The sequence below is a fragment of the Synechococcus sp. RC10B2 genome (assembly GCF_047502635.1).
In genome coordinates this window covers 1-45,224 of the sequence record NZ_JANSHO010000086.1, presented here as the reverse complement: position 1 = coordinate 45,224, position 45,224 = coordinate 1, and the positions used below count along the sequence as shown (strand labels likewise).

The 45,224-nt window shown below is 60.3% G+C and carries 43 protein-coding genes, 1 pseudogene and 1 riboswitch; of the genes and pseudogenes, 24 read left to right on the top strand and 20 right to left on the bottom strand.

Annotated elements, in window-relative coordinates:
* Positions 1–65 precede the first annotated feature (65 nt).
* From NW855_RS13815 to NW855_RS13805, 3 genes are all read left to right on the top strand, one after another.
* Complete coding sequence (locus NW855_RS13815) at positions 66–560, top strand: GNAT family N-acetyltransferase (RefSeq protein ID WP_011429452.1); 495 nt, start codon at positions 66–68, stop codon at positions 558–560.
* 121 nt (positions 561–681) lie between these two features.
* Positions 682–1,998: a competence/damage-inducible protein A gene (locus NW855_RS13810; RefSeq protein WP_011429451.1), complete on the top strand. Its 1,317-nt coding sequence runs from the start codon at positions 682–684 to the stop codon at positions 1,996–1,998.
* A 37-nt stretch (positions 1,999–2,035) separates the two neighbouring features.
* A complete protein-coding gene (locus tag NW855_RS13805) occupies positions 2,036–4,144 on the top strand; it encodes a zinc metalloprotease HtpX (protein ID WP_099812428.1) in 2,109 nt (702 codons plus the stop codon).
* A gap of 10 nt (positions 4,145–4,154) precedes the next feature.
* Here NW855_RS13805 and typA read toward each other — a convergent pair whose 3' ends face one another.
* The 4 genes from typA to glpX all read right to left on the bottom strand — a co-directional run bounded on the left by typA (position 4,155) and on the right by glpX (position 9,033).
* Positions 4,155–5,972 carry a translational GTPase TypA gene (typA, locus tag NW855_RS13800; protein WP_011429449.1) on the bottom strand — a complete coding sequence of 606 codons (1,818 nt, stop codon included), beginning with the start codon at positions 5,970–5,972 and terminating at the stop codon, positions 4,155–4,157.
* Between the two features lie 183 nt (positions 5,973–6,155).
* Positions 6,156–6,263 carry a photosystem II reaction center protein Ycf12/Psb30 gene (gene psb30 / locus NW855_RS13795; protein WP_011429448.1) on the bottom strand — a complete coding sequence of 36 codons (108 nt, stop codon included), beginning with the start codon at positions 6,261–6,263 and terminating at the stop codon, positions 6,156–6,158.
* Positions 6,264–6,375: 112 nt separating this feature from the next.
* Positions 6,376–7,671, bottom strand: coding sequence for a glutamyl-tRNA reductase (locus tag NW855_RS13790; RefSeq protein WP_414402685.1), 1,296 nt, complete (start codon positions 7,669–7,671; stop codon positions 6,376–6,378).
* A gap of 318 nt (positions 7,672–7,989) precedes the next feature.
* Positions 7,990–9,033 (bottom strand): class II fructose-bisphosphatase, encoded by a 1,044-nt coding sequence (glpX, locus tag NW855_RS13785; RefSeq protein ID WP_011429446.1) that lies wholly within the window; start codon positions 9,031–9,033, stop codon positions 7,990–7,992.
* Between the two features lie 255 nt (positions 9,034–9,288).
* On the opposite strand from glpX, the gene NW855_RS13780 reads away from it, so the two are divergent.
* Positions 9,289–9,546, top strand: a complete 258-nt coding sequence (locus NW855_RS13780; protein WP_011429444.1) for a DUF1830 domain-containing protein — start codon at positions 9,289–9,291, stop codon at positions 9,544–9,546.
* Between the two features lies 1 nt (position 9,547).
* On the opposite strand, the gene NW855_RS13775 is transcribed toward NW855_RS13780, so the two are convergent.
* On the bottom strand, positions 9,548–9,736 hold the full coding sequence (locus NW855_RS13775; protein WP_414402684.1) for a hypothetical protein: 189 nt from the start codon (positions 9,734–9,736) through the stop codon (positions 9,548–9,550).
* 218 nt (positions 9,737–9,954) lie between these two features.
* Here NW855_RS13775 and NW855_RS13770 point away from each other — a divergent pair, with 218 nt between their 5' ends.
* Positions 9,955–10,563 (top strand): peroxiredoxin, encoded by a 609-nt coding sequence (locus NW855_RS13770; protein ID WP_011429441.1) that lies wholly within the window; start codon positions 9,955–9,957, stop codon positions 10,561–10,563.
* A 369-nt stretch (positions 10,564–10,932) separates the two neighbouring features.
* On the opposite strand, the gene NW855_RS13765 is transcribed toward NW855_RS13770, so the two are convergent.
* Positions 10,933–11,367 carry a photosystem I reaction center subunit II PsaD gene (locus NW855_RS13765; protein WP_369781438.1) on the bottom strand — a complete coding sequence of 145 codons (435 nt, stop codon included), beginning with the start codon at positions 11,365–11,367 and terminating at the stop codon, positions 10,933–10,935.
* Positions 11,368–11,589: 222 nt separating this feature from the next.
* Here NW855_RS13765 and NW855_RS13760 point away from each other — a divergent pair, with 222 nt between their 5' ends.
* From NW855_RS13760 to NW855_RS13750, 3 genes are all read left to right on the top strand, one after another.
* Positions 11,590–12,474 carry an arginase family protein gene (locus NW855_RS13760; RefSeq protein WP_011429439.1) on the top strand — a complete coding sequence of 295 codons (885 nt, stop codon included), beginning with the start codon at positions 11,590–11,592 and terminating at the stop codon, positions 12,472–12,474.
* Positions 12,475–12,483: 9 nt separating this feature from the next.
* A complete protein-coding gene (locus tag NW855_RS13755; protein ID WP_011429438.1) occupies positions 12,484–13,011 on the top strand; it encodes a class I SAM-dependent methyltransferase in 528 nt (175 codons plus the stop codon).
* Positions 13,012–13,159: 148 nt separating this feature from the next.
* On the top strand, positions 13,160–13,456 hold the full coding sequence (locus NW855_RS13750; RefSeq protein ID WP_414402683.1) for a DUF2470 domain-containing protein: 297 nt from the start codon (positions 13,160–13,162) through the stop codon (positions 13,454–13,456).
* 61 nt (positions 13,457–13,517) lie between these two features.
* On the opposite strand, the gene grxC is transcribed toward NW855_RS13750, so the two are convergent.
* The 4 genes from grxC to cobA all read right to left on the bottom strand — a co-directional run bounded on the left by grxC (position 13,518) and on the right by cobA (position 19,038).
* Positions 13,518–13,778, bottom strand: a complete 261-nt coding sequence (gene grxC / locus NW855_RS13745; RefSeq protein WP_414395315.1) for a glutaredoxin 3 — start codon at positions 13,776–13,778, stop codon at positions 13,518–13,520.
* Between the two features lie 65 nt (positions 13,779–13,843).
* Positions 13,844–16,630: a DNA polymerase I gene (polA, locus tag NW855_RS13740; RefSeq protein ID WP_414508942.1), complete on the bottom strand. Its 2,787-nt coding sequence runs from the start codon at positions 16,628–16,630 to the stop codon at positions 13,844–13,846.
* A 44-nt stretch (positions 16,631–16,674) separates the two neighbouring features.
* On the bottom strand, positions 16,675–17,499 hold the full coding sequence (menB, locus tag NW855_RS13735; protein ID WP_414395320.1) for a 1,4-dihydroxy-2-naphthoyl-CoA synthase: 825 nt from the start codon (positions 17,497–17,499) through the stop codon (positions 16,675–16,677).
* Between the two features lie 36 nt (positions 17,500–17,535).
* On the bottom strand, positions 17,536–19,038 hold the full coding sequence (gene cobA, locus NW855_RS13730) for a uroporphyrinogen-III C-methyltransferase (protein ID WP_414508941.1): 1,503 nt from the start codon (positions 19,036–19,038) through the stop codon (positions 17,536–17,538).
* A gap of 193 nt (positions 19,039–19,231) precedes the next feature.
* On the opposite strand from cobA, the gene NW855_RS13725 reads away from it, so the two are divergent.
* Complete coding sequence (locus NW855_RS13725; protein ID WP_011429432.1) at positions 19,232–20,236, top strand: ABC transporter substrate-binding protein; 1,005 nt, start codon at positions 19,232–19,234, stop codon at positions 20,234–20,236.
* Here NW855_RS13725 and NW855_RS13720 read toward each other — a convergent pair.
* Complete coding sequence (locus NW855_RS13720; protein WP_414402679.1) at positions 20,200–20,763, bottom strand: phycobilisome rod-core linker polypeptide; 564 nt, start codon at positions 20,761–20,763, stop codon at positions 20,200–20,202. The genes NW855_RS13725 and NW855_RS13720 overlap by 37 nt on opposite strands.
* Positions 20,764–21,207: 444 nt before the next feature.
* On the opposite strand from NW855_RS13720, the gene NW855_RS13715 reads away from it, so the two are divergent.
* The 7 genes from NW855_RS13715 (at position 21,208) to NW855_RS13685 (ending at position 25,243) form a co-directional block, all read left to right on the top strand.
* On the top strand, positions 21,208–21,693 hold the full coding sequence (locus tag NW855_RS13715) for a 2Fe-2S iron-sulfur cluster-binding protein (RefSeq protein WP_414331883.1): 486 nt from the start codon (positions 21,208–21,210) through the stop codon (positions 21,691–21,693).
* 232 nt (positions 21,694–21,925) lie between these two features.
* Positions 21,926–22,606, top strand: coding sequence for a V4R domain-containing protein (locus NW855_RS13710; protein WP_414403055.1), 681 nt, complete (start codon positions 21,926–21,928; stop codon positions 22,604–22,606).
* A 59-nt stretch (positions 22,607–22,665) separates the two neighbouring features.
* The gene (locus tag NW855_RS13705; protein WP_414405083.1) at positions 22,666–22,935 is read left to right on the top strand and encodes a hypothetical protein; all 270 of its coding nucleotides are present in this window, start codon (positions 22,666–22,668) and stop codon (positions 22,933–22,935) included.
* 85 nt (positions 22,936–23,020) lie between these two features.
* Positions 23,021–23,545: a hypothetical protein gene (locus tag NW855_RS13700; RefSeq protein WP_168173316.1), complete on the top strand. Its 525-nt coding sequence runs from the start codon at positions 23,021–23,023 to the stop codon at positions 23,543–23,545.
* A gap of 25 nt (positions 23,546–23,570) precedes the next feature.
* On the top strand, positions 23,571–24,047 hold the full coding sequence (locus NW855_RS13695; RefSeq protein WP_414405084.1) for a phycobilisome protein: 477 nt from the start codon (positions 23,571–23,573) through the stop codon (positions 24,045–24,047).
* A gap of 16 nt (positions 24,048–24,063) precedes the next feature.
* Positions 24,064–24,753, top strand: coding sequence for a V4R domain-containing protein (locus NW855_RS13690; protein WP_011429426.1), 690 nt, complete (start codon positions 24,064–24,066; stop codon positions 24,751–24,753).
* 310 nt (positions 24,754–25,063) lie between these two features.
* The gene (locus NW855_RS13685; protein WP_011429425.1) at positions 25,064–25,243 is read left to right on the top strand and encodes a hypothetical protein; all 180 of its coding nucleotides are present in this window, start codon (positions 25,064–25,066) and stop codon (positions 25,241–25,243) included.
* Between the two features lie 194 nt (positions 25,244–25,437).
* On the opposite strand, the gene NW855_RS13680 is transcribed toward NW855_RS13685, so the two are convergent.
* Together NW855_RS13680 and pdhA are read right to left on the bottom strand one after the other, a co-directional pair.
* Positions 25,438–27,018 (bottom strand): NAD(P)H-quinone oxidoreductase subunit 4, encoded by a 1,581-nt coding sequence (locus NW855_RS13680; protein WP_414508940.1) that lies wholly within the window; start codon positions 27,016–27,018, stop codon positions 25,438–25,440.
* A gap of 192 nt (positions 27,019–27,210) precedes the next feature.
* Positions 27,211–28,212 (bottom strand): pyruvate dehydrogenase (acetyl-transferring) E1 component subunit alpha, encoded by a 1,002-nt coding sequence (gene pdhA, locus NW855_RS13675; protein ID WP_414508939.1) that lies wholly within the window; start codon positions 28,210–28,212, stop codon positions 27,211–27,213.
* A gap of 276 nt (positions 28,213–28,488) precedes the next feature.
* Here pdhA and NW855_RS13670 point away from each other — a divergent pair, with 276 nt between their 5' ends.
* Positions 28,489–29,310 (top strand): phosphatidate cytidylyltransferase, encoded by an 822-nt coding sequence (locus tag NW855_RS13670; RefSeq protein WP_414508938.1) that lies wholly within the window; start codon positions 28,489–28,491, stop codon positions 29,308–29,310.
* 60 nt (positions 29,311–29,370) lie between these two features.
* Here the strand turns inward: NW855_RS13670 and NW855_RS13665 are convergent, their stop codons facing one another.
* Together NW855_RS13665 and NW855_RS13660 are read right to left on the bottom strand one after the other, a co-directional pair.
* Positions 29,371–29,622 (bottom strand): hypothetical protein, encoded by a 252-nt coding sequence (locus NW855_RS13665; RefSeq protein WP_414508937.1) that lies wholly within the window; start codon positions 29,620–29,622, stop codon positions 29,371–29,373.
* Between the two features lie 263 nt (positions 29,623–29,885).
* Positions 29,886–30,197 (bottom strand): hypothetical protein, encoded by a 312-nt coding sequence (locus NW855_RS13660; protein WP_414508936.1) that lies wholly within the window; start codon positions 30,195–30,197, stop codon positions 29,886–29,888.
* 207 nt (positions 30,198–30,404) lie between these two features.
* Between NW855_RS13660 and NW855_RS13655 the strand changes: the two genes are divergently transcribed.
* Both NW855_RS13655 and NW855_RS13650 read left to right on the top strand, forming a co-directional pair.
* On the top strand, positions 30,405–33,143 hold the full coding sequence (locus tag NW855_RS13655) for a valine--tRNA ligase (protein ID WP_414508935.1): 2,739 nt from the start codon (positions 30,405–30,407) through the stop codon (positions 33,141–33,143).
* A gap of 254 nt (positions 33,144–33,397) precedes the next feature.
* On the top strand, positions 33,398–33,712 hold the full coding sequence (locus NW855_RS13650; protein ID WP_011429415.1) for an RNA recognition motif domain-containing protein: 315 nt from the start codon (positions 33,398–33,400) through the stop codon (positions 33,710–33,712).
* A 91-nt stretch (positions 33,713–33,803) separates the two neighbouring features.
* On the opposite strand, the gene cobN is transcribed toward NW855_RS13650, so the two are convergent.
* The 5 genes and pseudogenes from cobN to NW855_RS13625 form a co-directional block, all read right to left on the bottom strand.
* Positions 33,804–36,008, bottom strand: coding sequence for a cobaltochelatase subunit CobN (cobN, locus tag NW855_RS13645; RefSeq protein WP_414402672.1), 2,205 nt, complete (start codon positions 36,006–36,008; stop codon positions 33,804–33,806).
* Positions 36,009–36,397: 389 nt separating this feature from the next.
* Positions 36,398–36,643, bottom strand: coding sequence for an SBBP repeat-containing protein (locus tag NW855_RS13640; protein WP_071813496.1), 246 nt, complete (start codon positions 36,641–36,643; stop codon positions 36,398–36,400).
* Positions 36,644–36,655: 12 nt separating this feature from the next.
* Positions 36,656–36,947: pseudogene (locus NW855_RS13635) on the bottom strand (IS630 family transposase); the annotation flags it as partial.
* Complete coding sequence (locus NW855_RS13630; protein WP_414508934.1) at positions 36,938–37,384, bottom strand: hypothetical protein; 447 nt, start codon at positions 37,382–37,384, stop codon at positions 36,938–36,940. The gene NW855_RS13630 and the pseudogene NW855_RS13635, both read right to left, overlap by 10 nt.
* A gap of 390 nt (positions 37,385–37,774) precedes the next feature.
* The gene (locus NW855_RS13625; RefSeq protein ID WP_011429413.1) at positions 37,775–38,308 is read right to left on the bottom strand and encodes a DUF4079 domain-containing protein; all 534 of its coding nucleotides are present in this window, start codon (positions 38,306–38,308) and stop codon (positions 37,775–37,777) included.
* Between the two features lie 189 nt (positions 38,309–38,497).
* On the opposite strand from NW855_RS13625, the gene NW855_RS13620 reads away from it, so the two are divergent.
* From NW855_RS13620 to NW855_RS13600, 5 genes are all read left to right on the top strand, one after another.
* Positions 38,498–38,989, top strand: a complete 492-nt coding sequence (locus NW855_RS13620) for a phycobilisome linker polypeptide (RefSeq protein WP_099812449.1) — start codon at positions 38,498–38,500, stop codon at positions 38,987–38,989.
* Between the two features lie 188 nt (positions 38,990–39,177).
* Complete coding sequence (locus NW855_RS13615; RefSeq protein ID WP_414402671.1) at positions 39,178–41,541, top strand: polysaccharide deacetylase family protein; 2,364 nt, start codon at positions 39,178–39,180, stop codon at positions 41,539–41,541.
* Positions 41,542–41,801: 260 nt separating this feature from the next.
* Positions 41,802–42,497, top strand: coding sequence for a bifunctional phosphoribosyl-AMP cyclohydrolase/phosphoribosyl-ATP diphosphatase HisIE (gene hisIE / locus NW855_RS13610; RefSeq protein WP_414402670.1), 696 nt, complete (start codon positions 41,802–41,804; stop codon positions 42,495–42,497).
* Positions 42,498–42,537: 40 nt separating this feature from the next.
* Entirely contained in the window at positions 42,538–43,125 is a 588-nt protein-coding gene (locus NW855_RS13605; RefSeq protein WP_414402669.1) for a DUF1997 domain-containing protein, read from the top strand.
* Between the two features lie 45 nt (positions 43,126–43,170).
* Positions 43,171–43,271: riboswitch (Fluoride riboswitch) on the top strand.
* A gap of 119 nt (positions 43,272–43,390) precedes the next feature.
* Positions 43,391–45,031, top strand: a complete 1,641-nt coding sequence (locus NW855_RS13600; protein WP_414402677.1) for a cation:proton antiporter — start codon at positions 43,391–43,393, stop codon at positions 45,029–45,031.
* Positions 45,032–45,224 lie beyond the last annotated feature (193 nt).

The window sequence follows — 45,224 nt, the reverse complement described above, 5'->3', positions numbered from 1 at the left end:
TCGTCTCACCGCCTATCCCCCATCCCGCCAAGCTGCGCTGTGGCGGGAGTACCCCGGAGGTTCTGATGGAAATCCGCCCTGCCACCCCTGAGGATGCGCCCGTTCTGTTTGATCTCATTTGTGCTTTGGCCGAGTACGAGAAGCTGAGCCACTTGGTAACGGGATCCGCTGAGCTGCTGCGACAGCATCTGTTTGGCCCCGAGGCCTTCGTTTCGGCGTTGCTGGCGGAGGTAGAAGGGCAGGCGGTGGGCTTTGCTCTTTACTTTCGCAATTTCTCCACCTTCCTCACCCGGCCGGGAATCTACCTGGAAGACCTGTTCGTGTTGCCGGAGTTCCGGGGCAGGGGCATCGGCAGGGCGCTCTTGGCGCGGGTGGCCCAGGAGGCGGTGGCCAAAGGATACGGGCGGCTGGAGTGGATGGTTTTGGATTGGAACCAGCCGGCATTGGAGTTCTACCGGCGCCTGGGCGCCAAGCCACATCCCGAGTGGATCCTGCACCGCGTGGTGGGTGCTGATTTGGAAGCTTTGGCTCGGCTGGCCGAGGATCCCTGGCGAGCTTGAGCAAGTCTTCTGGGATCGCAATTCGGAATGGCCGACGACCAGCCAAAAATCTGAGGGCGTGAAGGGGGGCCGAGACCTCTATGCTTGTATACTTGCGGCTGAGCTGAGCTCAAGGCCAAGCATGAGCCCACCGCAAACCGCTATTCCCCAGGGGGCTGAGATCCTCTGCATTGGCACAGAGTTGCTCTTGGGAGAGATCACCAACACCAACGCCCAATATCTGGCAGCCGAGCTGGCCAAGCTGGGGATCCCCCATTATTACCAAACGGTGGTGGGGGACAACGAAGCCCGCATCCACCACGCCCTGGAGGTGGCCTGCAACCGCTCCCGTTTGATTTTGATCACCGGCGGCCTGGGGCCGACCCCTGATGATCTGACCCACGCGGCGCTGGCCTCTTTCTTCGGGGTGGAGATGGTGGAGCACCCGCAGGTTTGGGAGGAGATCCGGCAGAAGTACGGCCAGCGAGGTATGGAGCCCTCCCCCAGCAACCGCAAGCAGGCCTTTTTGCCTCAGGGGGCAACCGTCCTGCCCAACCCGGTCGGCAGCGCCTGTGGCCTCATCTGGCAGCCGCGGCCCGACCTGCACATCCTCACCTTTCCCGGGGTGCCGCGGGAGATGCAGCAGATGTGGCAGGAGACGGCTGTGCCCTATTTGCGCTCCCTGGGCTGGGGCCAGGAGGTGTTCTACAGCCGCGTGTTGCGCTACTGGGGCATTCCCGAATCGACCTTGGCCGAACGGGTGGGATCCCTGCTGGCGGGGGAAAATCCCACCGTGGCACCCTACGCCAGCCAGGGGGAGGTGCGCCTGCGGGTTACCGGACGCGCCCCCACGCGCGAGGCGGCGGAAGCGTTGATTGCCCCGGTGGTGGAGCAGATTTTACAGGTTTCTGGGGAAGACTACTTCGGCAGCGACGAGGCCACCTTGGCCAGCGTGGTGGGGGAGCTGCTGCTGCAGCGGGGGCAAACGCTGGCGGTGGCGGAATCCTGCACCGGCGGGCTCCTGGGGCAATTGGTGACCGGGATCCCGGGCAGCTCCCGCTATTTTGTCGGCGGGATTGTTGCCTACGACAACCGCATCAAGGAGCAGCTTTTGCGGGTGGATCCAGAGACGCTGCGGCAGCACGGGGCCGTGAGCGAGCCGGTGGCGGCCCAGATGGCCCTGGGGGCCAAGCAAGTCCTCGGCTCCGACTGGGCCCTGAGCATTACCGGCATTGCCGGCCCAGAGGGGGGAACATCCACCAAGCCGGTTGGCCTGGTCTATCTGGGCTTGGCCGACCCGGAGGGGAAAGTGGAAGTCCACGAGTACCGCTTCGGCAGCTTGCGGGGCCGAGAGGGGGTGCGCTGGTGGAGCGCCCAGACGGCGCTGGATTGCCTGCGGCGGCGCTTGCTCCACTACCCCCTTTCGGGGGGATCCACCTCAGCAAGGCCAAATCCTTGAGTAAGCTGGGGGAGCAGGCAGATCTCGGAGCAGGCTGATGACCCCCGATGCCCTTCAGGCCGGCAGGGAGGCGCTGCAGCAGGGCCGTTTCCAAGAAGCCATCCAACTGCTGGAGGCCTACTTGGCGCAGTCTCGCCAGCGGGGCGAAGCAGGCGCATCCGACAGCCAAGCCCTGGAGGCCCAGATGAACCTGGTGCGGGCCTACCATCAGTTGGGCGAGACGGAGAAGGCGCGGGCGCTTTGTCTGGAACTGCTGCAGCACCCGGATCCGCAGGCGCGAGGCTGGGCCCAAAAAATCCTGCCCCGCCTGCCCCAAACGGTGGAAAAACCCGCTGCTTCCCCACCCTCCCCAGAGCCAGCTCCTGAGGCTCAGCCGCTCTCCAGCCGCCAACGGGCCGGTCAATTGGGCCTGAAGATCCCCCTGCCGGAGCGGGCCGGCCCTCTGCGCTGGGCCAAGTGGGGATCCCTGGGGGTGGGCATTCTGTTCCTCTGGTGGCTGAGTTTTGTGCTGGTGGGCGCTCACCTGGATTTCGGACGGCTGAGTTTTCCGCGGCAGCTTTGGTTTTTGCAGGGGTTGCTGCCCTGGCTGCGCAATGGCCTGCGCTGGTTGGTAGCCGGCAGCCTGGCGGTCAACTTTGGCGTCGGCCTTTTGTTTTTTGCCCCCTGGCTGATGGATCACCTGCACCGGCGGCTGCACAAGCTGCGCTGGGCCACCTTGGGGGAAATCGAGCGCCACAGTCCCGAGACTGCCCGTCTGCTGCAGCGCCTCTGCGCCCAAAAACAGCTAAAACTGCCTCGGCTGGGGGTGATCCCGGAAGGGGGGCCGCTGGCTTTTGTCTATGGCACGCTTCCCGACGGCGGCCGCATCGTGGTCACCCAGGCCCTGTTGCAGCAGCTTGCCCCGGATGAGATTGCCGCCGTCTATGCCCAAGCCCTGGGGCGCATCCTCAACGGCGACATCTTGATCCTGACCCTACTGGGATCCCCCGTTCAACTGGTTTACTTGGCCCTGGAGCAGGTGAGCCAACTGGCAAACAAGCGGCGGGATCTGATCGGGCATGTGGCTCCGCTGCTCTACCTGATCTACACGGTGCTCTCCTATCCCCTGTTTTTCCTCTGTCGCCTCGGCACCTACCACGCCGACCATTTTGCAGTGGAAGCGACGGGCAATCCCAACGGTCTGATGGCCGCTCTGCTCAAAGCGGCTGCCGGCCTGCAGGAGGCCCACAAAAACGACCGCCGCCCCTCTTCGCTGCTGCACTGCACCCGCCTCTTCAGCTTCTTGGACTTCAAAACCACCGCCGCCGCCAGTGCCGCCAGCCGCCTGCGGGATCCCGCCCAAGCCGGCCAAGTCTTTCTCTGGGATCAGCTCAACCCCTGGGCCCGCTGGATGCAGGTCAACTCCAGCCATCCGTTGCTGGGGCACCGCTTCCAGGTCTTGGCGGGGTATGCCCAACGGCTGCGCCTGCTGCCAGAGTTGAGCCTGGGATCCGGACCCAAGTTGGATGGGGCCCGTCTGCAAAGCCGCTTCTGGCTGGATCTGGCTATCTATGCTGCCGAAGTGAGCGGGATGGTAATTGGCTGGCTCCTGGGGCTGATCCTCTATCTGGCGCTGCCAGATCGCCTCGATCCCAAGGTGATTGCGGCAACAGCGGTGGTGGGCTATGGCCTGGGCCTGGGATCCAAGGCGGTCTTGATGTACCGCGGATCCCTGTCGCCCCAGCCGACCGATGTGCTGCACTTGCTGGCCGATCCCGAGGCGGATCCCTGCCGCAGCCAGCCGGTGGAGTTGGAGGGGGAATTGGTGGGGCTGGGACAGGCTGGCTACCAACTGGGGGCAGAGCTGAAGCTGCAAGATGCCACTGGGCTGATGCCGCTGCGCTTCACCTCTCCCCTGGGGCCGGTGGGCAATGTCTTTTCCGGCCTGAAGCGGCTCCGCGCCCTCATGGGTCAGCGCGTCAAGGTGGTGGGCTGGTTCCGCCGCGGCAACACCGCCTGGGTGGATCTGGCCTACGTCCAGGCGGGATCCCAGCAGCTCCACAGCCGTCCCCGCCTGTGGCTGGCGTTGTTCGGCCTGGGAGTCGTCTTGTTCGGTGTCTGGGGGGCCTTCTCTTTTCCCAACCTGCGCTTCTACCTGCGACGGTAGGAGCCGACCGCTAGCGGCGAGAGGCCGTCAACTGCGCCTTGCGCAGCCGCACCGACTTCGGTGTAACCTCCACCAGCTCGTCCTCGCCGATGTACTCCAGCGCCCGCTCCAGGTTCATCTCCACCGGCGCCTGCAAATGCACCAGCTCCTCCCCGCCGGCAGCGCGGTGGTTGGTCAGTTGCTTGGTTTTACAGACGTTCAACTCCAAGTCCTGCGGCCGGTTGTGCTCGCCCACGATCATGCCCTTGTAAACGCGGGTACCTGGCGTAATAAAGAACACCCCTCGGTCTTCCGCATTTTTCAGGGCATAGGTGGTGGCCACCCCCTCTTCAAAGGCGATCAGCACGCCGTTGCGGCGGGTCTCGATCCCCGGCGTCAGGGGACGGTACTCCAAAAAGCTGTGGCTCATGATCCCCTCGCCGCGGGTAATGCGGATGAACTCGCTGCGGAAGCCGATCAGCCCTCGGGCCGGGATGACAAACTCCAACTGGGCCCGTCCGTCCGCGCCTACCATCATGTTCTGCATCTCTCCCCGCCGCTGCCCCAGCCGTTCAATGCAGGCGCCCACCGTGGATTCCGGCACATCCAGCACCAAGCACTCGTAGGGCTCGTAGGGCTGGCCATTTACCTCGCGGAAGATCACCTTCGGCTGCCCCACCTGAAACTCGTAGCCCTCCCGCCGCATGGTCTCCAGCAAAATGCCCAGGTGCAGCTCGCCCCGCCCGGAGACCAAAAAGCAATCGGGGGAGTCGGTTTCTTCCACCCGCAGCGCCACGTTGGTTTCTAGCTCCCGCAGCAGGCGCTCCCGCAATTGCCGCGAAGTAACAAAGGTGCCCTCCTGGCCGGCAAAGGGAGAGTCGTTGACGCAGATCATCACCTGCAACGTCGGCTCGTCCACCTTAATGAGCGGCAGGGCCTGCGGGTTTTCGGGAGAGGTGAGGGTGTAGCCGATGTTGGCCTCGGCAAACCCCGCCACGGCGACGATATGGCCGGCAGTAGCCTCGGTCAGCTCAACACGCTGCAAGCCCTGGAAGCCAAACAGCTTGGTTACCTTGCCCTTGGCAATCGACCCATCTTCTTTGACCACCGCCAACTGATCCCCAAGGCGGATGGTGCCGTTGTGGATCTTGCCGATCACGATCCGGCCCAAGTACTCCGAGTACTCCAGCGTGGTGACCTGTAGTTGCAGCGGCTTGGCCGGATCCCCAATCGGCGGTGGGACATGCTTGAGGATGGCTTCAAAGAGGGGCTTCATGTCCAAGGGGCCGCTGTACCTCCCTTCCAAAAAGGCTTTCAGGTCGGCTTCTTCCAGGGCAAAGCCCTGCAGCCCCGAGGCAAAGAGGTAAGGGAAATCGCACTGGTCTTCGTCTGCCCCCAGCTCCAAAAACAGATCCAGAACCTTGTCGACAACTTTGTAGGGCTCGGCGCGAGGGCGGTCGATTTTGTTGACCACTACGAGCGGGCGCAGGCCTTTTTCCAACGCCTTGCGCAGCACAAAGCGGGTTTGCGGCATCGGGCCTTCGTTGGCGTCCACAACCAACAGACAGCCCTCCACCATGCCCAGCACCCGCTCCACCTCCCCGCCGAAGTCGGCGTGGCCGGGGGTATCGACAATGTTGATCAGGGTTTCGCCGTAGCGGACGGCTGTATTTTTGGCCAGGATGGTGATGCCCCGCTCCCGCTCCAGCGTGTTGCAGTCCAGCACGCAGGCGGGAATGTCCTCTCCCTCGCGGAAGGTGCCCGCCTGGCGCAACAGGGCGTCCACAAGTGTGGTTTTGCCGTGGTCGACGTGGGCGATGATGGCGACGTTGCGGATGGGGAGTGACATAAATAATCAACCCATAAAGTATTGCCCTACAGGCGAGTTTGCCCTAGGGCTGTCTCTATAACTGTAGCGCAAAGAAGCGTTACATTAAGAGATAACAAAGAAACAAGCCGAACTCCCTGGTCGATGCCGACAGGGGCTGCTCAGGGGGTTCTGTCAACTGCGCCGGCAACCAGCCTGGCTCGCCTACATATCGGCGCCGCGCAGGTAAAGCAGCAGAATGACCGCTGGCCCTGCCAGGACGATCAAGGCCAACAGCAGCAACTGCACAAACACTTCGTACTGTCCGAACATGCCCCCAACTCCCAGCGCTTACGTTTTGTATCCTAAGGGCAGCTCTCCCCCTGAGATGAGAGAGCTGTTACAATTCTTCAACACCTGACCCCACTTCACCCCCTGGGGATCCCTAGCGCTCCTGCTGCGCCTGAGACGGCATTGGATCGAGGTTAAACAGCTCCTGCAGAATTTGCATAGCCCTGCGCCGCGCCTCGATGTCCCGCTGGGCCCGCAGTTGCACCATGGGATCATGCAGGATCTTGTTGACAATGCCGCGGGTGAGCGCCTCGATGACCTCCAGGTGCTTTTCGGCGAAGTCTTTGCCCAGGCGGGAGAGGGCTTTTTCCATCTCCTGCTCGCGGATGGACTCCACCTTGTGGCGCAGGCTGGAAATGGTGGGCACCGTCTCCAAGGAGCGCCACCACTCCATAAACTGTTCTACTTCTTCTTCCACCAAGGCTTCGGCGGCCAGGGCCAGCTTTTGCCGTTGGGCGCGGTTTTCTTCCACGATACGGGAGAGGTGATCCACGTTGAACACCTGTACCCCTCTTAGCTTTTCCACGCCGGGATCGATGTTGCGGGGCACCGAGATGTCCACCAACAGCAGCGGCTGATCCGGCTGCAGCACCCCCGCCAGTTGCTCGTAGGTGAGGATGGGCTGGGTGGCGCCGGTGCTGGTGAAGACCAGGTTGGACTCCGCTATGCTACTCAGCAGCGACTCCCAAGGCAATACTTGAATTGGCTGCTCAAATTGCTTGGCCAGCGCTTCTGCCCGCTCCAAGGAGCGGTTGACCACGGTGATATCCACCGCCCCTTTGGCCAAGAGGTGCTGCACCAACAGGCGAGCCATTTTCCCCGCCCCCACCACGGTCACCTTGCCCTGAGAAAGGGATCCCTGCTCCTGCAAGGCCAACTCCACCGCTGCCGAGCTGATGGACATGGCGCCAGTGCCGATCCCCGTCTCGGTGCGGATGCGCTTGCCGGCGGTGATGGCCGCCTTGAAGAGGCGGTTGAGGATGCGATCCATGCCGTTGCAGGCCTGGCCCAGTTGCTGCGCTTTTTTCACTTGCGACAGGATCTGCCCTTCCCCTAATACCAAGCTGTCCAGCCCGGCGGCCACCCGCATCAGGTGCGTCACCGCATCCTGGTAGAGCAGCGTAAACAGGTGCGGGCGCAGTTGGGGCAGCGGGATCCCTTTCGCCTCGGCCAAGAACTGCATCGTCTGTCGGACACCACTTTCCATTTCTGGAGTGACGATGTAGACCTCCAGCCGGTTACAGGTGCTGAGGATCGCCGCTTCCTCAATGTGGGGGTGGGCACGGAGCTGCTGGATCCGCTCCCCCACCTCGGCCTCGGGAATGCTGAGGCGCTCCCGGATCTCCACAGGAGCTGTGCGATGGCTAAGACCGACAACCGCGATAAACATGCCTCTCCGTCGTCTGTACAGCAACAGTTATTAAAAACAGAAACTATGAACAAAAGCAAACTCACCTAGCTAGGACAAGGAAGGCAAGACCGATGTCAAGGGATTGCCTTGTCTCGGCTGCAGCAAGCTTAGGTAACTTTTCTCAGCCTACCTAAACCCTAAGAACAGTATCGAGCCGGTTTTGCAGGATTTTGCTGAAGAGTTATTACGTTTTTTCGGGCGACTGACTGATAGATTTCTTAACTTCCCAAAGGACAAGAGCGACCTTCGCCAGAGGAAAGCCGCCCTTGCCGAGGGAGATTTCGGGCCGGGGATCCGTCAGCGCAGTTGCAGGCTGCGGGGCTGTTGGCCGTCTTTCATATGGATGGTATCCACAAAGCGCACCGTGCGCGACTGGCTGGAGATCACCAAGGTCTCGGTGCGTGCCCCGCCGCCGAAGAAACGCACCCCGCGCATCAGGTCGCCATCAGTAATCCCGGTGGCCGCAAAGAGGACTTCCTTGCCGCTGGCTAGCTCTTCGCATTCCCACACCTTGTCGGGATCCTCGATGCCCTGTTCTTTCAGTTGCCGTCGTGTCTCTTCCACCGGCGGCAGGTAGGTGCCCGCCTGCACCACCTCGGGGTCGTAGATCAGCCGACCTTGGAAGTGGGCGCCGAGGCAGCGCAGCGCCGCCGCCGAGATCACCCCCTCTGGGGCTGCCCCGATCCCCATCAGGGCGTGGATGCCGGTGCCGTTGAAGCCTGCCGAGAGGGCCGCCGAGATGTCGCCGTCGGTAATCAGCTTTACCCGCGCCCCCGCCTCCCGGATTTGGCGAATGAGATCGACGTGGCGCTTGCGGTCCATGACCACCACCGTCAGATCGGAGACCTCCCGATCCAGGCTTTCGGCGATAATCTGAAGATTCTTTTCCGGCGGATAGTCGAGATGTACCTTGCCCTTGGCCTGGGGCGGAGCCGCCAGCTTCTGCATGTAGATGTCCGGCGCGTGCAGAAGGCCGCCTTTTTCGGAGATGGCCAGCACCGCCATGGAGCCGTTTTGGCCCTTGGCCACCAGGTTGGTGCCTTCGCAGGGATCCACGGCAATATCGATTTCCACCAGCTCTTCCACGCGGCAGAACTGCTCGGCGTCCGGGCGCGTACAGATGCCCACCTCTTCCCCGATGTAGAGCATGGGGGCCTCATCGCGGGTTCCCTCCCCAATGACGATGCGGCCGCGCATGGGGATCTGGTTCAGTTTCTCCCGCATGGCCTCGACGGCCACCTGATCGGCGGTCTTGTTGTCGCCTTTGCCCATCCAACGGGCGGCGGCGATGGCAGCCTGCTCCACCACTTCGATGATCTCTAGCCCCAACTTGTTGTCCACGGCGTGCCCCCTTGGTATGTCGGAACGATGAAGGCCAATTAAGGATATCTTCAGACTCTTCCCCTCAGTTTACCAGGCGGGCTTCTTCTCGGGATCCCCTTGCCTCAGCTTTCATAAGCTGAGAAAACAAATCGGCCAAAGTCAAGCAGAAAGAGCGATCCCCGTCTTGCCCGTTGGCTATTGTCGGCTGGGGATCAAGAGTGATAGCCTGGCTTAAAGCCAATAAGTTTTTCTTAAGGCGATTAAAAAAACGCAATGAAAAGATACGTTTTCGTCAACCGTTCTCAGCAGGTTCAGGTCATCCGAACAATTCCCGGCCACTGGGAGCGCACCCTCTTCCCCGGCCAGTATGCCATTTTCGAGGCAGAGCCGGACGACTACCTGGAGGTTTATAGCTGCTGCTGTTCTACCACCATTTTGGAAGAGCGCCACCCCTGCCGCCGTTTGTTGGACTCCTCACTGCCTGAGGCTGACCCCCACCTGGACAGGCTGGCAGATGCAGTGAACGGATGAATCAGCTTGGGGATCCCGGCTCCTGAGGCCGAGCCTCGGTTTCCTCGCAGGGCAGCTCGGCAGAGGGGGCATCGGGAGGACGGGTGAGGCAACTGCCTCGCGCGGCGTCGCGAAAGGTATCGATGCGCTCCACGCAATTGTGATAGCCACAGTAGGGGCAATAGAGGCGATCCCCTGGCTGGGGCTCCACCACCGCCGGCAGCGGTCACAACAGAAGTGGTAGAGAAACTCCAGCGCCACCCTCATGGCAACCGACTCCCTGACCTGGCAGAGCCGAAAAACGGAAAGAAATGGGGATCCCCTGGATCGCGGCGCTCCAGCTTAGCCAGCCAGTAAGACAAAGTCATTATGAGTATGGTATGTTAGGTTTAGTTTACATTTGTACTTTACCGTAAGGAGCGTCGACTGATGTCTCAGGAAGGATGTCTGCGGGTGGGGCAGCCCGCTCCCGATTTTTCGGCCACTGCCGTTTACGACATGGAATTTAAGACGGTGAGGCTCTCCGACTACCGGGGCAAGAAGTACGTGGTGCTGTTCTTCTACCCCTTGGACTTCACCTTCGTCTGCCCGACGGAGATCACGGCTTTCAGCGATCGCTACGACGAGTTTGCCAAGCTGGACACGGAGATCCTCGGCGTCTCGGTGGATAGCGAGTACTCTCACCTGGCCTGGATTCAGACCGACCGCAAAGCCGGAGGGGTGGGCGAGCTGAGGTATCCGCTGGTCTCCGACCTGAAAAAGGAGATCAGCGCCGCCTACAATGTCCTGGATCCGGCGGCAGGGGTGGCTTTGCGCGGCCTGTTCATCATCGACAAGGAAGGGATCATCCAGCACGCCACCATCAACAACCTGGCCTTTGGCCGCAGCGTGGATGAAACCCTGCGCACCCTGCAGGCCATCCAGTACGTGCAAGCTCACCCCGATGAAGTTTGCCCGGCCAACTGGCAGCCCGGCCAGAGAACCCTGAACCCCGACCCGGTGAAATCCAAGGAGTTCTTCGCGGCGGTTGCCAAGTAGGCTTGTCCAGGCCCTGTCAGGGATCCCGGGTTTTGACACTCCCCCGCCTGAAGGCGGGGGATTCTCACGTAGTCCATAAACGGACTCGTAAAGGCGCTGTCAAGACACCTCTAGACAGTTCCGTGTAGGTATGCTTTGCTGGAGCTTTTTTTTTAGCAAAAGGCAGCCCGACAAAGGATCCGACTCTTCTCAACATGACCTTCCGCCTCCCCTCTCCCTCGGGGAGAGGGGCCGGGGGTGAGGGCTAACAGCGCCGAACCCTTTCAAACCGGTTGCCAGTGGAGACGAACAAATGTGGAGACGAACAAATAAAGATCCCCTGGGCTGGCCAGGGGATCCGACAAGACAGAAAGACAAAGGTCGCCGGAATTAGTCCCAGGGTTTCCCGTTGGTGAATTTGTAGGTAACCGGCTCTTTGTTCTTGCCGATGTTGTGATCCACCTTGCCGACGGGCTGGCGCCCCTCGTTGACCTTCTCGGGAAAGACACCATCCTTGGGATGCACCAGTTCCGGCTGTCCACCCGCCGGGATGCGGAAGATCTGGTAGTCCTTGATCTTGAACTCGGAGATCAACTGAGCGCCGAGCGCCAGGCACTGCTCTTTGCGGGCGAAGGTGAGGTAGTTTTTGCCCTCCACCATCTCGGCGGCGCCGCCGGTGGGCATTTCAAACACTTGCCCCGGCTTGCCTGTCCAGGTGATCACATATTTTTCTTCGGTTTCGGCTGCGCTCAACAGCCCTCCGGTGGATCCCCCGAATAGGGGCAACTTTGCCCCCTGACGGGGATCGCCTTCCATCACAGCCATAGCCTACCTTCTCGTCGTCGTTTGCGTTGTTGGGCCGCGCTTGGGGTTGAGGCGCGGAGCACTTTGAATGTACCATCGGCCCGATTTTTGACCCCAGATCTGCCGGCGAACTGTAATTTTTCGTAGCAGATCCAGCTCTGGCGCGGGCGGATCCCGGCTTACTCTCTGAGCCACCATAGAAGCAGGCGGCAGAGCCCCACGTTTGCAACAGGAACGACGCCCATGGCCCAGTGGTCCCTCCATCCCAGTTCCCAGTCCAACGCCAGGGTTGTCCTCATTCCCACTGCCTTTGGCCCAGATACGCAGGCGCCGCTGGCCATCCTCAACGCCGGTGCTGAGCTGTGTGCTTTTGAGCCGCGGTTGGGGATCAATGTGGATGAGATAGCAGTGGCGCAGTTGCCGGGGCTGGTGGATGAGCCGCCCTATGGCATGTGTGAGGCGGCGGTTATTCAGGCTTGGCGACGACAACAGTGGCCGGTGCTGTTGCCTTCGGTCTTGGCGGCCAGTTGGGGAGCCATTCGTGCCCTTTGGAAGCACTACCTCGCCCTGAGTGTGGTGCATTGCAGCGCCCATGCCAACCTGATGCCGCCCGAGGAGATGACCCAGCCGGAGCAAGATATGGGCTATGGCAACGCTGCCTGGGTGGAGTTGCTCTACCAGCATAGGCTGCCGGTGGTGCATGTGGGGCTGCGCAGCGGCAGTGCCCGCGCCTACGCCTGGCTGAAAAACCACGCCAGCCCGATCTTTTGGGCCCAGGATGGCTGGGATCCGCAGCAGGTGGTGGAGGCTTTGCCGGAGCAGCCGGTGTTTTTGGTGGTGGACTGCAGTGTGCTGGATCCCTCTTTGGCGCCGGCGGTGCACCACCCGGAGCCGGGGGGGCTGAGTTGGTTTCAACTGTTAACAACCTGTGAGGCCATCTTCGCCGCCCGCCCTGTGATCGGCCTTTCCTTGGGAGGAGTGGCGGTGGGAGCGGCGACGCGGCCAACCGCCCGCGTGGTGGCCCGCCTGCTCAATTGGCTGCTGGCCTGCTACGGCCTCTACTCCCTGAAGCTGGCCCCCAACCCCGCTACGCTCGAACGGCCCGAAAATAGATCGCGAACCTCTTGAGCCCGGCTTATGAAGGCTTTCTACCGGCAGGTGCTCTTTCCGAGGTTGCTGGATTGGGCTCTGGCCAGCGAGCGTCTGGAGAGCTATCGGCGGCAGCTTCTGGCCCAGGTGCGGGGAGCGGTCTTGGAGATCGGCTTTGGCACCGGCCTCAACCTGGCCTGCTACCCAGAGCACATTCAAAAAATTACAGTGGCAGATCCCAACCCCGGCATGGGATCCCTGGCCCGCCGCCGCATCGCGGCTTCCTCCATCGCCGTCGATTGGCTGGTGGCGGACGCCCAAGAGCTGCCTTTTTCGAACCAGAGTTTTGACAGCGTGGTCAGCACCTGGACCCTGTGTAGCATCCCCGATTTGGCCAAGGCTTTGGGGGAAATCCGGCGGGTGCTGCGGGTGGGGGGCAAGCTGTTTTTTCTCGAGCACGGCCTCAGCCCGGATCCCCAGGTGCAAAGCTGGCAAAGGCGTCTCAACCCTATCCAGAGGGCGATCGGAGATGGCTGCAACCTAGACCGAGATATGGCTGGCCCTGGCAACCGTTAGCCTGCCCTCAACTAGCTCTTTGATTGGCGTTCTCCCCCCTTTCATCCCCCGTATACGGGGGGAAAGGGGAAGAGCGGGATCTGCGCCGCCAAGGTTTCGGTCAAGACTCCGCTAGACTAAAACCTGTACCTGGCAATTCCCACCTTCTATGGGCGATCCTCTCACCCCTCAAGTTAGCGAGCGCATCTGCAAGCACATGAACGAAGACCACGCCGATGCCCTAGCGCTCTATGCCAGAGTCTTCGGTCAGGTGGAAGGGGTGACCCAGGCCCGCATGCAGGCTATCGACTCGGAAGGGATGGACTTGCAGGTAGAGGTTGACGGGACCATACAAACGCTGCGCATTTCCTTTGATCACCCTCTCAAGGATTCCGAAGATGCCCACCACACCCTGATTGCCATGCTGAAACAAGCACGCGCTCGGGTTAAGCAGGACAGTGGCTAGGCTGGGTAGGCTGGGTCTCCTTGCCCGTGCACCCGTCTGAGGCCACAGGCAAGGGACGGAGCTAGGTGGCCTGCTGCAGGAGCAGATCTAACTTGCCCTGGGCATCAAGGGCGTAGAGGTCGTCGCAGCCGCCGATGTGCTGGTTGTTGATAAAAATCTGGGGTACCGAACGGCGCCCGTTGGCCCGCTTGGCCATCTCCGCTCGCGCTGCCTCGTCCCCATCGATGGCGTATTCGATGTACTTGACTCCCTTGCGGTCTAGCAGTTGCTTAGCGCGAATGCAGAAGGGACAAAAACGCCACGTGTAGATCTCAACGGCCATAGGGAGATAACCAACACTTTCACACACTTTTACATAGCTTAACATTTCTCCGAGGCCGGGATCCCTTAGTTGGCCTCCTTCCAGTTGTGGCCAATTTGAATGTCCACCACCAGCGGTATGGAAAGGGGCACTGCCTCTTCCATTTCTCTTTGAATGAGGGGCCGTAAGTCCTGCCATTCGGAGGGCTCTACTTCAAACACCAGCTCGTCGTGAACCTGCAAAAGCAAACGCGAGCGAAAATGCTGCAGCTTTTCCTGCAAGCGAACCATGGCCACTTTGATGATGTCTGAGGCGGATCCCTGGATGGGGGCGTTCACGGCAGCCCGCAGCTCAGCTTGCTTGCGATGGCCCGACAGCTGAGACAAATTGGGGAAATAGCGACGGCGGCCCAAGATGGTTTCCACATAGCCATGTTCTTCCACAAAGGCTTGGGTGGCGCGGAGATAGGCAAAAACGCCGGCATAGCGCTCGTTAAATCGCCGCAAAAATTCCTTCGCCTCCGCTAGAGAGACGCCGGCAGTGCGGGCAAAACGCTGCGCCCCCATGCCGTAGATCACCCCATAGTTAATCGTCTTGGCCAGGCGGCGTTCTTCGCTGGTTACTTCTTGTTTTTCAAAGAGCAAGCGAGCGGTAAGGGTATGCACATCTTCCCCAGAGCGAAAGCACTCGATGAGGGTTGGCTCTTGGCTGAGGTGGGCCAGGATGCGCAGCTCAATTTGCGAGTAGTCAGCCGAGGCCAACAGCCATCCCTCCTGGGGAACGAAGGCCTGGCGAATGCGGCGGCTAAACTCGCTGCGGATGGGGATATTTTGCAAATTGGGGTTGGAGGAGCTGAGCCGGCCAGTGGCAGTAACGGTCTGGTTGAAGCTGGTGTGCACCCTACCCGTATCGCGTCTTACCAGAGCCGGCAGCGCGTCCACATAGGTGGATTTGAGCTTGGCCAGGGTGCGGTACTGGAGAATGGTTTCAATGACTGGGTGATCCCCTTCCAGCTTCTCCAAAACCGAAGCATCGGTGGAGTAGCCGGTGGCTGTCTTGCGAGTTTTTCGGATATCTAGCTTTAGCTTTTCAAAAAGCAGGGATCCCAGTTGTTTGGGAGAGTTGAGGTTAAAAACCTCGCCTGCTTGGGCGTAGGCTTTCTGCTCCAGAGTCTGCAGCTCTTTCTCCAGTTCCTGAGAAAACTGCTTGAGAAACTCAGTGTCGATGCGGATGCCGACCCACTCCATTTCTTCCAAAACGTGAGCCAAGGGCAGCTCCACCTGGATAAAAAGATTCCAGAGGCGTGGGTCAGTTTGCTGTAGCTTTTCGGTGAGGATGGGCACCAAACGATAGGCGCAGTAGGCGTCGGTTCCGCAATATTCTGCCACTTTGGCAATGGGCAGATCGGCAATGGAGTCTGCTTTGCCCAGCAGCTTTTCATAGCTGGTGGTGGGTAAATTTAGATAGGTAGCTGCCAAATCAGCCAAGTTGTGGCTAGCTTCTGGATTGAGCACATAGCTAGCCAACATGGGATCAAATTGGATCCCTTGTAGGCGGATGCCATGAGCGCGAAAAATACTGAGATCATACTTGCAGTTTTGCAGGCTTTTGGGGCGACTGGGATCCTCCCAAATGGGCTGTAGGCTCTGTTTGACTAGGTTCCAGTCCAAGTTGGCTCCCTGGCGGTGGCCAATGGGCAAATAGGCAACATCCCGCTCCGACCAACAGCAGCCAATCCCCACCAGTTGGGCGTCGCGGGGATCTAGACTCGTGGTTTCCGTGTCCCAGGCTACGATCCCGGAGCAAGCCAACAGCTCCTGCCGCAACAGCTCCAACTGCTCAGGGGTATCCACAATGCGTACCGGCGGCAGAGAAGGGGGGGGATGTGCAGCAAAATCAAACCAAAGGGCCTCGTCGTCGGCAGAGCCATTCTTTGAACCTGTCCTGGCTTCAGGGACTTGGGCTGGGATCCCGCCCAAAGTGGCTTGCAGCTTGCGCACTTGAGCAATGAAACTGCGAAACTCTAGTTTCTCCAAAAGCGGCAGCACTTCCGCCGGGTCAAACCCGGTCAGCCTCATGCTCTCCCAGTCGGGCAAAAGGGGGACATCACAGTGAATCCGAGCCAGAAATTGGGAGTGCTGGGCTGCGGTGATCCCTTCCTTGAGGTACTGCTGGACTTTGCCAGGGATCTCCTCCAGATGGTTGAAAATCTCCTCCAAGCTGCCGTAGCGCTGCAAGAGCTCTGCCGCTCGCTTGGGGCCGATCCCCTTGACGCCGGGAATGTTGTCGGAGGGGTCACCACAGAGGGCTTTGTAGTCGACCACCTGCCAAGGCCAGATGCCCAATTTCTCTCTGACCTCTTGGGGGCCAAATTCGCTGACGCGATCTTTGCTGTTGAGGTGCAGAACCCGAATTCTTCCCTCGCGGTCAATCAATTGAAACAGATCCTGGTCGCCGCTTAAGATCTGCACCCGATACTCTTGGGGGGCAAGCCTGCAGAGCGTACCCAGAATATCGTCGGCCTCAAAGCCGGGCACTGCCAAAATCGGAATGCGCAGCGCCGCCAACACCTGCCTGAGGTTTTCCACATCCTCAATAAACTCCGGCGGCGTTTCCGGACGGCCTGCTTTGTAGGTTTCATCGGCCTCGTGGCGAAAGGTGGGCCGCCGGGTATCAAAGGCAACAGCTATGTGGGTGGGGGGGTATTTCTCCAAGACCTCCAGCAGCGATTTCAAAAAGCCAAAGCTGACACTGGTCGGGATCCCGGTGGAGGTGCGCAAGCCCCCCTCGCGGCTATGGGCAAAGGCGTAAAAAGAGCGGTAGGCCAGGGAGTGGCCATCGACCAAAAGGAGCGTCTGAGGGTGGGAAGCCATCGGCCAAGACCAAGAACTGAGTCCAGCCTATCGTTTGCTGCCCCCTAGGGCCGCCAGGGAAACTGGCGAAAGTTGGGAGGACGCTTCTCCAAAAAAGCGCGTCTGCCCTCGGCAGCTTCCTCGGTCATGTAATACAAGAGCGTCGCGTCTCCCGCCAGCTCCTGCAGTCCCATCTGGCCGTCGCAATCGGCGTTGAAAGCGGCCTTAAGGCAGCGGATAGCAAGAGGACTGTGTTGGAGGATCTCCCGCGCCCAGCGGATCCCTTCGGCTTCCAGTTCCTCCACCGGCACCACCGCATTGACCAGGCCCATCTCCAGGGCTTGCGCTGCGGTGTACTGGCGGCAAAGAAACCAGATTTCGCGCGCTTTCTTCTGGCCCACCACCCGCGCTAGGTAGCTGGCCCCAAAGCCGCCGTCAAAGCTGCCCACCCGTGGCCCGGCCTGGCCAAAGATGGCGTTGTCGGCAGCGATGGTCAGGTCGCAGATGAGATGCAAAACATTGCCCCCACCAATGGCGTAGCCGGCCACTAGGGCAATCACCACCTTGGGCAGGGAGCGGATGATGCGCTGGAGATCCAAGACGTTAAGACGGGGAACCCCAGCCTCATCCAGGTAGCCGGCCTCTCCCCGCACGCTCTGATCCCCGCCGGCGCAGAAAGCATACTTTCCATCCGTATGGGGCCCGGCGCCCGTCAAGAGCACGACTCCAATACTGGGATCCTCCCGCGCATCCAGAAAGGCATCAATCATTTCGACGATGGTCTTGGGGCGGAAGGCATTGCGCTTGTGGGGCCGGTTGATGGTGATCTTGGCAATGCCATCCGTCTTCTCGTAGAGGATGTCTTCGTAGAGCTTGGCCGTCTGCCACATGGTGTCCAGAGTCCCAACTGCCCTCCCATTATCCCGCTAGGGGGTGGCCCGGAGGAGGGATCCCAACAGCCCTTCCAGGGTGTACTCCTGAGCCACCACATCTACCCGCCCTAAGACCTTCTTGCAGGTTTCCGCCGTTTTGGGGCCGATGGCAGCAATCTGGACCGGTGGATCCCAGACTTCAGGGCCTAGCCCTGCCTGGCGCAGGAGGTGGGCAAAATGCTGCACCGTTTTGGAGCTGGCAAAGGTGAGAATATCCACCTGGCGGGTCTTTAGGGCTTCCAGGACTTGGGGATCCGCCGCTGCCGGACAGGTCGATTGATAAGCAGCCACCTCCACCACCTCGGCTCCGCGTTGCCGCAGCCCTTGCACCAGCTCCTCCCGTCCTCCGGATTCGACGCGGGGGAAGAGGATGCGCTGCCCCTGCACCGGCTCCGGCCAAATGGGCAGCAGGGCCTCGGCCACAAACTCAGAGGGCATCAGATCCGGGCGGATGCCGTACTGGGCCAGCACCGCCGCCGTTTTGGATCCCACCACCGCCACCTGTAGGGAGTGGAGCGCCCGGCTGTCTCGCCCCTGCTGCTGCAGCCGCTCGAAGAAAGCCTGCACCCCATTGGCCGAAGTCAGCAGCAGCCAGTCGAACTTCTCCAGGTTGGCAATGGCCGCGTCCAAGGGATCCCAACTGCTAGGCGGCTGGATGACCAGGGCAGGCATTTCCAGCACCCGCGCCCCCTGAGCCTGCAGCAGCTCGCGCAGAGCCGGCGACTGCCCCTCAGCACGGGTGACCAGCACCGTCTTGCCTGCCAAAGGAGCCGGTGGCGGCAACGGTGGGATCCCCGGCCCAAACTCCTGCCGCAGCCGCACCACCTCGCCCACCACCAGCAGGCCGGGCAACTTCTCCCCAGCTTCTGGCCCTTCCCCCTGTTGCAGCTCTGCCAGGGTGCCCACCCAAACCTGCTGCTCCGCCTGCCCCGCCCCCCAGATCAAGGCCACGGCTCGCTGCGGTGGGATCCCCGCTGCCATCAACTGGGCCGCAATCTGCTGCCGCTGCCGGGATCCCATCAAAATCACCAGCGTATCCAACTGGGCCAGAGCGCCCCAGGGCAGAGCTTCCAGCTCATGGGCAGTCAGCACGGCAAAGGCGCGGCTCAGGTGTTTATCGGTCAACGGGATCCCAGCCCACAAAGGGCCGGCTAGGGCCGACGACAAGCCCGGCCAGATCTCAAACGGACAGCCTGCCTCCCGCAGGGCCTGCACTTCCTCACGGGCGCGGCCAAAGATCAAGGGATCCCCCGACTTGAGGTGGACCACCTGCTTGCCTTCTCGGCAGCGCTGGATGAGCCAGCGAATGCCCTCCTGCAAACCCGCTTCTCCGGAACGTCGCCACACCTGGGCCTGCGGGGACAACTCCGCCAACAAGCGCTCGTCCACCAGCTCGTCCACCCAGACTGCCTCGGCCCGCCGCAGGATCTCCAACGCCCCTTGCGTCAGGCCCGCCCGCCCGCCCAGCCCCGCGCCCACCAGATACACCTTGCCCATGCCGCACCCCTTATCTTGCCCTCTACCTGTTGATCCTGCCGCAAAAGCGGGATCCCGCTCCCCTCTCCCTCTGGGAGAGGGGCTGGGGGTGAGGGTCCTCAGGGAGAGGGGTTGGGGCCACTTGGGCCAAGCTGAGGCAAAAACCGCCTGCCTGCGAGATACTGAAAGCGTTGCAGCCTGAGGATCCCTGCCCATGTCTGGTGTAACTGCAGAGCTCTGGCCCCGGCGGCGCTTTCTGGCCAGTGGAGCTGCTCTAGTGGCAGCAGCAGCGGGATCCCGTCGCTCCCACTCCCGGCCCCTGCGCCTGGTGACCAACTGGTATGCCCAAGCGGAACACGGCGGCTTCTACCAGGCCCTGGCCCTAGGCATCTACGCCGACTATGGCCTGCAGGTGGAAATCCGCATGGGGGGAACGGCGGTTAACGTGTTGCAACTGCTGGCCGGGGGAGCGGCAGACTTTGTCCTCGGCGGCAGCCCCGAGGCCCTAGCGGCTCTGCAGTCAGGGATCCCCGTGCTCACCGTGGCCGCCTTTTTCCAGAAGGATCCCCAGTGTCTTTTGGCCCATCCGGGGGTGGGCATCGAGCGCCTAGAAGACCTGCGGGGCAAGCCCATCTGGGTCTCTCCAGGGGCCAACCTCACCTACTGGCCTTTCTTGCGGGCCAAGTTTGGCTTTACCGACGAGCAAAAGCGCCCCTACAACTTCAGCCTCACCCCCTTCCTGCTGGACAAATCCTCTGCCCAGCAGGGCTATGTCACCTCCGAGCCCTTCCGCGTGCGCCAGGAGGGCGGCTTTGATCCGGTCGTCTTCCTGCTGGCCGACTACGGCTATTCCCCTTATGCTACCACCCTGGAGACCACCCGCCCCTTTGCCGAACGACACCCTGAGGAGGTGCGAAAATTTGTGGCCGCCTCCATCCAGGGTTGGCAGAGCTACCTGGAGGATCCCCGCCCCGGCAACCGCCTCATCCGCCAGGACAACCCCAACATGAGCGAGGCCCTTCTGGCCTATGCCCACCAAGCCCTGCAAGACTACAACCTCCTCACCGGCGGCGACGCCGCCACCCTGGGGATCGGCGCCATGACCCACCAGCGCTGGCAGACCTATTTTCAGGAAATGGTTGCCCTGGGAATTGTCGAAGCTGGCCTGAATGTCCGCCAGGCCTACAGCCTCGACTTTCTCCCCGGCCCCACCGCCTGAGGGATCCCACCTCCCTCCATCACCGCCAAGCTCTGCAGCCGCGGCGATCCCTGCATCGCCAGCTCATGGCGCCGGTGCATCTGCTCTGTCAGCAGGTAGGCCAGAGGCGGGTAGCCGCTCAGCCGCTGCCGCGGGTGGGGCAGACGGTCGTTGCCAAACGTGCGGCGGTATTCCTCCGAGTCGATAAAGGCATTGACCATGGCTTGAAAGCCCTGGCGCACCAGAATGTTGTGATAGGCCGCCACCTCCTCCCTGCTGGCCGGCGCCCGTCCCAAAAAGTGCTTAAAAGCCTGCTCCACACAGCGGGTGTTGCAGCCGGCACTGAAAAAGAGCTGCCGGTAGAGCCGGGATCCCCCAATTTGGCGAACCAAGCGCTTGATCCCAATTCGGCCCCGCAAGAAGTCCTGCTCGATCTTCTCCAGCTCTCCCGCCTTCTCGTGCTGGTAGGGCTGGCGTTCCAAAAGCTGTTGGTAGGCGGCCCGCAACAGGTTTTGCAACAGTTGCGGATCCCGCTGGCGTAGTTCCATAGCGATAGCTCCCAAGCAACGCGACCGACAAAAAGCGATTAGCCAAAAGATCGACTTAAAGAAACGATGAAGATAGAGTTGCTCGATAACTTTTACAGTCGGCAGTAGCCCGATCCAAAAATTGTCAATGCCAACCTGGAACCCAATCGAGCAAAAGCCCTACTCAAGATTTATCTTGTCGATAAGATGAACTGGGGAAGCTTGCGATAAATATTTACGAGAAGGCCACAGTTTTCTCGGGTTTACGTGATTCTACTTTCCAGCTTTCTGGATGGATAACTTTTCCGTATCTACTCGTAGTTAAAGATTATGACATTTTGATTCTTCCAGCCTGGTCAAAATCCAGAATACGAGTAGAAACTGATTTTCCGCTTGCATTGCTTTTGCGGCAGGGCGTGCCTGTCGGCAGAGGTTTTGTTTGCTTTGAACTTGGGGATCCCGCCTATGGTGAAACAAATCCGGCTAGAGCCCCTATCCCGCGTCTCGGAGGTGGATACCTACAGCAATTTGCTGTCGGCCATTTTGTCGGAGGAGCTGCAGGTTTCGCGGGAATGCAACGGTCGCGGCCTCTGCGCCACCTGTCATGTTTACGTCAAAGAGGGAATGGAAAGCCTCACTCCCATCACCCCCCGCGAGGCCAAGACTCTGGAGACCATTACCAGCGCCCGCAGCAATTCCCGGCTGGCCTGTCAGGCGCGGGTGGTTTCCGATGGCGTGGTGGTGGAGCTGCCGCCGGGGATGTACGTGAACTCGCTGAGGGATATCGAAGTGCTCATCGGTCGGCGGGCCGAACAAGACCTGCTGCACCCACGGACGGGGAAGGTTTTGGTGGAGCAGGGCAAGATCATCACTCGCTCTACTGTTAAGCAGCTAGAAAATGAGGACTTCCGCATCATTGGCAATACGCTGGCCCAAACTCGGGAAGTTTGATGGATTGTCGATATTCAGGGATCCCTTGAGCTCGGCAGGTGTTGTTTTATAAACAATCAAACAAGAGTTGAACAATGTTGGATTCCTCAGATAGCTGACCAAGTTTATCGAATGCTTAGCCATTCATTTTGTTGACTCATTGGCATTGTCTGGCCCAGTTGATCCCTACAAATCCCACCAAATCCTGTTGCTTTGCAATCTAGAATTATCCATTTTTTATCAGGAGAGCGCCATGGCCACCACATCTCGACCGGATCCCCGTCCCGCAGTCACCATGCCGGTGGGCCGCGACAAGCACGCTCACTACAGCTACCGCGATTTCTTCCGCTTTAACCGAGAGCAAGGCACGATTATCGACTGGAATAACACCCAAAACCTGCTGCTTAGCGAAGACTTCATTGTCGGCCTGCAGGCCGGCCTAGAGCGGGAAGTGGGCGATGCCTCTGCGGCGGTGATGTACACCATCGGCAAGGAGTGGGGCGTCCGCGATGCCCAGCACTTTTCCCAGTGGTACGAGCGGGAGTACGGGGTTGGGGTCAAGCAGTCCAACCTTTTGTTTTTGCTGGAGACCTGGTGGTGGCCCTTTACGGCGCAAGGGTGGGGCAAGTGGGAGGTGGAAACCGAATCCAAACAAAAAGGGTTCTTGTTCATCAACCTGTTTGACTCGATGGTGGCCCGCACCCTGGGCGACGTGGGCAAACCGGTTTGTCACCTCTATGCCGGGCTGTTTGCCGGATTTTTCTCTGCCATGACCTCCCGTGAGCTGGCCTGCATCGAGATCCAGTGCTACGCAATGGGCGAAACCTACTGCAAGTTTTTGCTGGGCAGCCAAGAGCGCATCGATGCCGCCAATTTCTGGATGAGCGAAGGGGCCAGCGCCCGCGAGATCGAGCAGCGTTTGCACCAGTTGTGAGGCTTGCTTGTGGCTTTTGAAGGCTCTCTGGGATCCCTCGACACTTTGGAGAAACGCCCATGGTCACCTTCAACTTAGACACCGATCTGGACTTAACCCAGCCGCTGGCGGTCTTTTTGCAGGGGTTGAACTGGGATAACCGACCCCCGGCCAAGGCTCCCTTTGCTCAAGAGCCGCCGCCGCAGTCCCCCATGCTCTTTGCCCAATCGGTGGGACAGTTTTTTGCCGGCTGCAATTGGTCGGGCATCTGCCTGCGCCCAGAGCTGCCGCCAGAGGATCCCTTTACCCTTGAGGATTTTGCCGCTTTGTTTGGCGGAGCTTTGCTTTAGCCCTGCTTGGCCCCAACTTAGGCCTTGCTTCCTCGAGCCGCTCGATCTTTTGACTCGTATCGCGTTTTTTAAGGAGACCTCACCCATGAACGACCTTCGCCCTTGGCCGGAGCGCATTGCCGATCGAGAAGGGGATTACCTGACACCCGACGATCTGCAAGATCTCATCCGCTACGCCCTCTCGTTTCCAGAGCGGCTGGATCTCTACCAAGTCTTGCAACAACAAGAGCGGGCGTGGATCGAGCAGGTTCTGCAACAGCACGGGTACACCGGCGGGGCAGAATCCTCTCTTACCCCCGCTCAGCGCCTCTTGGCCCGGCAACTGGCCTTCTGCCTGCGCTCCCTGGGCTTGAGCCTGTTGCTGGGGGATCCCACCCCTCTGCAGCAGGGGACCCTTGGCGCGATGGAACAGTATTTGGGGCTGCCGCAGGCGCTGGATCAACTAGGTGCAGTGGTGCAGGGATCCCTGTCAGCAGAGCAATGGGAACTGCTTGCCCCCTACTGGCAACTCCTGCGGGCTACTGGGGATCCCTCTTCTGCCCCTTTGCCTAAAGCCAAGGCAGAAGGGGCCTCGGAACCGGCACCTACCCTGATGGAAATGTTCGCGTAAGACCAGCCAACGGAGGCTCCCGATGATGCTGATGAATTCAAGCGTGGCCGAGCTGATGCAGCAAAGCGAGGGTCGCTATCTGCGCCCAGATGAGTTGAAAACCCTACACGCCTACGTGGAAGGGATCCCCAAACGAGTCCGCCTGTATCAAGTCCTGCAGGCCAAGGAGCAGGAGCTGGTGGATTGGGTGATGGAAAAGTTCCAACAGATGATGCCGAATTTGCCCCGCCAACATGGGCACCTGGCCTGGGAGCGCTGCCGCCGCGACCTGATCATGGTGTGGCGCTACTGCTGCCTGGCTATGCTGCTCAATGACGAGGATTACCTGCGGGATAAGTTGCTCTACTGGCTGGAGACGATCCTGAAATCTTTCAAGATGCGCGACCAGTGCCAGCCCGCCTACAAGTTGATGCTCGACTCCCTCAGCGCTGTTTTCGGCCCCGAAGAGAGCGAGTCCATCCGCCCCTACGTGCTCTTGGCCAAGTCGATGCTGGTCAACTAGAGTCCAGAGGACAGCCATGACCACCCTGCAAGAGCTCCTGCAAGACCAGATCCTGCCCGGCCACTGCTTCAGCCCTGCCTACTACATCCGCCCCGACATCCACAGCGGCCTGCTCTACAGCCGGGGAGGATACCGCCTGGCGGCCTTTCCCATGCCCCTCTTGGAAGCCATCTACGCCGGCTTGCGCTACGAAACCGGCCAAGCCACCCGCGTCATCCTCTACAACTGTGGTCGCGAGTGGGGAGAGGCGTTTTTCCGCCGCATTGAAGACGAACTCTCCCGCTACTACCAACAGCCGTTGCAGGAATTGCCGATGGGGATCTTCCTCGATGCCCTCAGCGATCTCTGGGCCACCCACGGCTGGGGCCGCCTGGAGCTGGATTTTTCCGCCGCCGACCGCGGCCTGGTTCAAGCCAAGATCCGCAACTCCGGCTTTGCCCTGGCTGCTCGTGCCAGCCTTAGGCCGGAGGAACTGTCTGCGCGGCGGGAGCCGGCTGGCCATCTGGAGGCGGGCATGCTGGCCGGCCTCTTCTCCTTGCTCTCGGAACGGGATCTAGTCTGTGTGCAGACCACCTGCGAGTCCCTGGGGGCCGACCTCAACCGCTTCCTCATCGGCACCGCCCAGCGCCTGCACAATTGTGAAGAATGGGTGCGCAAAGGCCTCTCCCACGAGGAGATTTGGGATCGGCTGGCCGCCGGTTCCTAGGGAGGGATCCCTGCTGAAGACCCATGTTTCCAGGCTGGCAGAGAAGGAGAGAATTGAATTTTTCTGGGTCTTAAGACTTGTAAAGACAAAGACAAATCTCCCTGCTCAATCTTTCATCTTTTGCAAAGTTTTTTGGGCTCCTCGGCCAGTAGGTCCTCAACTGAGCAGCCGTCGAGATCCCAATTGCTAAGAAAGTTAGCTGTCCTTAGGGATCCCTGCGTAATATATTTTTTCACACGCTCCCCTACAAATTCGCCATCCTAAATATTAGCTATTCCAAGTCTTGAGCAGTTGCGAAGGGGGAGAGGCAATGAATGCTCAGCAACGGAGCCAAATCATCGCTTCGGAGTGGATGATCGACAGCCAAAATCCGGTTCATTCCATTTCCCGGCTGAAGCGGCGGGCAACTTACTCCGACGTTACCCTTTGGTGGCTGGTGGTGCAGCTCAATCTGAGCGAGCACAACTCCATTCATTCTGATCCTCGCTAGGATTGACAGCCCAAGGAGAGTCGGTTAGAAGGGAATTCCAGCCCAAAACATCCTCACTCACGAGTCCAACTCGAAAGTTAAAGCAAGCTAAAAAAACAAAAGAAGAGCTGAAACTTGAGGTAAGCAACTTCTCAAGCAACAGCTCTTCCGTTCAAGGCGAGACCAATAGAGAGAAGCGGGGATCCCGATGCTCCCTAATCTGTCGGGGGCAAAGCCGCCACCTGAGCCGGTTGCACCGGCAGGAGGGGCCGTTGCACAATTTCCGTCGGCAGGGCACTGCGCAACTGAGCAGCTACCGCCACCGTTGTAACGTCGTAGGTTTGGGTAGCCAGCCGCGGGTAGAGGCCAATGCCGAGAATCGGCAACAGCAGACAGAGAGCCACCGCCATTTCTCGCGGGCGCAGATCCCCCAGGTAGTCTTCCAACACCAAGCCGGGATCCTGAGCCCCATAGAACACCTGCCGCAGCATAGAGAGCAAGTAAATGGGCGTCAGAATAATGCCCACTGCCGCCAGCAGAGCAATTCCTGCCTTGAAGGTCGGCGCATAGGCATCGCTGGTGATCAAGCCCAAGAACACCGTCAGCTCGCCCACAAATCCGCTCATTCCGGGTAGCGCCAACGAGGCCAGGGATCCTGCTGTAAACAGGGCAAAGGCCTTCGGCATTTGCTTAGCCAACCCGCCCAACTTGTCGAGGGCAAGGGTGTGGGTGCGCTCGTAGGTGATCCCCGTCAGGAAGAACAAAACCGCAGCGATCAGACCGTGGGAGATCATCTGCAAGAGGGCGCCGTTGAGACCTAGCTCCGTAAAAGCGGCAATGCCGATCAAGACAAAGCCCATATGGGCAATGGAGGAATAGGCCAAGCGCCGCTTGAGGTAGTTTTGCCCCAGGGCGGCCAGGGCTCCGTAGACGATGTTCACTGCCCCCAGCACCGCCAGCACTGGCGCGAAGTACACATGCGCCTCCGACAAGATGCCCACGTTTAGGCGGATCAGGCCGTAGCCCCCCATCTTGAGCAGCACCCCGGCCAGGATCATGGAAATGGGCGCCGAGGCTTCGCTATGAGCATCCGGCAGCCAGGTGTGCAGCGGAAAGACCGGCAGCTTCACCCCAAAGGCAATTAGGAAAGCTGCATACGCCAAGATCTGGAGAGCCAGCGGATAGGACTTGGCCCCCAGCTCTGCCATCTCCAAGCTAAAGCCCTCGCTGCCAAAGGCCATCGCCAGGGATCCCACCAGAATGAAAATAGAGGCGGCAGCGGTGTAGAGGATAAACTTGGTGGCGGCGTACTGGCGCTGTGGCCCACCCCAGATGGCAATCAGGAGATAAACGGGCACCAGCTCGATCTCCCACATCAAGAAAAACAGGAGCAGATCCTGCGCCAAGAACACGCCCACCTGGGCGCCGTACATCAGCAGCAGCAGGAAGAAAAACAAACGCGGCTTGTGGGTGAGATTCCAAGCCGCCACGATCGCCAAAGTCGTAATCAAGCCCGACAGCAGCACCAGCGGGAAGGAGAGGCCATCCACCGCCAGCGACCAGTGGAACCCAATCTGGGGAACCCAGGCGTAGCGCTCCGCCAGTTGCAGCGAAAAATCCCGCAGGTCGTAGCGCTGCCCGAAGACATAGACCATCAGGCCCAAATCCAAAGCCCCCACGGCAAGGGCATACCAACGCGCCCAGCAGCTCTGGGGAAGCAGGGGGATCCCAAAGGCACCCAGCAGTGGCAGCAGCACCAGGGCCGACAGCCAAGGAAACTCAAGAGGACTGCTCATGATTGAGAATAGGTACTTATACTCAACATCTCAATGATATGAAGCTATGTAAACAAATGGAAAGCAACCTTTACAAAAAAATCTGCGCAAGAGCGCAGACCTGGACAAGGTTTCTCTGATGGTAAGCATCAAGGCTTGGCAAGAGGGCGGCAATGGCGGCCCGAGGGCAAGCTGCGCTGCCCCAATGCCTAGCTACTCATCTTCGGCAAAAACAAAGCGGTGCAATTCGTCCAGGGTGGGCTCTGGGCTTTCCAGGGCAAAAAGGACTGCGTCTTCCACTACGGCGCTCACTTTCTCGTGAATGGCCTGGAAGTCCGCCTCAGTCATCAAGTTGTGTTCCAAGGCGTAGCGCTCCAGGCGTTTGATGGGATCCCGCTGCCGCCAAAATTCCTTTTCTTCGGGGCTGCGCAGCTCGTCGGGGTCAGCCAGAGAGTGGCCGCGGAAGCGGTAAGTGAGGCACTCCAGGAGAGTGGGGCCTTCTCCGGCACGGGCGCGGGCGATGGCCTGCTGAGCTGCTTCCCGCACTGCCAGCACGTCCATGCCGTCTACTTGGTAGCCGGGCATGCCAAAGGCGGGGCCCTTGAGGTAGATGTCGGTTACCGAGGTGGCCCGTTTGTGGGCCATGCCAATGGCCCAGAAGTTGTTTTCCACTACGTAGACGATGGGCAACTTCCAGAGGGCGGCCATGTTGAGGCATTCATAGAACTGGCCGTTGTTGCAGGCTCCATCCCCAAAAAAGCAGACGGTCACCTGGTCGGTGCCGCGGTACTTGGCCGAAAACGCTGCTCCCGTCGCCACCGGGATCCCTTCGGCCACAAAGGCATAGCCCCCCAAAAAGTTGTGCTCTGCCGAAAACAGATGCATGGAGCCGCCCCGACCCTTGCTGCAGCCAGTGGCCTTGCCGAAGAGCTCCGCCATCACCGCTCGCGGCGGGATCCCAGCGCTGAGGGCATGCACGTGATCTCGGTAGGTGCTGCAGATGTAGTCGGTGGGCTTGAGCGCCTTGATCACCCCCGTGGACACAGCCTCCTGCCCGTTGTACAGGTGCACAAAGCCGAACATCTTGCCCTTGTAGTACATCTCGGCGCACTTGTCCTCAAACAGGCGGCCCAGCACCATGTCTTCGTAGAGCATTCGAGCCTCTTCGGCGGAGATGCGGGGACTAGCCACGGGAGGGGTAAGTTCCTGAACCATTCTGAAATTCAATTGAGGGTAACCCGTTCTTGCGGCTTTTCAATTATCCCACGCTCAGGAACACCTGCGATCCCGCCAACTGGAGATCGAGGGGGATCCCAGCGGTAGACTGAAAGGTTAAGGCAGGAGGCATTGCCGTTGCAGCAGCCACGTCGAAGTCAAAACTCCGTCCCGCTGAGGCGAAGGCCGCAAGAGCAGGCATCCTGGCAAGGGTCTCGGGTGGCTGGGATCTCTCCCCCGAACCGGAACGGCTGGCCAACATAGCGGGGTGCGCCTATGGGAGCCCGTTGGGTTAGCGGTTTCGTGGCGGTGCTGTTTGCCCTGACGGTTACCCTGCTAGGGGGCTGGTACTTCACGGCAGCCCTTGGGCTGATTATTTTTCTGGCCCAACTGGAGTTCTTTCGTCTGGTGCGGGCCAAGGGCAATGCGCCGGCCATGCGCACCACCATGTTTTCCAGCCAGGTGCTGGTGATTTTGCAGCAGGTCAAGCCCGAGTGGACCAGCCCTGCTTTTATCGTGGCGGGATCCATCATCTGTTTTTATTTGCTCTTTAAGCCCAAGGTGGCCACCATTGCCGATATTGCCACCTCGATTTTGGGGTTGTTCTACTGTGCGTTGCTGCCCAGCTTCTGGATTCGGGTCAGGGCTTTGTCTTTTGCGCAAGGGCTGGGCAAAGGCCTGTGGATTACGCTGTTGGCCATTGGCTGCGTGATCGCTGCCGATGTAGCGGCCTACCTGTGTGGTCGGGCCTTTGGGCGCACCAAGCTCTCCATCCTCAGCCCGAAAAAGACGGTGGAAGGGGCGGTAGCCGGGATCGCAGCCAGCATGGCCCTGGCTATGCTGGGAGCCCACTACCTAAACTGGCCCTGGAGCTGGCTGAGCGGCAGCGTGCTGGGGTTTTTGATTGGGTTAACCAGCCTGCTGGGGGATCTCACCGAGTCCCTCATGAAACGGGATGCGGGAGTAAAAGACTCCGGGGATCTCATTCCCGGCCACGGCGGCATTTTGGATCGGGGCGATAGCTACGTCTTTACCGGGCCGCTGGTGTTTTACTTTATGGAATGTCTGGAATGGCTCAACGCTTACTCTGGGCTCTAGAGCCATCTCGTAAGCCTGCCAAAACCCAAGAACGCACACCAGTTACAAGTGGAGGAGTCCTCAATTCAAAATGGCTTGGCACTGGGGAGCCTCTAAAGACTCGTCCGGCAAAATGAGGTATCCTGGAGGCGCAGTCACAGGCACGAACCCCTCCAAGTTCAACTCGGTTTCGTCGTAAACCACCAGTTGGCTGATACTGAAAGTGTGATGTTTGTCTACCTCTACCTCGAGAATGCGGGCTTTTCGCTGGATAATCTGGGGGGTTTCTACTTCTAGTTCAGAAGGGGCCAGAGGGCGATCTAGGCCAAACACGAACTCTCCACTTCGACCGACGAGAATTGCCTCCAGGCTACCGGCCTTTCCTGCACCTACAAAGCAAAAAGAGTAGTCAGAGTGCGGGGTAAAATACAGGCCTATCAGGGGTAGTGAAGGCGGCCAGGATTGTTCATCCGGATGAAGGCGAGCACTGAAGCAAGCTTCATAACCTGCCAGAGAGCCTGGTTCAAAAGGCTCCCCACGACAAAGTAGGATGTCTCTCTCTGATCTGATACATTTACGCTGAACACTGCTGAACATCACTGTTCAACTATGCAGCGATAGCATTCTGTTTGTTTCCAAACAGAATGGCGGTATCCCGCAAAGCTTTGAGTAGAATACCCAAAGCGCAGTTTCCGTGTCGTCTTACTACCAATTTTCTGCTTTGCTTTGGCTACCATGTTGGCAGACTCGAAAGTAAACAGAAAGATCAACTGGTAGTAATCCGTACTGAACATATTATACATTATTTTCAGTTCAGTATAGTTGAGCTTATTATTGACTAGAGTCATGCTCTTCCAGTCCTGTTGCGCCAAGGCAGGGATCCCAGGGGATAGAGCCATCAGGGCCATCAGTACCGTTGCCGTCAATGATCTGAACATAACGCCGTACCCAAACGCTGAGGATGTCAGTACCCTAGCTCGGAATCCCTCTCTAGCTGTGTGATCGGGGTCAAGACCGATGGGCCACTCTACCCCGAAGGGCAAAGGAAAGGGTTGAACTGCTACTCTATAAAGATAAAGTGATTCATCCTTCTCAGCCGTTGGCCTATCCTCCCTATGACTGCTGCAATTTCCTCCGCCAACCTGCCCAGCCAGTACAACCCCTTCGAGACCGAGCCGAAGTGGCAGCGCTTTTGGGAGGAAAAGGGGTTTTACGTGGCGGATCCCAAGGCGCCGGGGGAAGCCTTCAGCATGGTGCTGCCCCCGCCCAATGTCACGGGCAGCCTGCACATGGGCCATGCCTTTGCCTTTACCCTGCCAGATGTGGTGGTGCGCTACAAGCGCATGCGCGGCTACAACGTCCTCTGGCTGCCGGGCACGGATCATGCCAGCATTGCCGTGCACACCATTCTGGAAAACCAACTGCGCCAGGAGGGCAAGAGCCGCTTTGACCTGGGCCGCGAGGCTTTTCTAGAGCGGGCCTGGGCTTGGAAGGAGGAGTCGCAGGGCACCATCAAAAGCCAACTGCGGCGGCTGGGCTTGTCGCTGGACTGGACACGGGATCGCTTTACCCTCGATGAGGGGCTGAGCCGAGCCGTTACAGAAGCCTTTGTCCGCCTCTACGAAGCAGGGCTCATCTATCGGGGCGAGTATCTGGTCAACTGGTGTCCGGCCACCCAGTCAGCGGTCTCCGACATCGAGGTGGACAACAAAGAGGTCAAGGGCCACCTCTGGCATTTCCGCTACCCCTTGGCTGCCGACCCCAGCCAGTACCTGGTGGTGGCCACCACTCGCCCTGAGACGATGCTAGGGGATACAGCCGTGGCGGTCAACCCCCAAGACGAGCGCTACCGCCATCTCATCGGCCAGTTCATTCGGCTGCCCATCAAGGATCGCCTTATCCCCATCATTGCCGACGAGTATGTGGATCCCACCTTTGGGTCTGGATGCGTCAAGGTTACCCCAGCCCACGACCCCAACGACTTTGAGATGGGCCAGCGCCACCAGTTGCCCTTGATCAACATCCTCAACAAGGACGGCACCCTCAACGAGAACGGGGATCCCTTCACCGGCCTGGATCGCTTTGTGGCCCGCGAGAAGGTGGTGCAGTGGTTTGCTGAGCACGGCCTGCTGGAGAAGGTGGAGGAGTACACCCACAGCGTGCCCTACAGCGACCGCGGGGGTGTGCCCATTGAGCCGCTGCTCTCCATTCAGTGGTTTTGCGATGTTTCTGGGATGGCGGCCCGCTGCTTGCAGGAGGAGCGGGAACACCACAACCCCCGCTTTATTCCGGAGCGCTGGACCAAGGTTTACACGGGCTGGCTGGAGAAGCTGCGCCCCTGGTGTATCTCGCGGCAACTGTGGTGGGGGCACCAGATCCCGGCCTGGTATGCGGTCATCGACGGCCAGCTCCCTGAGGATCCGCAGGCTTTTGTGGTGGCCCGCAACGCCGAAGAGGCGTGGGCCAAGGCGCGGGAGAAGTTCGGCCCCGACGTGGAGCGGCTGGAGCGGGATCCCGATGTGTTGGACACCTGGTTTAGCTCGGCGCTGTGGCCTTTTTCCACGCTGGGCTGGCCGGAGGAGACGGAGGACTTCAAGCGCTACTACCCCACCTCCCTGATGTCTACGGGCTTCGACATCATCTTCTTCTGGGTGGCCCGCATGGCCATGATGGGAGTGCAGTTTACCGGCCAGATCCCCTTCAAAGATGTCTACATCAACGGCCTGGTGCGGGACGAGCACGGGGCGAAAATGTCCAAGTCCAAGGGCAACGGCATCGATCCCATCGAGCTTTTGGACAAGTACGGCACCGACGCCCTGCGCTACGCTTTGGTTAAAGAAGTGGTGGGGGCCGGCCAGGATATCCGCCTGGCCTACGACCGCAAGACTGGCGAGAGCGCCAGCGTCGAGGCGGCCCGCAACTTTGCCAACAAGATCTGGAACGCCTCCCGCTTTGTGCTGCTGAACCTAGAGGGGCAAACCCCCGCCCAACTGGGATCCCCGGCTCCGGAGGCGCTGGAGCTGGCCGATCGCTGGATCCTGTCGCGGCTGCACTCCACGGCCACCCAGGTTATTGAAGAGCTGGAAGCCTACGGCCTGGGCGAGGGGGCGCGGCTCTTGTACTCCCTGATTTGGGATGACTTTTGTGACTGGTACATCGAGCTGGTCAAGCCGCGGCTGCGGCGGGAAGACCCCACCTCCAAGCGCACGGCACAGCAGGTGTTGGCCAGCGTGCTGGAGACCATCCTCCGGCTGCTGCACCCCTGGATGCCCCATATCACCGAAGAAGTCTGGCAGCTCCTCACCCAGGCCAACCAAGCCACCTCCATCTCCGTCCAGCCCTATCCCACCCCCGACCCCAGCTGGGTTAACCCGCAACTGGAGCGGGAGTTTGGCTTGGTCACCCAACTCATCACTAGCCTGCGCAACCTGCGAGCGGAAGCTGGCCTCAAGCCCCATCAGACCATCACTGCCCTGCTGGTTACCGAGGATCCTGAGGAGCAGCAGATTCTCACCGCCGCCCAGGCCTACATCCGCGAGCTGGCCAAGGTGGAGTCCTTAGAAATCACGGGATCCCTGGCCAGGGATCCCAAGCAGGTGGCGGCTGCCGTAGTGGGCACAGTGCAGGTGGTGGTGCCCCTGGCAGGGCTGGTGGATGTGGAGGCGCTGCGGGCCAAGGTGCAAAAAGATCTGGCCAAGCTGCAAAAAGAAGCCCAAGGGATCCGCGCCCGCCTGGAGAACCCCAATTTCCTCAGCCGGGCCAACCCCGAAGTGGTGCAGGCCAGCCGCGAGCAACTGGCGGAGCTGGAGGCCCAGATGCAGCTTTTGCAAGCCCGCATGGAAAAGTTGGGCTAGAGCAGTGGGGAGCGCTCTCCTTGGCGGCTCTTGCCCTGGGCAGCCGACTTTCGTAGCCTCGAGCTTAATGGCACCGGCTATTTTTGCGAAATTGCAGTGGCCATTCCCCATCTCTGTGTTACGATAAGGCTTAGCTCGAGATAAATGTCGGTTGTAGCGTTCGGTTCTTCCGGTCTGGACGGGTTTTCACGTTTTGTATTGGCAGACGGCTCTCCGAATATCTCGCTTGTTCCTCTCTCTTTCGGAGATCGTCGATGTCGATTTATGTAGGTAACCTTTCCTTTAAGGTGACGGAAGCGGAATTGACCGCTGTGTTTGCCGAGTACGGTTCTGTGAAGCGGGTGCAGATCCCCACCGACCGCGAGACGGGCCGCATCCGCGGCTTTGGGTTTGTGGAAATGAGCTCTGAGGCCGAAGAGCAGGCTGCCATTGCCGCTCTGGATGGCGCGGAATGGATGGGCCGCGACCTCAAGGTCAACAAGGCTCGCCCGCGGGAAGAACGCCCCACCTCCGGTTTCCGCTCTGGTAACGGCGGCGAGCGGCGGCGCAACTTCCAATCTCGCTATTAACTCGCTATTAAAACGTCAACCCCTCACCCCCGGCCCCTCTCCCAGAGGGAGAGGGGGGTTGGGGATCGAGACAACGAGCCTTTTCTTGCAACTAAGCCGGCGGTTTGTCCGGCCAGGGCTCTGTCAGGTCAACGGCTAGGGGATCCCAGTCCCAGCCCCAGTCGCGGGCAATGGCCTGGGTGAGGCCCAACTGGCCAGCGCCCGGGTAGCGGGCCAGGGCCAACAGGAGATCCACCAGTTGCTCGCCAGTGGGGGTGCGGCCAAAAATGTGCAGCCCATCCCGGATCTGGGATTCTTTGAGCTCGCAGAGGTAGCCATCGAGGCGGCCCCAGTCTTCCTCTTTCTCCAGGTTGAACTGCCAGTCCAGCTGCTCTCGGCGAACCAGCTCTTGGATCTGGGCGCGAATCAGGGGGCAGCGGCCCGGATCCATCTGCTGGGCCTCGTAGTACTCGTCCATCAGCCGCTCCAACTCTGCCAAGGGGCCGTAGAGCTCGGCGCGGGTCAGGGGCGGGGTGAGGTGGTCGAGGATCACCGCTTGGGCCCGCCGCTTGGCCTGGGATCCTTCGCCGGGGTCGTTGACGATGAAAGGATAGAAGTGGGGCAGAGGCCCTAGGGCAATTTCTGGGTAGCAGGTGGCGGAAAGGGCGGATCCCTTGCCGGGCAGCCACTCCAGGTTGCCGTGCTTGCCCACATGCACCACCGCGTGGACGCCGAACACCTGGCGCAGCCACAGGTAAAAGGCCAGGTACTCGTGGGGTGGCACCAGATCCGGAGCGTGGTAGTTCAAAGAGGGATCCCGGTCGTAGCCCCGCGGCGGCTGGATCCCGACAAAAACGTGCTCCAACTGCAGGCCGACAATGGGGATGTCGTGGGCAGGCGGATCCCCCCACTGCCGCAGCAGATCGCCTTGGACAGCGGCAGGCAACTGGGCAAACCACTCCCGATAGAGGGCAGCCGGCAGCACCTGCCGCGCCGGGCGTAGGGATCCCAGCGGATCATAGGTTTGGCCCTGGGTTAGCCAGCGGATGAGCTCATCTCCGCTCTGGGGCAGTGGACAGGCGCGGTAGCCGGCTTGCGCCAGGGCTTTGAGGATCTCGACGCAGCTTGCCGGTGTATCCAACCCTACCCCATTGGCCAGCCGCCCATCCCGGCTGGGGTAGTTGGCCAAAATCAAGGCCAGACGGCGCTGCTCGGCAGGGGTGCGCCGCAGCTTTACCCAGTTGGCCGCCAGCTCGGCCACAAACGCCACCCGATCCGGCACGGCCTCATAGGCCATGATCTCCGTCTGCAGGCGGGGATCCCACTGTTGAACCGTCTTGAACGAGATGGCCCGGCTGAGGATGCGCCCGTCCACCTCTGGCAGCACCACGTTCATGGCCAGATCCCGCGCCCCCAAGCCTCGCGTGGCGTTCTCCCAGCGCTCCCGCGACCCGCTGCTCAAGACCACCTGCACAACCGGCACATCCAGCTCCTGCCAAAGGCGAACATCGGGCTGCTCGCTCTCCAGCCGAGCGAGGGAAAAACTGGTGGTGTTCAACAAAAGTTCAATTTGGCCGCCGAAGTGCTCCCGCATGGCCTGGGGCAAGTCCGGCTCCTGCAGGCTGTAGGTATAAAGACACAGCGGCTGCAACCCCCGCTCCTGCAGGGCTTCGGCCAGGACATCTATGGGCTGCGTATTCCCCGCCAAAACATGGGCCCGGTAGAGCAGGATCCCTACCTTGGGGGCGTGGGGATCCCTGGGCAGGGGGGGATGGTAGATCCCCAGGCGGGGCAGCACCTGCGGCTCCGGCACGGCGTACTCCTGCCCCAGGAACTCCCTGGCCAAGAGTTTCAAGCAGGCCGCCACATTGGCCGCCCCCCCTTCCAGCCAGTACTGCCACACCCGGTCTGCCACCGCTAGGGGCACGGTGGAGTGGCTGACCAAATCCCAGTCGGGGCGGTCATCCCCAGGGATCACAATCAGGGTGGATCCCGCTGCTGCCGCTACCTCTTTGGCCACCTCCAGGCCATAGCTCCAGTAGGCCCTTCCCCCCAAAAGGCGAAGGAGCACCACCTGGGCCCGCCGCAACACTTTCTCGGCGTAGTCGTCGATGCTCAGGGGCTGTTGCAACTGCAGCAAATTGGCCGCCCGCACCGCTGGAAAATCAGCCGGCAGCAGCCGCATCGCCGCGCTCAAGGCCGTCAGATCCGTGTCGGCTGCCGACAGGACAACGATGGGGGCCGGATCCTGCTCCAGGAAAACGACCCCGCCTTGCGAAGGATCCCATCCCCCTGGCAAAGCGGCTATCCGATGCATAGAGCCAGCGCCAAGCGCTCCGCCAGTAACTTCTCCTCAGCGTACACCTCAGCTTAGCGACCGTACTTAAGCACAAAAGCAGCCTGCCCGCCGGCGCTGGTCTGGCCGGGGAAAGTTCCCTGGTTGACACTCCCACCCAGGGGATTCTTACGCAGCCCAAAATGGACTCGCGAAGGCGCTGTCAAGACGCCCCTAGACAGTCCTTTGAGGCATAACCTCAAAGTTCTGCTTACTTCGGACTTAAGTTCCTCCAGGTTAGTTATTGCCGCGCGGGTTTTGCACCGCAGTAGGTTGTTTTCCTGGAGAAGCTCTGTACTAACTATAACAAAGAAGCAACTAAAGTTGCTCAAGGGCTTTTCCGCCCCGCACTCAAGTACGGGGCTACCAAGCTATCCTCTTGTGTACTTGCGCAAGAAAACATCGCTGCTCCCCGCCGAGCTTTGGCCAAAAAAGTTTCCCTCGGTTACCCCTGCCACCCAAACATTTCCCTGGGCATCAATCGCGATGGCGCGGGCTTCGTCAGAGGAAGGGGTGCCCAACTGGCGCAGCCAAGGGCCGCGACCACACCCAAAACCTAAGCCGACACAAGCTAAGCCGCCCAGAACTGCTCTAGCCAGTGCCTGTCTCCTGCTCATAGGCCCTCTTTTCCGAGCTACTCCCCGTTTCATTCCCTCCCACACCCCTGTCTGGTCGAGGGCAATCAAATCCTCCGCTGGAATATCCCTGACTTCTTGACTATAAGCTAGTCGTTCTCTTTGCACCTCTTCTTCTTGGTCTCTCGCACTGCGGTAAGTCTTTTTTTAGAGTCATTCCTTGCTTTTTCAAGAGATTGTGTATCGTGACGGTACTCACATCAATCGCTAAGCCCTCCCGCAAGAGTTCTTGATACTGCCACAGGTAGAAGTCTGGTTGTTCCGCAATAATTGCCATCACTTTCTTGAGAATCTTCCCTCAAAGCGATCCCCGCCCGGAAGGGCTAGGAAGAGCTGAAAATCCTCTTCCCTACCATTGTGGGAGGTAGCTGTCATTAGCAAGAAATGGCGCGTTAGCTGGGAGAGCAACTTACCTAGCTTATAGCGCTTGGTTTCCTTGACTTCTCCGCCGAAAAAAGAGGCCGAGAGCTTGTGAGCCTCATTGACAGCAATCAAATCCCAATCTGTTGCCTTCAGCTTTTCTTGCAGCGCCTCATCTCGGCTCAGTTTATCCAGCCGGGCAATCAGCAAAGGGATCTCTTGAAACAAATTTCCCGTTCGCGCAGCTTCAATCCGCTGCAGCACTAGGCTGCCAGGACAGACAATGAGACAACGGTGCAGATTGCCGCGAATCAAGAGCCCCGCCATAACTCTCTTGCCGGCGCCGGGATCTTCAGCCAGCAAAAAGCGCAGCGGCTGCCGCGTCAGCATTTTTTCATAGACGGCGCTAATCTGGTAGGGCAGAGGTTCCGCCAGGGAGGTATGAACTGGAAGTAGGGGATTGAAAAGTGGGCTAGACGAATTCGTTAGGCTTCGGAAACCAGCGGGAACAGAGCCTCATCTCCCTTGAAGTTCCAGAAAAATCCCTCGGCTACAACTTCTGGGGCCGTCTCTTTGTCCCGAAACACTCCCCCGACTAAAGTCGGGGGATTCCTACGCAGTCCACAAGCGGACTCATCAAGTCGTTGTCAAGACGCCCCTACACAGTTCTCTAGGGCAAAGCCCTAAGGTTCTGCTTACTTCGCTGAGCAACGCCCCCACCCCAGGCACTGGAAGGAAGAAAGCCGGGATCGCCTACAGAGATAGGCCCAGCTTCAGTCCCAGCAAAGCATGGGCGAAGAGCACGCAGAGGATGAGGCTGCCTAAGTAGGCATGGGTGGTGCGCAGGGCCTCGCGGTTGCCCCCAAAGCCACTTAGGGACAGGGCACCGTTGGCTGCCAACAGCAGCAACACCAGGGATCCCGTCCAAAAATGGGGGCTGCTCAGCAGGGGCTGGCCCTGCATGACCAAGGAGAGAAGGCCGCCGGTGTAGCCTAGGGCAATGAAGGTGGCCATCCAAGGGGCCAGCTTGCGGTGATCCCAAAGCGGCTTTTGGGCCGATTCCGGCAGGGATCCCTCGGCTGCTAGGCGCAAGACCCGCCCCCGCCAGCCGGTCAGGCCGACAAAGCTGCCCATGACCACTACCACAATGCCCATCATCAAAGGATGTCCCCATTGCACGATTGGCTGGGGCAGGTTGAAGCCGGCAAAAAACTGGGCCACTGGCTGCAAGGCGGCCGTCAACCTCTCCGAAGTTGCCGACAGATCGGGCAGAGCCACACTCAGCATAGGGATCCCTCCACCTTCGGGACAACTACAACTTCTTAACAAATCTACAACAAACCCACTTTCGATGACAGATGCCGGCGGGAAGCTTCAGGGGGTGCAGCCGCAACGGTAAAATGTCTAGCGGTGAAGCCGTGGTCGGCCACAGATCTTCGGCTGCCGCCTGCTGATGAGCAAAACGGAGTTATTCACATGGCCAAGTTGTTGTTGGGGGATCAGTCCTTTGAAGTTGAGCTGCTGACGGATGTGCCCACCAATTGGCCTGGAATTAAAGTCATGTCCAAGGGCGCCAAACTGGATATCCCAGCAGGAACAGTGGTGAGGGTGGAGTCGGAAGATGACCATGTAACCGGCTCTTACAAGGTGGTTTATCGTCTGGCTCCCGCCTATCCTCGCAGTTGGCGGCTGCTTCTGGAGCGGGAGAGTGCCGCTGCACCGCAAGCGGAAGCGGCTCCAGCGACCAAACCTGCTCAGGTTGCCCCTTCGGCAGCCTCGTCCCTGCCCAACAGCGACAAGATCTTCACCATCAAGGTAGCCGGTCTGGTGGGAGGGGGCGTGCGCAAAAGCGTTGTCGAGTACAAAGTGCCCTTCAGCCGCCTTTCTCAAGAAGTAAAGCGGATTACCCAAAGGGGGGGCAAGATCGTCAGCATTACGGAGTCCAATTTGTTGAGCAACCTCGACTAACTTGCCTGGAAGGCATCTGGGGCGGTGGGCTTTGGCTCTGCTGCCACTTCTATGGGCTGGGGTGCTACCTGGGCGAGGAAAGGGATCCCTGGGCGTTTTGGAGGGAACCACGGGCAAGGGCTTCCCTATCCCCAACCAGGAGATGGGGGTGGTAGACTGACGTTGGTTTTGCCGGTGAGGAGGAGGACATGACGTCTCGACAGCCGCCGACGCGCCGGGGCGGCCATCCAGTTCCTAGGGCAAAAAGGGGATCCCCCTTCCTGGGCCGAAGTCTTTCTAGCTCTGCGCAGCGACCGCCAACCCAGTTGCGCTTCCGGCTGCTCCGCTTCTTGGCTTTGTTGACCACAGTGCTGGGATTTGGGACGGGAGCCCTGGTGGCCTGGGCCACTGCCCATCCTGGTTGGGTGAGCCGCCTGTCGGGGCTGCTGCCACCCCCAGCCGAGTTGCCAGCGCCTCGGGCCGAGGCCAAGGCAGCCCGACAGCGCCCGCCCCTCCCCCAACAGCCGCAACTGCAGCGGGATCCCTTTGCGTTGGATCCCTTGGCCAGCCTCTCCTACGTGCCCGCCATCATGTATCACGATGTGGTGGCCGGCCGCAAAGAGGTTTGGTTTGACACCACGGCGGCGGAGCTGCGACAGCACTTTGAAGCCATCAAGCAGGCGGGGCTGATTCCCATCCACATCGACCAGCTTTACAAACACCTGCGGGACGGGGATCCCTTGCCGGAGAAAGCCATTTTGCTCACTTTTGACGACGCCTACCTGGGCCTGTACGAGAACGCCTACCCCCTCCTGAAGGAGTACAACTACCCCGCCACCTACTTTGTGCAGACCGGCTTTGTCGGCGTGCCCACCAGCAAAGATCACTTCACCTGGGATCAGATGCGGGAGATGGACGCCAGTGGGTTGATCGACTTTGCCGCCCACACCGTTAACCATCCTCCCGACCTGCGGGTGCTAGACGACAACCGTCTGCGGCGAGAGGTGTTTGACTGCAAGACCAAGCTGGAAGAGGAGCTGGGCCACCCCATCCACTACTTCGCCTATCCGGAAGGCAATCGGGACGAGCGGGTAAAGCAATACCTGGCCGAGGCGGGTTACTGGATGGCCTTTACGATGGATCCCGGCTTTACGGGACAGTCGCCCAACTTGCTGGAGGTACGGCGCTTTAACCAGTTTCGCATCACCGAGGCCATCATCGGCGCCCGCACCTTCACCCTCAGCCGCAGCCCCGACTACTGGCTGGATGTGACTCAGCCCCTGGCCCCGACCGATGAGGTCATTGACGGGGTGAGGATCCTCACCATCCGCGGCGGACGGGCAGCCACAGTGCACGCAGAACGGCGCTACGAGGTAAGGACCCTAGTCCAGCGCTACCAGGCCGATGCGGGCATTAACGGCAGCTTCTTCTCCATTCCCTGGATTAACTCCGCCAGCAACGTCATGGTGGGGCCGGTGATGGCTGCCAACCACAAGACCTTCATCCCCGGTCGCCCCGAAGACGACAAGGTGGTGCGCGGTCGCCCCCTGGTGCTGCTGGGCAGGGATCGGCTGCGCTTTGTGCCTTTTGATCCCGACACGATGACTCAGCTCGACAACCTTCGCCAGCTCATGCCGGATGTCACGGACCTGTTTGTGGCGGGCTTGTGGCTGGTCAAGGATGGCCGGGCCCTTTCGCCAGCGGAGATTGACTCGTTTCGCCTCTCTAGCGCCGCCGAGTTCCGACCCCGCGCCTTTTTTGGGGTGGACGACCAGGATCAGGTGGTAATCGGAGTTACCAAAACCCACGTCAACGCCGCCATCCTGGCTAGCCTATTGCCCAAAATCGGGATCCGCGAGGCGGTGCTGCTGGACTCTGGCTTTAGCACTTCGTTGGTTTACCGAGGAGAAATTCTGGCCACTGGCCATGCCGGCCCCAACCAGCCCAGCCGCCCGGTGCCCCATGCCATTTTGCTCTACGACCTAACCCGTTTGTGGAGGGAGGATCCCCAGCAGCAGGCAAGCGCCAACTCTCCCGGCAGCCGGCTGGAGGGGCTGGTGCAGTTGCTCCCCAGCGGCGACCAGGAAGTGGCCAAGGCGCAGCTGGAGAGCATCCTGGCCGGCCAGCGCACCCTCAAGCGGGGGGAGCGGGGCCCGGCCGTGGTGGCGGTGCAACTGGGCTTAAGCCGCCTGGCCGCTCAGCAGGGACGGCTGGATCTGCTCCCCTCTGGCCCCGATGGGGTGTATGGCAATGAGGTGGCCCAGGCAGTGGCAGAGTTGCTGTTGACCGATCGCGTCAGCGGGACGGAGTCCTTAGCTGGGGGCGGTGAGACGGGATCCCCGCAAACAACCCCCACTCCCCTGGTGGCGGGAACGGCAACCCTGTCCCGATCGCGTCCGTGGGACGGAGTCCTTAGGGTGGATGCCATCGATGCTCAACTGCTGCAACGCTTACTGGAGCGGGTTAATCTCGCCCCAGCCTCTGTGTTGGTGGATACCCGTCTGGAGCGGCCAACTTGGCCTCTGGAGCGCAAGCCGACCCGGAAGCTGCTGCCGAGAGCGGCTCTGGATTGACATACTCCCCACAGCCATAGCTGCAAAGAGTTGGTGAGCGCAGCGATTTAACCTCAAGCTGAGGCCAAAGCCAGGCTAGGCCCCCCTGGTTTGCAGGGTGAAGTTTCTCCCGGCAGAAGCCAGGCTGGTCGCGACTGTTGCGCGTGAAAGTGGCCGAGCGGGGTTGGGATCTGGGGGGAGTGAGAGATATCCTTTCTGGGGCGAGTTCTGCTATCCTGCTTTCAGGAATCTTTAACCTTTCTGATTTTCTGCCGCCTTTGATGGTTGTTGCTTCGGCCTCTCTTGCTTCAGCAAATCTGCCCCGCACTCTTCTGCCGGCGGAGATCGCCCATCTAGACAACCTCAGCTACAACGAACAGGGTTTGATCCCGGCCATCGTGCAGGACTACCTGGACGGGACGGTGCTGATGATGGCCTGGATGAACCGCGAGTCGCTGCAGAAGACTCTGGAAACGGGCCGCACCTGGTTCTGGAGCCGCTCCCGCCAGGCGCTGTGGCCCAAGGGGGAAACTTCTGGCCACGTGCAGTGGGTCAAGCAAATCCGCTACGACTGCGACAGCGACGCGCTGGTTATCTTGGTGGAGCAGGTGGGAGAGGCGGCCTGCCACACAGGGGCGCGAAGCTGCTTCTTCCGCACTCTCCCCGAGAAGGAAGGGGATCCCATGCCGGCCGCCGATACCCTGTCGCAGGTGTTTGCCGTGGTCAAGGCCCGCCAGGCGGATCCCCGGCCCGATTCCTACACCAGCAGCCTGCTGGCCAAGGGAGACAACGCCATCCTGAAAAAACTCGGCGAGGAGACGGCTGAAGTGGTGATGGCGGCAAAAGAGGGAGACAAGGCAGCCCTGGCCCGCGAGGTGGCGGATCTCTGGTACCACTGCCTCGTGGCTCTTGCTCACTATCAGGTAGATGTTAGGGATGTCTATCGCCAGCTCCAAGCCCGTCGTTCCCCTCAGTGAAGGTGCTCTGTCCAAGGGAGGGGAGCCGCTTTTGGAGGAGATGGATCAGCCCCCAGCCAAGACCCCCTTGGAGTTGCAGGCCGGGCGACGGGGCCAGGTGGATCTGGAAACCGATCGGGAGACGTTGGCTTGTTACCTGCGGGGCCATGGCCAGTGGATCCAGCGCTGCTTCCAGCCGTTGCGAGTGGAGCCCCTCTCTGCTGAAACCTACAGGCTGCAGTTCTTCCGCATGGGCGGCCTAGGATTTGAGCTGGAGCCCAGCTTTGGGATCAAGATTTGGCCGGAGGAAGATTACCTATTTCGGCTGACTTCCATTGAGCTGCCGGGGGATGCTGCCCTGCCCTACTGGGTGGATTGTCGGGCCAGCTTCCGGCTGGAAGAACTACCGGGATCCCTGGCCACCACCCGCGTCCACTGGGATCTCCAGCTGAATATCCGGCTGCATTTGCCCAAGTTTTTGCAGGTTCTGCCGCGCAAGTTGGTTCAGAAAGTGGGCAGCCAGGTGGTGCAGCAGGTTACCCGCGGCCTCAGCGATCGCTTTACCCACAATGTCTGCAGCGATTTCTATGGCTCCATTGGCCGTTCCCATCACCCCTATCGCTTGGTTGCGGTGGAAGATGGGGCGTGATATGGTAAGGGGCACATGTGTTGCGGGCAGGCTGCTTGGTCCTTCCCGGCAACGGGCGATGGGGTTCGCCGCAACCGCCTCAGGCAGATCCTAGGGATAAAGTTTCTCTAAGACTTAGAGCTGGGGCTGATGACTCCTACTCTTCTGGGCAGATCCAGGGAGTGGGAGTCTTTGATGTTGAGTTCTCACCCCGCAGAAACGCGAACGGCTTTTTCTCCCTGGGCTGCCCTTCAACACGCGGACGGCGAGGAGAGAGGTTTTGTTGATGCTGGGCAGTTGGCTGTGGATCTTGGGGATGGGCTTTTTTGTCGGCCAGATCCTGGGCCGGCTGGGAATGCCGCCGCTAGTGGGGATGATCCTGGTCGGGATCCTGTTGCAAGAGGTCTTGTCCCCAGAGCTGTTGGCGGCAGCCGGGGATCTGCGCTTGGTGGCCGTCACGATTATCCTGATGAAGGCCGGGCTGGGGCTGGATCGGGAAAAGCTGGCCCAGCAGGGATCCGTGGCGCTGCGGCTGGGGTTTTTGCCGGCAGCCTGTGAGGCGCTGGCGGTGGCGCTCTTGAGCCGCTGGATCCTGGGGTTGGACTGGCCTACCGGTTTGCTGTTGGGCTGCGTGATTGGGGCGGAGTCGCCGGCGGTGATCGTGCCGGGGATGTTGCGCCTCAAGAGCTTGGGCTGGGGGGTGGCCAAAGGGATCCCGGACGCCATTTTGACCGGCAGCGCCCTTTCCGACGTGCTGCTGCTGTTGGGCTTTAGCCTGTTGCTGAGCTTTTTGGGGCAGGGATCTCCAGAGGGCCTTCGCCTGTTCGGCCTGGAGCTGTCGCCGCTGCAGTGGCTGCCGTTCCAGGTGGGGATGGAGATCCTGCTGGGGGTGGCCATCGGCTACCTGGGGGCGCGGCTTTTGGTGGCGCTCCTGGTGCAGCAGAACTGGACGCGCAACAGCACGCAAGAGGTGTTGCTGGCAGCCTGCCTGGCGCTGGGCCTGGTGTTGGCGTCGCAGGTGTGGCCCTATTTTTCCGGCTACCCGGCGGTGATGGCCCTGGGGTTTTTTCTCGTCCAACTGGATGGGCCGCTGGCGCGGCGGCTGCGGCTTGGGTTCGACGCCCTCTGGACGGTGGCGGAGATCGTGCTGTTTGTCCTGCTGGGGGCCTCTTTGGATCTGCAGGTACTGGGATCCCTGCTCTTGCCCGGCTTGCTGCTTTTGACCCTGAGCCTGCTGTTGGGCCGGGGCCTGGGCTGGTGGCTTTCCACGGTAGGGAGCAACTGGAACTGGCGGGAGCGGCTCTTTTTGCTGCCGGGCAACATGGCCAAGGCCACGGTGCAGGCGGCCATCGGCGGCATCCCCTTGGCCCAAGGGATCCCTGGCGGAGAGACCATCCTGGCCATAGCGGCCTTGTCGATTCTGGCCACAGCACCCCTAGGGGCTTGGCTGACCCAGGTCTTTGCCCCTCGCCTGCTGGAAAAAGGGGAGGTGGATCCCACCAAGGTGGGCAGCCAGGGCAAGGTGAGCTTCTTGGCAGCCGTCGATACTTCTCCCTTGGCCGAGGCAGTGCTGCGCAAGGCAGCGGATCTGGCGCGGCGGCTGGACGGGGAAGTGATTGTGCTCCATGTTACCGACGAGCCGCAGGGGAAGAGAGTAGAACAGTTGCGGCAGCTGGCCCAGCGCCTCTTGGCCGACATTCGCCACGAATTTTGCCTGGCCTCCGGGCCTTTGGCAGAGACCATCGTGGGCCTAGCCCAGGAGCGTCAGGTTACCGATATAGTCATGGGCAAGCGGGGCCAGCGCGGCTGGGAGCAAGTATTGCTGGGATCCACTTCGCAAGCGGTGTTGGAGACCAGCCCCATCCCGGTGATTTTGGTGGAAGAAGAGGAGTTCGGGAAAGCCAGAATTGACACTCCCACCGCCTAAAGGCGGGGGATTCTTACGCAGTCCACAAAAGAACCCGTAACGGCGTTGTCAAAGCGCCTCTAGACAGTTCCTTCACGCAAAGCCCCAAGGTTCTGCTGACTTTCTTAAGTAGGTTGGTGGCAGCATTCGCCTCAGCCTAGAGGGTCTCCACCCGTCGGGTTTTTCACCATAATTAGGTAGCTCATCTCCATCT

Bases quoted from the DNA above. Each gene is read 5' to 3' on its own strand.
- NW855_RS13815 (WP_011429452.1), top strand. From the start codon at position 66: ATGGAAATCCGCCCTGCCACCCCTGAGGATGCGCCCGTTCTGTTTGAT.
- NW855_RS13685 (WP_011429425.1), top strand. From the start codon at position 25,064: ATGAATGCTCAGCAACGGAGCCAAATCATCGCTTCGGAGTGGATGATC.
- NW855_RS13760 (WP_011429439.1), top strand. From the start codon at position 11,590: ATGGCCCAGTGGTCCCTCCATCCCAGTTCCCAGTCCAACGCCAGGGTT.
- pdhA (WP_414508939.1), bottom strand. From the start codon at position 28,212: ATGGTTCAGGAACTTACCCCTCCCGTGGCTAGTCCCCGCATCTCCGCC.
- hisIE (WP_414402670.1), top strand. From the start codon at position 41,802: ATGGTTGTTGCTTCGGCCTCTCTTGCTTCAGCAAATCTGCCCCGCACT.
- NW855_RS13805 (WP_099812428.1), top strand. From the start codon at position 2,036: ATGACCCCCGATGCCCTTCAGGCCGGCAGGGAGGCGCTGCAGCAGGGC.
- NW855_RS13755 (WP_011429438.1), top strand. From the start codon at position 12,484: ATGAAGGCTTTCTACCGGCAGGTGCTCTTTCCGAGGTTGCTGGATTGG.
- NW855_RS13605 (WP_414402669.1), top strand. From the start codon at position 42,538: ATGGATCAGCCCCCAGCCAAGACCCCCTTGGAGTTGCAGGCCGGGCGA.
- NW855_RS13715 (WP_414331883.1), top strand. From the start codon at position 21,208: ATGGTGAAACAAATCCGGCTAGAGCCCCTATCCCGCGTCTCGGAGGTG.
- NW855_RS13600 (WP_414402677.1), top strand. From the start codon at position 43,391: ATGCTGGGCAGTTGGCTGTGGATCTTGGGGATGGGCTTTTTTGTCGGC.
- NW855_RS13620 (WP_099812449.1), top strand. From the start codon at position 38,498: ATGGCCAAGTTGTTGTTGGGGGATCAGTCCTTTGAAGTTGAGCTGCTG.
- NW855_RS13650 (WP_011429415.1), top strand. From the start codon at position 33,398: ATGTCGATTTATGTAGGTAACCTTTCCTTTAAGGTGACGGAAGCGGAA.
- grxC (WP_414395315.1), bottom strand. From the start codon at position 13,778: ATGGCCGTTGAGATCTACACGTGGCGTTTTTGTCCCTTCTGCATTCGC.
- NW855_RS13655 (WP_414508935.1), top strand. From the start codon at position 30,405: ATGACTGCTGCAATTTCCTCCGCCAACCTGCCCAGCCAGTACAACCCC.
- polA (WP_414508942.1), bottom strand. From the start codon at position 16,630: ATGGCTTCCCACCCTCAGACGCTCCTTTTGGTCGATGGCCACTCCCTG.
- cobN (WP_414402672.1), bottom strand. From the start codon at position 36,008: ATGCATCGGATAGCCGCTTTGCCAGGGGGATGGGATCCTTCGCAAGGC.
- NW855_RS13690 (WP_011429426.1), top strand. From the start codon at position 24,064: ATGACCACCCTGCAAGAGCTCCTGCAAGACCAGATCCTGCCCGGCCAC.
- cobA (WP_414508941.1), bottom strand. From the start codon at position 19,038: ATGGGCAAGGTGTATCTGGTGGGCGCGGGGCTGGGCGGGCGGGCGGGC.
- NW855_RS13705 (WP_414405083.1), top strand. From the start codon at position 22,666: ATGGTCACCTTCAACTTAGACACCGATCTGGACTTAACCCAGCCGCTG.
- NW855_RS13615 (WP_414402671.1), top strand. From the start codon at position 39,178: ATGACGTCTCGACAGCCGCCGACGCGCCGGGGCGGCCATCCAGTTCCT.
- NW855_RS13700 (WP_168173316.1), top strand. From the start codon at position 23,021: ATGAACGACCTTCGCCCTTGGCCGGAGCGCATTGCCGATCGAGAAGGG.
- menB (WP_414395320.1), bottom strand. From the start codon at position 17,499: ATGTGGCAGACGGCCAAGCTCTACGAAGACATCCTCTACGAGAAGACG.
- NW855_RS13725 (WP_011429432.1), top strand. From the start codon at position 19,232: ATGTCTGGTGTAACTGCAGAGCTCTGGCCCCGGCGGCGCTTTCTGGCC.
- NW855_RS13625 (WP_011429413.1), bottom strand. From the start codon at position 38,308: ATGCTGAGTGTGGCTCTGCCCGATCTGTCGGCAACTTCGGAGAGGTTG.
- NW855_RS13680 (WP_414508940.1), bottom strand. From the start codon at position 27,018: ATGAGCAGTCCTCTTGAGTTTCCTTGGCTGTCGGCCCTGGTGCTGCTG.
- NW855_RS13670 (WP_414508938.1), top strand. From the start codon at position 28,489: ATGGGAGCCCGTTGGGTTAGCGGTTTCGTGGCGGTGCTGTTTGCCCTG.
- NW855_RS13810 (WP_011429451.1), top strand. From the start codon at position 682: ATGAGCCCACCGCAAACCGCTATTCCCCAGGGGGCTGAGATCCTCTGC.
- NW855_RS13640 (WP_071813496.1), bottom strand. From the start codon at position 36,643: ATGAGCAGGAGACAGGCACTGGCTAGAGCAGTTCTGGGCGGCTTAGCT.
- NW855_RS13660 (WP_414508936.1), bottom strand. From the start codon at position 30,197: ATGGCCCTGATGGCTCTATCCCCTGGGATCCCTGCCTTGGCGCAACAG.
- NW855_RS13780 (WP_011429444.1), top strand. From the start codon at position 9,289: ATGAAAAGATACGTTTTCGTCAACCGTTCTCAGCAGGTTCAGGTCATC.
- NW855_RS13790 (WP_414402685.1), bottom strand. From the start codon at position 7,671: ATGTTTATCGCGGTTGTCGGTCTTAGCCATCGCACAGCTCCTGTGGAG.
- NW855_RS13695 (WP_414405084.1), top strand. From the start codon at position 23,571: ATGCTGATGAATTCAAGCGTGGCCGAGCTGATGCAGCAAAGCGAGGGT.
- NW855_RS13750 (WP_414402683.1), top strand. From the start codon at position 13,160: ATGGGCGATCCTCTCACCCCTCAAGTTAGCGAGCGCATCTGCAAGCAC.
- psb30 (WP_011429448.1), bottom strand. From the start codon at position 6,263: ATGTTCGGACAGTACGAAGTGTTTGTGCAGTTGCTGCTGTTGGCCTTG.
- typA (WP_011429449.1), bottom strand. From the start codon at position 5,972: ATGTCACTCCCCATCCGCAACGTCGCCATCATCGCCCACGTCGACCAC.
- NW855_RS13720 (WP_414402679.1), bottom strand. From the start codon at position 20,763: ATGGAACTACGCCAGCGGGATCCGCAACTGTTGCAAAACCTGTTGCGG.
- NW855_RS13765 (WP_369781438.1), bottom strand. From the start codon at position 11,367: ATGGCTGTGATGGAAGGCGATCCCCGTCAGGGGGCAAAGTTGCCCCTA.
- NW855_RS13710 (WP_414403055.1), top strand. From the start codon at position 21,926: ATGGCCACCACATCTCGACCGGATCCCCGTCCCGCAGTCACCATGCCG.
- NW855_RS13770 (WP_011429441.1), top strand. From the start codon at position 9,955: ATGTCTCAGGAAGGATGTCTGCGGGTGGGGCAGCCCGCTCCCGATTTT.